The organism is Halomonas salipaludis (genome assembly GCF_002286975.1).
Lineage (GTDB): Bacteria > Pseudomonadota > Gammaproteobacteria > Pseudomonadales > Halomonadaceae > Franzmannia > Franzmannia salipaludis.
This window is the reverse complement of sequence record NZ_NSKB01000010.1, coordinates 114067-157544: the sequence shown is the minus strand read 5'-3', so window position 1 is coordinate 157544 and position 43478 is coordinate 114067. Positions and strand designations below refer to the sequence as shown.

Genomic DNA, 43478 nt, shown 5'->3' with positions numbered 1-43478 from the left:
CATCACCGCCAACCAACCGTTCAGCGCCTGGGACAGCATCTTCCCCGACAGCATGATGGCGGTGGCCGCCATCGACCGGTTGGTGCACCACGCCACGCTGATGGAGCTGAGCGGGGAAAGCTACCGTAAGCGTGCTTATCAACGTCAATTACAAGGAGGAAAAGCCGGGTCGTCAGACTGACGACAATTACCCCACCCAACCGGCCATTTTAATTGTCGCCAAGCGGCCAAAGTAGTTGACGTCGCATAGCTTGAACTTTTTTAGCGCGTAGATCTGCAAGTGAGCTTCGCCCAGTGCCTCCTTGGTTTCCCGCAGTTCGGACTCATACTGTTCGCGGATGTCCTTGGGGCGGGCCCGGAACCCGTTTTCCATATTACGCTGGGCCTCTTCAATCCAGCTTTCGACCTCAGAGACGGTGAGGTCATGCTGGCGAGCCACTTCAGCGACGGTGGTTTTGCCCTTGAAAATATCCATGACCACGGCGGCTTTGCGCTTGGCGGTCCAGCGTTTGACGGTGGGTTCGTTACTCATCTCGTCCTCCTGATTGCTGCACTATAACCTGTGCAGCTATGGAGGGGGTCACTTCAGAAGCTCCTTGTTTCCCGTATAGCTGGTGGGTATGCCTGGATGTGTGGTTTCTTCTCCCCTTTCTATTCGTTGGTATACTTCTTCGTTGAGCTCTAGAAGCTGCGATAGAATGTCTTTCTTTGTAGAAAATTCATAAGCTTTCTCGACTGCGCTATCAAGATTTTCATGTGCCTCTTTCAGAGGGTTAACGCCGGGAAGGTCGAGTGTTTTATATATTCCTCTAAGCCCGGAGTCGTTTTCGCTTAGATAACGATCTCTTATTGAGCAGAGATTCTTAGCAGCTTCAGCGACATCTCCGATTTGGCGTGTTGAAGCATCTTGTGGCCAAGGGAATGTCTCAAATATAGATTGAGACGTATATCTGGGGTCAGACTTCATGTTAGAGCACTTGGCATGGAACCAGCTGTAATGCACAGACGACTGCAAAATACCAAAGCTATAAAGATCAGAGAAAGAGAAAACTTGTAAAGCATCGCCAGGTTTTATCTTGGAGTTAACGAAGAAGAAGATTGGCCTCGTCGTGACCCGTGAACAGGCAATGTATCGTGGCAGTTTCTCAATAGAATTCTGCATTTCCTCTCGTCTCCAGGATAACTGCCACCACCTCTTAAGGAATGCTTTGTGATGAGGTCTAATATTGCCATTCCTGTCTTTGGCAGCCTCTTTCCGATCCGGAAGTATTGTATCTTGAATGTAGGAGAAAGCGTGTTTATATTTTTGTGCCTCTAAAATATTGCTTTGCCCAAGGTCAAGAATATACCGATCGGCACTTTTCCCACTCAAGAACTCATCACCCACTAAGTAAGGGAAAAATATTCCTCTTTCAGGTTTTGGAAACTTTTCCACTTCTGATTTTGGTAGCACGAAGCCTTCATGGCCTGGAGTTATACCCTGGAAAGATTGCTTTATTGAGTCTTTGTGCTTAAGCACATGAGCATTTCCGACATCAGTCTTATCAGACAGTGAAGCATTTATATGAGAAACTTCTTTGACAGCTAGCTCGTAGTATTTTTTTGCTGGTCCTTTTCCTTTCTTAGGTGTTTTCTTCCTTTCCTGCTTGATAATCGACCATAGCTTTTTCTTCTTTCCAATAATTGAGGTGTCTTTAGATTTCACCCAGTTCACAATTGATACATTTACATTTGCTTCTCCTGACCAAGGCTGATTGTCTACCGCATCAATAATTGTTCCAGTTTTGCATATGGCGTCAAGACCTCCCTTCCGGCTGGCATTGCTTCTGATGTTTTGAGTTCCTACCAAACCTGCTCGCCCAGACTTCCAGTCTTTTGAAGTACATTCGATGAGAAAGTCGTTAGCTTTTTTAAACCAGTAAACGCAGTAATCTGCCATGCCTGGAATCTCAGGGTATGCAGCCCTTAGAAGCTTGCTGTAGTGATCTCCGTTCTCAGGCTTTATTCGCTTTGCTCCAATAAAGGGAGGGTTGCCAATAATAACGTTTGCCTCTGGCCATTTTGTTCTTTCACCATCTTTGTTTATTAGTGCGTCACAGACTGTAAAGTTGTCGTTTAAGTTGTCCAGTGGTAAGGCTTGTTCGTTTATATGAAGCTCATCTATCGCGAGTTTGTGCGCAAGCATCATCGTGACTTTAGCAAGCTCTACGGCAAATTCGTTTCGGTCTATACCAAAGAAGCTACTTGTACTGACGAAACCCATTGGGCGCTGAGAGGGGTCGATGCTTCTATATTCTGCCATGCGTTCATAAATGCGCGCCTCTAAGCGTTTTATTTCCCTGTATGCAATGTACAAGAAGTTGCCAGAGCCACATGCAGGATCAAGTACTTTGAAACCCTCAATCTCCATAAGCAGGGTTTCTAACCCCTTTAGAGTCTTAGCGCTTTCAATTCTTTCTTGCCATGGCTCTACTATTGTTGGGCTTACGACTTTTATAATGTCCACGGGAGTAGTGTAATGTGACCCTGATGCCCTTCGTTCACTACTGTTCATGCTATGCTCAAATATTGAGCCGAATATTTCTGGCCTTACCTTTGACCAATCAAATCTTGCGGCTTCTTTTAGCAGCCCAACCTCATTGTCTTGTAACTCAATTCTGGCAGGCTTATTGAAAAGCCCGCCGTTGAAATAAGGAACTCCCTTGAATCTTCCACCTGAGGTTGTTCCAGGAGTGTCCATTTCAGTGAACAGTTGCCCGATTAAGTCGTATGATTTTTCAGATGAAGTGCAGTCTTCTAAAAGCCTAGAGAAAAAGTATTTTGTTAACAGCCCTATGTCTTCAGCAAACAGGGCAACGAGAGCCTGTAGTGAAAAGCGCTGAGCTAGTTCTCGATCTACGCCTCTTTCAACTAAAGAGCGAAAGATATCCACAAGCTTGTCTGCAGCATTTTGGGTGACTTTTTCTTGATGGTTACCGAATACAGGTAAATCTTCCTTAAAGAACATGAAGGCAAGCGGCCCATACCTGTCAGGAAGCTCGCGTAGAGATACTTTGTCTACCGGCGTATCCATCTGTGTGTTGAAATCATAGACCCAAAACTCGTCAAAGTTGCATAGTATTACCCAGTTTGGTCGGTCTGGTACAAGTCTCGTCCAGTAGTAAAAGGCTTGGCGATAATGTTTTGAGAGGTCTTCGCCTCTTTTTTTCATTTCAATAAGGGCTTTGGGTTTCCATACTAGGTCGGCAAAACTAGTCCCTTTTTTTTCTTTTTTAACTCGTACCTCACAAGTTGCTCCTGCCTCTCTAAGCCCCTCGTGTCCGAAAGCCTTAAAAAGGTGGTCAAGAAATATTTGAGCTTCTCCCTTTTCATCGCCTGTGATATGCCTTTTGCACCATGTGACGAACTCTTCAAGGCTTTGCTTTCTGTTTTCCATCACTTTCCTGCGTTAGTCGATTTTTCCAGATTATACAATGTTGTCTGTTGCTCTTTCTATGATATTATTGCCTTGGAGCATATTCTTCACCACTTAAGCCACACAGCCATATCATCATGACTGTACTGGTTTGGTTTCACGCTTCTTTGTCTGCTCATGCAAGGCATGGATCCTGTACCGTAGCCATCTTGCCATAGCCTGTTCAGAGGTACATTATAGTACACACATCAGCTACATGTACTATCCTCAGCCTTCGCTAAGCTACTGATTTAAAAGAACTGTACCTTTCGCTCGATTACTGTCGCTTTCCCTTGGGTATCAGTAACTTATTGATTTAAAAGCGAACTCATAATCCCTTGGCCGCCGGTTCGAGTCCAGCTGGGCCCACCAAAATCAATACCTTAGCGTATATTTCCCTCTTGCCGCTGTACCAAAATTCCTATTGTGTCAACAGGCATTTTCGGGCCGTATTTGACCGCTTCCACCAGGTGATCGGGTGCCAGGTGGGCATAGCGCATGGTCATTTGGATCGATTGATGCCCGAGTATCTTTTGCGGGGTCAGCAGGTTGCCACCGTTCATGACGAAGTGGCTGGCAAAGGTGTGCCTGAGTACGTGGCTGCGTTGGCCCTTGGGTAGCTGGATGCCGGTCTTGTTCAGGGCGTTGGTGAAGGCCTGATAGGCATCCTCCGATGTAGCCCAAGATCCCGTCCGCACCCCCCATCCCGGTGCGGTTCAGGCACCAATCTGACGGACTCTATTCAGTTCCTTGCGCCCAGCGCTAAGTCCAGCGAATTGCTTATGTGCTGGCTCAGCGCGGCCCGAGCGCTATCGATGTCTCTATTCGCCAGCGGGCGAAGAAAGGCCAGATGCTCCTCCAGCACCCGACGCGCGTTGTCGGATGTGATCTGCAGTCGCGATTGCACGACCATGCGCGTCTTGATCGAGGTCACGCGGTAGGTGTTGTCGATCAGCTTGTTGCCCATTGCCGCCACGATGCTCTCGTGCATCGACCAGTCCAGGGCTTGCAGCTCGGCGCTGATCTCCCGGTGGCGATCCTGCACGAGCAAGTCTAGCAGCGTCTCGTGGCGTTCGATCCAGGCGGCGATCTGGCCGGGCTGCAGCGATGTCGCAGCGTGTTCGATCGCGCCCACTTCGATCATTTGACGTAGCTGATAGGCGTCGCGCACGAAGGCGACATCGAGACTCGGCACCATCAACCCACGCTTGGGTAGCGTTTGCAGCAGCCCCTCCGCCTCCAGCCGCGGGATGGCGATGCGGATCGAGGCCAGCGTCGCGCCGGTCATGTCCACCAGCTCCCGCTGGGACACCACCTGCCCCGGGTGCAGTGCGCCGCAATTCAACAAGGTCTCTATGCGCTCGTACGCCGTGCGGCTCATCGAGTGAGAGGGCTTCTCCTGCGGTACATCGGTGGTTGTGCTTTCCTGGTCCGTCATGGTGCGGCGTCTTTCCGGTTGATGATAAGGCTTCCACCTTGGTCTAATTGGTTGACATCTGTCTAACATGTTACATCTTATCGCCATGGGATGGATACAGTCGATCGGTTACGTAAAGTGTAGGGGAAGTGCTCATGAAAAAGATGCTTGGTGGTTTCGTCCTCACGGCTATCAGCTTGGCTTTCGCCGGCATGGCCGGTGCGGAAACCTTACGCTTCGCGACCACACTTCCCGAATCGGATAATCCGGAAACCCATGCCATGCGGGCGTTCAAGCAGTACGTCGACTTTCACTCCAGCGGTGAAGTCGAGGTTCAGTTGTTGCACGGCGGCGTCGGCGGAGACCGCGAGATACTGGAAAATGTGCGCAATAATATCTTCCAGATGACGGCTACCACCGACGGCGCGCTCGCCTCCTTCTACCCCAAGGTACAGGCGTTCTCAATCCCCTATCTTTTTCCTTCGACCCGGGTGGCGGTCACCTTCATGAACGAGTCAGCGATCATGAAGGACTTCGTCAGTGATGTGGAGGATACGGCTGGGCTGCGCATCGTGGGGTTCGCCGCTGACGGATTCCGTAACTTCGTCAACAACGTTCGCCCGATCAAGACCCCCGCTGACGTGGGGGGACTCAAGCTGCGCTCGATGGAGAGCCCGGTGATGATCGCGCTGATGAAGAGCCTGGGTGCCGCGCCGACCCCGATTCCTTTCCCCGAGAGCGCCATGGCGATTCGTCAGGGGGTCGTGGATGGTGGGGAAAACCCGCCATCGACGATCATCAATGGTGGCTGGGCCGAGGTGGTCAAGTACATGTCGATGGACGAACATATCTTCTCGGCCGTATTCGTCTATGCAAACCCCGATTTCCTCGACGGCCTGAGCGATCAGGCCCGGGCGGCAGTGATCGATGGCGTACAGCTCTACGAGGCCATCATGCTGGCCGAGAAGGGTGTGGGTTACCTCGACGATACCCAGAGGATCCGTGACATGGGGGTCGATGTGCATGTCAGCTCCCCCGCAGAGAAGGCTCAGTTCCGCGATGTGACTCAGCAGCCGGTGCTGGACTTCCTGTCGGAAAATCTTGGTGCTGACTACGTCGAGTCGTTCGTGGCCAGCGTGCGCGACATCGAGAAGGAGATCTACGCCAAGGGCGAGAGTCGATAAGGCTCGCCGATGGCGTTCCACCCAACGTGCCGTATAGGGACATCATGAAGTCTATCGCCAACTGGCGTGGCTGCCGGGCCTTTACTCGTGCGAGCCGGCGGCTGTCGGCTGCCTGCGAGAACCTGGCCGCGCTGATGCTCGCGCTCATCATCGCGATCAACTTTCTGGCTGTGGCGGCTCGCTATCTGCTCGGGGAACCGTTTGGCTGGAGCGAGGAGGCCATGCGCTATGGCATCGTCTGGGCGGTCTACCTGGCCGCCGGCAGCATCTTCAGTCGCGGCGAGCAGATGGCGATCGACCTGATCGATCTGGTGCCCTGGCGGATACTGCGGGAAGCGGCGGCGCTGGTGTCACTGTTCGCCACGCTCACCCTGTCCGCCGTGGTAGTGGGCTTCGGGCTACCTTACCTGCTGGATACCGGTCAGGTGTCACCGTCGATGCGCCTTCCGATGTGGATTCCCTACGCCGCCGTGATCGTGGGCTATCTGCTGATCGCGATCCAGGTCGTCGCTGCCTGGATCGATCCGCCACAGCGTGCATCCTTGGAGGCCGACGCGTGAGTCCCGCAGCTGTATTCGCCAGCTTCTTCGCCCTGGTTCTCGTCGGGGCGCCGATCGCCATCGCGCTGGGGCTGACCGGCGCCGCCGCGGCGTGGCTCGCGGGCTTCCCGATGGTGCTCATCCCGACCCGTTTCTTCAGCTCCCTGGACAACTTCGCGCTGCTGGCGGCGCCGTTCTATATTTTCGCCGGTGAACTCATGAACCGCGGCGGGATCACCGAAACGCTGATCACCTTCGCTGCCAAGATGACACGCTGGGTAAAGGGCGGTGCGGCCTACGCCAACATCCTGGCATCGATGTTCTTCGCCGGGATCTCCGGCACGGCGATCGCCGATACCGCCGCGCTGGGCAAGATATTCATCACCGGTATGCCCAAGCAGGGTTACACCCGCGAGTTTTCCGCGGCGGTCACCGTGGCCAGCTCGATGATCGGCCCGATCATTCCGCCTTCCGTGATCATGATCGTCTACGCCTCGGTGGCGCAGGTCTCGATCATCAAGCTCTTCGTTGCCGGCATCGTGCCTGGCCTACTGCTGGGCCTTGCCTGCGCCGTGGTGGTGTTTCTCACCGGACTGCGCAAGGGCCTGCCGAAAGGAGAGATCGAGGCTGTGCGCAAGCCGGGCGGGCAGCTCGCGCTGGAGAGCCTGCTGGTGTTCTCGATCCCGCTGTTCATCGTCTGGGGGACGCTCTCGGGGGCTTTCACCGCCACTGAGGCCGGAGGTGTCGCCTGCGTCTACGCGCTGGTGCTGGGGCGTTTCGTGTTGCGCACGCTTTCTGGACCGAGCGTGATCGAGGCGCTGAAGAGTGCGATCCGTACCACCTCCAATCTCTATCTGATCATCGCGGGGGCCTCGGTGCTCTCCTACGTGCTGACGGTGACCGGAGCGATCAGTGGCGTGCGCGAGATGACGGTACTGTTCGCTGGCGACCCGACAATCTTTCTGTTCTTCGTGCTGGCGGTGTTGCTGATCGCCGGTTTTTTTCTGGAGCCGGGTGTGCAGGTGCTGCTGCTGGCGCCGATCCTGCTGCCCATCGCCCGTGCCCTGGGTATCGAGGAGATGCAGTTCGCCATGGTGTTCCTGCTCTCGGGGACGCTCAGCTTGATGACGCCACCGGTGGGCATCTGTCTGTTCGTGGCGGCGCAGATCGGCGAGATACGTATCGGCCGCATGTTCATCGCCATCCTGCCGTTTTTGGCCGCGCAGATCCTGGCGATCTCGCTGCTGATTCTGTGGCCTGACCTGGTCACCTTCCTTCCCAATCTGATCGAGTGAGTCATGACCGCAAACAAGGTACTTGTGCTGACTGAGCAATTCACGGATGCCAGTCCGCTGTTCGATCCGCTGCGCGAGGCGGGCTACCGGGTCGAGGTCAACGAGACTGGACGCCTGCCAGATGCGGCGACGCTGAGCCAGATGTTGGCGCAGGACGTGGTGGCGACGATCGCCGGTGGTGAGCCCTATACCGCCGAGGTGCTGGCCGCGGCTCGCGACCTGAAGATCATTGCCCGCTGGGGAGTGGGCTACGACAAGGTAGATGTGGCGGCAGCGACGCGAGCTGGCATACCCGTGGCCATGGCCTTCGGTGAAAATCACGAGAGCGTGGCCGAGTACGCGCACGCCATGGCCCTGGCGCTGGCCTGCGGCATCGCCCGTCGCGACACCCAGGTCAAGGCCGGGGAGTGGCGCTTCGACGGCTTCCACCCCGGCCTCTGGGGGCGTGTCGCCGGACTGGTTGGCCTGGGCCGGATCGGCGGCGCGATGGCGCGTCGGCTGCTCGGTCAGGGAATGCAGGTGCTGGTGCACGACCCGGCGCTGAGCGATGCCCAGGCCGAGGCCGCCGGGGTAACCAAGGTGTCACTCCAGGTATTGCTGTCGCGGGCCGATCTGGTGTCGGTGCATGCGCCATCGACGCCGGCGACCCGTCATCTTCTGGACCGCCAAGCGTTCGCCGGCATGAAGCGCGGAGCGATCGTGATCAACACCTCGCGCGGGCCGCTGATCGATGAAGCGGCGCTCGTCGAGGCGCTGGCGAGCGGCCATCTGGGGGGCGCCGGGCTCGATGTCTTCGAGGTCGAGCCACTCCCCGAGACCAGCCCACTCCGGCGCTTCGAGAACGTGATTCTCAGCCCTCACGTATCGGGCATGGACAGCATGGCTGAGGCACGCGTCACCCGGCGTTGCGTCGATAACGTCCTGGCCTGGCTGGGCGGCGACGTCAGCGCACTCACCCCCTATGTGATCAATCCCGAGACGCTGGAGGCGGCTGCCCGATGACGCATGCGATCAATGGCATCATCCCGGTCATGCTGACCCCCTTCAGCGAGCTCGGGGAGATCGACTGGAACGGCTACGAAGCGCTGATCGAGTGGTATCTGGCCAACGGCGCGCAGGCGCTGTTCGCGGTCTGTCAGTCCTCGGAGATGCAGTATCTGAGTTTAGAGGAGCGTGTCGCGCTGGCCACCTTCACCGCCGAGCGTGTAAAGGGGCGCGTGCCCGTGGTCGCCTCCGGCCATGTCTCCGACTCACCGGGCGAGCAGCGACGCGAGCTCGAGGCACTGGTAGACACCGGCATCGACGGCATCGTGCTGGTGACTAACCGTCTGGCCGCGCAGGACGACGCGGCCAAGGTCTTTCGCCACAACCTGGATGCGCTGCTCATGGCCCTGCCGGCCGAGATGCCGCTGGGCCTCTACGAATGCCCAGCACCGTTTCGTCGCCTTCTCAGCGATGACGAGCTGCGCTACTGCGCCGACACTGGTAGGTTCGCGCTGCTCAAGGACGTTTCCTGCGATCTGGAAACGGTCATCCGGCGCATCGCGCTGGTCAAGGACACCCCGTTGGGCATCAATAACGCCAACGCAGCGATTGCCTGGCCCGCCCTGCGCGCCGGCGCTTCCGGCTTCTGCGGGGTGTTCAACAACATCCACCCCGATCTCTATCGCTGGCTGGCCGACCACGGCGCTCGGTATCCGACGTTCGCCGAAGAGTTGGCCACCTTCCTGGTGCTGGCGGCGCAAACCGAGCCGATGGGCTATCCCAAGCTGGCCAAACGCTTTCATCAACGCCTGGGGACGCTGGATAGCGATCATTCGCGAGTCATCGATTTTGATATTCGCGAACGCTTCTGGGGCGTCGAGCCGGTCATCGACCGCCTGCTGGAGGGCACCGAGCACTACCGCGCCCGGATTCGCGAACTGATGGCGACAGCATGAACCGGTGGGCCCGTGGGCTTGCCAGCCATCGTCAGCTACACGACAGGCTTACGACCTTGCGGACCGACGGTGTATGCCCGGTAAACAGTACGTAGATGTCGCGCAGCAGGATCGAGATGCCGACGATTACGCTCGCTTCAACAGCCGCCTGCTGCCCCCTAATCTGGCTTAGTCGCACAGGCGTCGTGTTGCTTTATCGAATATCGATAAAAAATAACTCTTGCCGATAAAAATAACCTCGTCTAGTGTCTAGGTGTGCCTCAGGCACGACCTGTCGATAACAATCCAATATCTAGACAAGGTGTCCCATGACGTTTACCGACTCTCTGAATTGTACGAAGACCCGGCTCTGTCGCCCTGCCGAATGGGCCAAGCAATGCTTGATGCCAGGGATACTGGGCTTCGCTCTACTGACCAGTGGGCTCGGCACTGCTCAAGCCCAAGAAACGCTGCGTGCCGGCGGCACTCCCAGTGGTATCCCCTTTACTTTTCTGGATGTGCAGACCAATGAAATCACGGGTGCAATGGTCGAGGTGATCAATGCACTCGGTGAAGACATGGGCTATGACGTGACCGTGCAGGAGTCACAGTTCAACGCCCTGATCCCGTCTTTGACGTCCGGCAGGATCGATATCATTTCGGCCGCCATGCTCAAGACCCCGGAGCGTGCCGAGGTGGTAGCGTTCAGCGACGATGTCTATCCCTATGGCGAGGGCGTCATCATCCAGCGTGATTACTCGGGAGACATCGCTACGCTTGAGGATCTCGAAGGCCAGGTAATTGGAGCCCAAGTGGGCACGACGTATGTCCGTCAGCTCGAGGAGAGTGGGTTGTTTCCCGAGATTCGCAACTACGACACCCTCGCCGACATGATGCGTGATGTATCGGTGGGGAGGATCGTTGCCGGTGTGGGCGATGCGCCCATCATGAGCTATCAGCTGAATCAGGGGCGCTTTCCTGATCTGAAACTCGCCGAAGAGTATGAGCAGCAGATGGTCGGCTACATTGGCCTGGCTGTCGCCCAGGATAATATCGAGCTGCTGGAACAGGTCAATGTCTCGCTCGCCAAGCTGCAAGAAGACGGCACCCTAGAGGCCATCTTCGACGCATGGGGTCTGTAGCGGCGAGTGCCCAGCGCCGGACTTGACCGGCGCCTTCCCCCTTTTTCCTGATGAATCGCTCATGCCGCGGCGGCACGCTGTTGCCGCCTACGCGGGGCGCATGACACCAGAAGGCAGACTATGGAGTTCTCCGACGTCGCAGCGTTCTTCCCGATCCTGCTAAAAGGCGCAGTCGTCACTGTGCAAATCACGCTTGGGGCATTGATCCTCAGCACCGTGCTGGGGTTGATACTGGCCCTGATGAAGCTGTCACCCATCCGGGCGCTAGCGATGACGGCGAGCACCATCGTCAATGTGCTACGGGGCCTGCCCATCATCGTGCAGCTCTTCTATATCTATTTTGTGATCCCCGAGCTTGGCATACAGCTCAGCGCCTTCCAGGCGAGCATCATCGGGCTAGGCATTGCCTATAGTGCCTACCAGGCGGAGAACTTCCGCGCTGGTATCGAAGCCATCGATGCAGGCCAGATAGAGGCTGCCAAGTCGATTGGCATGAAGAGTCGACTGATCATGCGCCGGGTCATCCTGCCTCAGGCCATCCGCATCACCCTGCCACCCTATGGCAACACCTCGGTGATGATCCTCAAGGACTCGTCGCTGGCCTCCACCATTACGGTTGCCGAAATGACCCGTGCCGGCCAGTTGATAGCCGCCTCCACCTTCCAGAACACCACTGTCTATACCATGCTGGCGCTGATGTACCTGGCCCTCAGCCTGCCGCTGATCTTCGGCGTCAATCGCCTGGAACGTTATTTCGGCAAGTCCGCGAAGGGGGCAAGCAAGTGATCACCATTGATAATATCCACAAGGCCTTTGGCCAGACCCAGGTGCTCAAGGGGGTCAGTCTGCGAGTCGAAGCAGGCGAAGTGGTCTGTCTCATCGGCCCATCGGGCTCCGGCAAGTCCACCGTGCTGCGCTGCATCAATGGCTTGGAAAGCTACGATGAGGGGGAAATAGCCATCAACGATAACCGCGTCGATACGCAGCAGAAGGACATCAACCAGCTGCGTACGCGGGTCGGCATGGTCTTCCAGCGTTTCAACCTGTTTCCCCACCGTTCGGTCGTCGAGAACGTCATGGAGGGGCCTATCTACGTCAAGCACGAGCCTCGCCAGCAGGCACGCCAACACGCCATCGAGCTGCTCGAGAAGGTGGGGCTTGGCGACAAGGTGGATGCCTATCCGCAGTCACTCTCCGGTGGGCAGCAACAGCGCGTGGCCATTGCCCGCGCCTTGGCGATGCGACCCGATGCCATCCTCTTCGATGAACCCACCTCGGCCCTGGACCCTGAGCTGGTGGGGGATGTACTCAAGGTCATGCGCGACCTGGCGACGGAGGGCATGACCATGGTCGTGGTCACCCATGAGATGAGTTTCGCCCGCGAGGTCGCTGACCGGGTGTGCTTTCTGTACGGCGGCCAGATTGTCGAGGAGGGCAGTGCCGCGACGGTGCTCAGCAAGCCCCAGCATGAACGCACGCAGGACTTCCTGCGGCGTGTACTGAATCACTGATACAGCGAAAGAACGCAAGGATACGCCTCATGACCGATACCCCGATGTCGCCTTCGCTGTGGGCCGATACCGCGCCGCCGGCTGCACCTCGACCCGCCCTGGTAGGGCATCATCGAACCGATGTACTGGTAGTAGGCGGCGGCTTCACGGGGCTATCCGCGGCCTTGGCTCTTGCCGAGCGAGGGATCGACACGCTCCTCGTCGACGCTAGCTCGATAGGATGGGGGGCCTCGGGCCGCAATGGTGGCCAGGTGATACCGGGGCTGAAGTATGATCCAGACGAGTTGATCGCCCGTTATGGCCGAGAGCGCGGTGAGCGGATGATCGATGTCAGTGCGCGCAATGCCGACGTCGTCTTCGACTTGATCCGTCGTCACGACATACGCTGCGAGGCCATGCGTCATGGCTGGATCCAGCCTGCGGCCACCCATACCGCCTTGAACGTCATCCAGTCGCGAGCCCGGCAGTGGTCGGAGCGAGGCGTCGAGGTCGAGTGGCTCGATCGCGACGAGTGCGCCAGGCGCCTGGGCTCCGAGGCGTATCTCGGTGGCTGGTGCGATCCGCGGGCGGGTGGCCTGAATCCTTTGGCCTATGCCCGTGGCTTGGCTGGTGCGGCCGAAGCGGCAGACGCAAGGCTCTTCGAACGCTCGGCGGTTGAAGCCCTGCAGCGTGAAGCGGGCAAGTGGCAGGTGACGCTAACCAATGGCGGGAACGTCGAGGCCGACCAGGTGTTGCTTTGCACCAACGGCTATACCGGAGGGCTGTATAAGGGGCTGGAAAAGAGCCTGATTGCCGCTAACAGCTACCAGATAGCGACCCGACCGCTGTCCGAGGCGGAAGGCGCGACGATCTTGCCGGGAGGCGTGGTGGTCTCGGACGCGCGCAAGCTGCTGCTGTACTTCCGCCGTGACCGCTCGGGGCGTTTCCTGATGGGGGGGCGTGGCCCTTTTCACGAGCCGCAGGGCGCTCAGGATTTTCGCCACTTGGAGCGCGCCATTCATAAGCTCTACCCTGCCTTGCAAGACGTTGGGATCGAGTATCGCTGGGCAGGTCGCGTGGCGCTCACACGCGACGCCCTGCCTCATGTCCACCAACCTGCTCCCGGGCTCACGGTGGCACTCGGGTACAATGGTCGTGGCGTAGGCATGGGAACGCATCTGGGCAAGCTCATCGGTGAAACGCTGGGAAGTGACTCGCTGAAAGACAGCCTGCCTTTTCCGATCACGCCCATTCGGCCGATTCCGCTGCACGGGCTGCAGCGTTTCTATGTCGGCAGCATGGTGAATTACTATCGGCTCAAGGACTGGCTTGAACGATAGACAAAGGATGATCGCAGAATGACAAGAAAGGAACCGGATGCAGGGCGCTCGGCACTATTCAACCAATCCATCGAGAAGGCGTTCAGCCTGCTCGGCCTATTCGATGCACACCACGGCCAGTTGAGCCTGTCGCAACTGGTGGAGCTCAGCGGCATGAGCATGGGCTCGGTGCAGCGCATCACTCACACCCTGCAGCAATTGGGATATTTGGAGCGTGTGCCAGGTACCCGAAAGTACCGTATCGGCATCAAGATCATGACCGTGGCGGCGAAGTATCTCGAAACCGACCTGCTGGTGGATTGCGCCAACCCCTACCTGTCTGACCTCAGCAATCGCTGCCTGGAGACGGTTTCTCTCACCGAGCCCAGTGGCAACGACATGGTGTACGTGGCGCGGTTCACCAGCCGCCACTACATCCCCATCCATATGCCCATCGGCAGCAGCGTGCCGATGTACTGCACAGCGTCAGGGCGCGCTTTCTTATCGGTATTGCCCGAGACAGTCGTACGCGGCTATTTAGAAAGCACCGAGCTGCTCGAGCACACCCCCGATACGGTCACCGACATCGATGCGCTGGTGGCGATCATTCAGGAGTGTAGGACCCAGGGGGTGGCGTGGAACAATGCTGAATTCTTCATCGGCGATCTAAATGTCGCCGCACCGGTGTTGAATGCGGTGGGCGAGCCCGTGGCGGCAGTGCATATCACGGCGCCGACCAGCCGCTGGACGCTGCCGGAGGCGTTGAAGCAACTTGGCCCTCCCCTCGTAGAATGCGCGAGGGCGATTACCAAAGCGGCCAGGACCCGAGCGAGATAGCAGGATATCTCGATACCAACCCGATTTTGGCACGATGCTGCGTGCCCTATGGCTGGCAAGTTGTGCCAATGGAGACTCTTTTGGGCAAGGCCAGTGCGACTGGCATGGTCAGCCCAGAGGCCTTCGAGGCCCCGAATGAGCGCTTAAATTGATGCCCAACAGCACTCACCTTTTGTTGGGGTAGCGGTACGCACCGGGATCCAGCCCCAGTTTTTGGAGCCGGTAGGCCAGCTTGGCTCGAGTGATGCCAAGTTCGCGTGCGGCCTGGGAGACATTGCCTTCGGTAGCGCTGAGTACGCGTTCGAGCATCTCCACCTCCCGCTCGGCCTCAGGTTCGTCGACACTGCTGGATGGTCTGGCGTCAGCGGAATCGGCAGGGCCGGTCGTCTCGAGATCTCCCGCGTCGTTGATTCTTAGCTTGGGGCCAGGGTTTGAGGAGAACCCGGCGTCCTCGAACAGGTGGAAGACATCGATCGGCCCGCCATCCATGGCATTGATGACACCCCGTTCCACCAGGTTCTGAAGCTCGCGGATGTTGCCGGGGTAGTGGTATTCCAGCAAGGCGTCGGAGGCCTTCCGGGTAAGCCCGGTAATGGATTTTCGATAGCGCCCGGCGTAGTGGCGTGAAAAATGCTCGACCAACAGCGGGATATCATCGCGTCGCTCCCGGAGCGGCGGAAGTCGGATCGGGAAGACGTTCAGGCGGTAGTAGAGATCCTCTCTGAAGCGGCCGGCCTGCACCTCCTGGAAAAGATCCTTGTTCGAGGCGGCGACGATCCGCACATCGACTTGGATCGACTGCCCCCCGCCGACGCGCTCGATTTCGCCATTCTGCAGCGTGCGCAGCAGCTTGCCTTGGGCTTCCAGGCTCAGTGACGGGATTTCATCGAGAAAGAGGGTGCCGCCATTGGCGCGTTCGAAGCGCCCGGGCCGGGTGCGCTCCGCCCCTGTGAAGGCGCCTTTCTCCACGCCGAACAGCTCGGCCTCTATCAGCGTATCGGGGATTGCCGCGCAGTTGAGGGCGACGAAGGGGCCATCGGCCAACAGGCTGTTGCGATGTAGCGCGTTGGCGAAGAGGTCCTTGCCCACGCCCGACTCGCCATTGAGCAGCACAGTGGCAGGTGTAGGGGCGACACGTTCTATCTTCTGCAAGGCGACGCTGACAGCGGCAGAGATGCCCACGATTCTCTGGATGCCGTCACCGCTGGGATTGTCTACGCGGGGAGACGAAGCCTCGGTCTTTCTGCGAGCGGTGCGAGTCGGTGTCTCGGTGTTTGGCAATGTATGCCGATCGAGCTGCAGCCAACTGAGATCATCGATGTCGTCCATGCGCTCATTTGTCGTTTCACCCACGATACGGCAGTGCGACGCGCCGCAGCCGGCGCACTCCACTTCACGGTATATCACGCGCTTGCCATAGAAGGCGCTGGCATAGCCGCTGGCGTAGCCGAGCTGCATCCAGCAGATCGGTTCCTGGGATAGTCCGTATGCTTTGACGTGCTCAGCGGCTTCGATGGAGTCATGCCAGAGAAACTCGGCGTCGAAAGTGCCATTCGGAATATCGTGATCGCGCCGTATCGTCTCGACTTTGACCATCCCCATGACGGCGTGCAAGCGCTCACCTGCGCTTAGTACCCCGGCATCATCGCTATCCGGCCAGTGCTTGCGCACGAACGTAGCATCCGAAGCACCGGCCGAGAAACCGACGCGCATCAGCAAGTCGCGTGCACCGATGGGGCCTAGGGCCTCGATCAGCTCTCGACGCAAGGCGCCAAAAGAGTTGGCGCCAAACAGCAGCATGCGTCGTGTATCGAACCAGATTCGTCCGTCGTTGGGTGTGAAGCGAAGACTCTCCGTCAAGTCGTGTAGCGTCGGAGGATCTCCGGCATGCAGCGCATCTTCGACGGAATTGGCTCGCTTCGCTTGCGCTGCGATCTCCGAAAGGCGCAGTTCTCTGGGCATTTATTCACCCTACCAAAGTCGTAGAAACGAATTCGATCTTGTCTCGGTTTTCAAAAAAATTATGTAAAAATAATAAATTTTATAAATCTTAAAGGATCGCTCTCTTCTTTGCCGTTATCCATTGGTCTTCAAGGTGGGGGAGATTCTGCTGGCTCAATGGGGAGTTATGCCTGTTTATTATACAAAGGTCTATTCCTCTGTGTTGGTGGCACGACGCTTGCTCTTAGTTGATTGGCAAGACATACGTCTCAACATTTAGAGGAGAAAGACCGTGTTAAATGCACCTGCAAGCACTGCTTATAAGGTCGTCGAAGTACCCGAGCCGATGAAGGCGATGCAGGATCGTTTTGGACGAGAAGGGAGCTACGTCGGGACTTCAGAAACAGAGAGCCCATGGGTTCCTTTTGGCGAAAACGCGGCGATACGCCATCTCGCTTTCGATGTCAGGAACAATGTCTACTGCAATATCTTATGGATAAAAGGCCCGGGCGTCATTGGCACGCATAAGCACCGTGGCATGGTCTGGGCTGTCGGAATGGAGGGGACATTTCGCTATCTGGAGTATGACTGGACCTGCGGGCCCGGTGAATTTATCACCGAAATGCCCGGCCAGGCCCACACGCTGGTGACCGATGAGCCGAATGGCATGAAAGCGCTGTTCTGGATGCAGGGAGCCAACGAATTCTACGACGAAAACGGAGAGTGGGCAGAGACTCTCGATGTCTTCTGGTTCATTAACCACTACGTAACCTATTGCGAAGAAAACGGCATTCCCATTAACGATCAGCTGTTTCTGTGAGGGATGCCATGAGCATTTTTGAACAATTCAGTGTCGAGGGGCGCTCGGCATTGGTAACGGGTGGTGCCTCGGGCCTGGGGCTCGCGTATGTAGAAGTGTTGGCGGAAAACGGTGCCAGGGTCACGCTCACGGATATCGATACCGAGACCGCGGAGCATGAAGCAGTTCGGTTGCGAGAGCGAGGTTTCGAGGTATATGCCCAGGCACTCGATGTGACCGACAGAGTTCAAACGGATCTGGCATTCGAGGAACATGTTCGCCGCTTCGACGGCCTGGATATCGTCTTCGCCAATGCGGGGATCGATCCGGGCGCGGGCTTCTGGAATCCAGCCGGGTGGCGCAACGAAGAGGGGCAGGTCGATACCCTGGATCCCGCACGCTGGGACCGGACGATCGCCATCAATCTGACCGGTACTTTCAACACCGTGCGTATGGCGGCGAAATATATGAAACCTCGTCGTCGCGGATCCATCGTCGTCACCTCGTCGAATGCCGCCATCATCACTGAGCCCGTGGTGGGGCTCCCCTATATGCCGGCCAAGGCCGGTGTCTCGCATATGGTCCGCCAACTGGCCTTGGAGCTCGCGGAGTTTGGGATACGTGTCAATACCATTGCGCCGGGGGGCTTTATCACCAATATCGGCGGCGGTTGGCTCAAAGACGAAACCGTACGCCGCAGCTGGGATGCCAAGGTGCCCCTCGGGCAGTTGGCGGAACCGGAGCAGATCAAGGCGCTCGCCCTCTACCTGGCCTCGGATGCGTCCTCGTACATGACGGGAGCACAGCTGGTCATCGATGGGGGGACGTCTCTGGGGAGGGTAGGCTGATGCGTGCTGCCGTTTTTCATGAGTTACATAGGCCTTTGGAAATCCGTGAGCTTCCGGATCCCACGCCGGACGATGACGAGGTCGTCATCCAGGTGAAGCGGTGTGGGATCTGCGGGTCGGACTTGCACATGACCGAAGATGCCGTCTTCGGACTCTGCCCCGGCGATGTGATGGGTCACGAGTATGCCGGTGAGATCGTTGCCTGCGGCGCCGCGGTCGACAATCTGCGCACGGGGCAGCTGGTTTCCGTCATGCCATTCCGAAGTTGCGGGCACTGCCTCTCCTGCCGGTCGGGGGACCCGGCCTGGTGTCGGCAAATGGTGCTCGAGGGCGGGGGCTATGGCGAGTATGCGGCAACCGCGGCACGGCAGTGCATTGCGCTACCCGATGGCGTGAACACGGATGACGGCGCCATCGTCGAGCCGCTTGCCGTCGCGCTTCATGGGATTCGGCTTTCCGGCATGCAACCCGGCGATCGCGTCCTGGTTCTGGGGGCCGGTCCGATCGGTCTGGCGGTTGCTTTCTGGGCGCGTCGTTTCGGGGCAAGGCAGGTCGTCATCCAGGACATCGCCCGGTACCAGGAGCAGCGGGCCCATGACATGGGGGCGACCGGTTTCGTCTGCACGCCAGACGATCCCGTGAAGGGCGCGGAGCGTGAGCTCGGAGGAAAAGCGGACATCGTTTTCGAGTGTGCCGGTGTTCCAGGCCTCATTGCCCAAGCCATCGATCAGGTGCGCCCCCATGGCACCATTTTGCTCCTTGGTCTGTGTACCAAGCCTGACAGTTTCATTCCCTTTGCCGCCTTGTCGAAGGAGATACGCCTTCAGACGGCTGCTTTCTTTTCCCAACACGAGTACGAAAGTGCCTTGGATATGCTCAATGCCGGCGCTATCGAACCTCGCCACTTGATTACCGAGACGGTGCCGCTGCAGAACGTGCCATCGGTATTCGAGGCTCTGAAAAACCGCACTCGACAATGCAAGGTGCTAATTAGCCATGAACAACAACAATGCTAACGTCATGCCCAACGCCCGCGCCAGCTCACGCTATCAGATTATTCTGGTGGCACTGCTGAGTTTGAACTTCGGTATCGTCTTTTTCGATAGGAATGCGCTGAGCTTCTTGATGCCATTCGTTCAGCCCGAACTCGGACTGACGAATACTCAAATAGGCCTGACAGCCTCTGCGCTATCGATTGCCTGGGCCATATCGGGAATCGTATTTGGTGCCATGTCCGATCGCAGTGGGCGAAGAAAGATCTTCCTCATTCTGGCCACCATCATTTTTTCCCTTTGCTCCTTTCTGACGGGGCTCGCCACCTCCTTCCTAATGCTGCTTGGCGCGCGACTACTCATGGGGGTCGCAGAGGGCCCCATCCTGCCGATATCGCAGACGGTGACGGCCATGGAAGTCACGCCGGAGCGCCGGGGCGTGGCCATGGGCGTGATGCAGAACTTCGGGTCGAATCTGCTGGGCTCTTTCGCGGCCCCGGTGGTGCTGGTCGCCGTCGCCTCGACCTTTGGCTGGCGAGAGGCTTTCTTCCTCGCGGGGATTCCCGGGCTGCTTGCCGCCGGACTTCTCTGGTGGCTGATGCGTGAGCCTGGAATCGCTCCGGTTCCGTCCGCCGTAGATGATCAACCCGCCTTCCAGCGTCCGAGCATCAAGGAGATGCTCGCGCATCGAAACATCGTCATCTGTTCACTCATGGCGATCCTGCTGATCGGCTATCTGGTGGTTTGCTGGTCCTTCATGCCGATCTACCTCACCAGTGTGCGGGGCTACTCCCCCCAAGCGATGGGCTGGCTGATGGGAACGCTGGGCATCTCGGCTGCCGTCGGAAGCTTCGTGGTCAGCGGTATCTCCGACAAGGTGGGTCGCAAGCCGGTCATGATCATCACGCCATTCATGGGGCTGATTCTGACCTTGAGCGCTATGTATTTCCAAGGACACGCGTTCATCCTGGCCATCCTGTTTTTCTTCGGCTGGTCCTTGAATGGGATATTTCCGCTGTTCATGGCCATCGTTCCCTCCGAAACAGTCGACCCACGTTACATCGCCACCACGCTCGGCTTCGTCTGTGGTATCGGCGAAATACTGGGTGGCGGTGTTATGCCTACCCTGGCCGGTGCTGCAGCCGACGTTGCCGGCCAGTCCGCGCCGCTATGGCTGATGAGTGGTATCTGTGTCCTTGCGGGCATTCTGGCGCTGGGTCTCAAGGAGACGGCACCAGCGATCTTGGCCAAGCGGTCGCAAGAGACGCTAGCCTCGACGCAACCCAATTGAGTCCTGTATGTAGTGTCAAATGCCCAAAGATGGTGGTCAGTTGAAAAGGAGGAGGGGCGAGATGAACTGGCGATATAGGTTAGAAAGGTGCGGAAGTCCGTCCATGACTTCCGTAGCGATGAACATCAGCTGAGCGTAAGGAGGCCTTGTTTATCAGCGGTGCCCGGCGGCATCCCGCCCGGCACCGCTTTTACCGTCGATCAGAACTCGAGCCCCAGTGCGAAGCCGCCGATCAGGTAGCAGAACAGGGTGATCAGGACGATACCCACGACGTTGAGCACCACGCCGCCACGTGCCATCTGGCCGATGGAGACGGCCCCGGTGCCGAACACGATGGCGTTCGGCGGCGTACCCACCGGTAGCATGAAGGCGCAGGTCGCGGCAAAGGCGGCCGGGATCAGCAGCGTCATCGGATCCGCGCCGATGCCGACGGCAACGCCGCCGAGCACGGGGATGAAGGTCGCGGCGGTGGCGGTGTTGCTGGTCACCTCGGTGAGGAACATGATGATCGTGGCGACGGCAGCCACCAGCAGGATGATCGGCAGCATGCCGAGGCCAGTGACCTGCTCACCGAACCAGCCGTCGAGGCCGGACGCGGCGACGGCACCGGCGAGGCTCAGGCCACCACCGAACAGCAGCAGCACCCCCCACGGCAGCCCTTTCTCGGCATCCTGCCAGGTCAGTACCATCTCGCCACGGCCCTTGCCGGGCAGGATGAACATGGCGATGCCGGCGGCGATGGCGATAGCCGTGTCGTTGAGTTCACCCAGCGGTCCCAGCCGCTCGCCAATCCCGGGGAGATTGCCGAGCAGCCCCGGCACTACCCACAGGAATGCCGCCGAGCAGAACACCAGCATCACCATCTTCTCGCCCTGGCTGAACCTGCCAAGCTTGTGGATCTCGCCGGCGATCATCTCCTTGCCACCGGGGATCTCATCGACCTTGAAGGGGTAGAGCACCCGGGTCATCAGTATCCAGCCAGCAAAGATGAAGGTGAAAGCGAGGGGAACGCCGAGCATCATCCACTCGAGGAAGCCGATGTTGCGCCCGAGCTCGTCGGCGGCGTAACCGGCGACGATGGCGTTGGGTGGGCTGCCGAGCAAGGTGCCGAGGCCGCCCATGCTGGCCGACCAGGCGATCGCCAGCAGCAGGCACAGGCCGAAGCGCTTGATGTTGTCGTCGGCCATGATGTCCACATGGCCCGGCTGGTGCTCGTGCTGTGACTGGCCGTCGGTGTCCGTGGTGTCAGTTCGCTCGGCAATCAGGGCCAGTACGGAGAGGCCGATGGGCAGCATCATCAGTGTCGTCGCAGTATTCGAGACCCACATCGACAGAAAGCCCGTGGCGAGCATCATACCTAGGACGATGCGCTTGGGCTCGACGCCCACTCGTGCCAGCGTCAGCAGCGCAATACGGCGGTGCAGGTTCCACTTCTCCATCGCGATGGCGATCAAGAAGCCGCCGAGGAAGAGGAACACGATAGGGCTGGCATAGGGGGAGGTGGCCTGGCTCACGGTGCGCTCGGTGAGCATTGGGATCAGCACGATCGGCAGCAGCGAGGTCACCGAGAGTGGAATCGCCTCGGTCATCCACCATACCGCCATCAGGGTGCCGATTGCGGCGACCCAGCGAGCGTCCGATGAGAGCCCCTCGGCGAAGCCCATGGCGATCCACACGATCAGTGCCATGACCAGCCCGAAGGCGCGCAGGCCCCAGATCATTTTGGCGGATCGCTCGCCGCCTCCCCCCTGGTCCCCAGAAATATCCTCATAGTTCACTTGCTGGCGTGGTTGATCGGCCATTGCCGCGTCCTCCTCCATGATGAGTCATCAACACGAGCCCCTTTTAGATCCCTACTGCAATGGTGAAGTTGGGATGGCAAGAATTCCAGTGGCAGATCAAGCAAGTGAGTGCTTCGCCTGGTGGTTCTTGCTACGCCTCAGCCCCTGGCCGCCGCCGCGGTTTCGACCTTCGCCTGGTCGCGGGCGAGCTCCTCGCGCAGGCTGCGCCGGCGGTAGTAGAAGGTCACGACGGTGGAGGTGATGACGATAAACAGCGAGTACATCACCGGGATCAACAGCATCTGCTGTTGAGTCTCCCCGCTGAACGAGAGGGTCACGATCAGCACCGCCAGCGGCCCATTCTGGATCCCGGTCTCCAGCGACACGGTGCGCGCCTTGAGCGGGTTGAGGCGGGCGGCACGGCTGAACCAGTAGCCGATCAGGAAGCCGCACAGGCCGAGGCCGATGGCCGCCAGGTAGATCTCGGGGCCGGTGGTCATCAATAGCTGCCAGTTGCGTGGCACCCAGGTCGCGATCAAAAAGACGATCACCACCACGCCGAGGATGCCGCCCATCAACTCGGTGCAGGCGCCGAGGTTGGCGTTGCGCCGGCGCAGCCACATGCCGAACAGGGTCGGCACCAGCAACACGCCGAGCACCGCGATGATATTGCCCGAGGGGATCCGGAAGGCGGCGTCGATGCCGGTGGTGTAGAGGGCCAGCACCAGCGGCACCATGATCACCGCCAGCAGGGTCGAGCAGACCGTCATCAGGATGGAGAGGCCGAGCAGGCTCTTCGAGAAGTAAGCGAAGATATTGGAGGTGGTACCGCCGGGCACGCAGCCCATCAAGATCAGGCTGACCGCCTGGATGGGCGGCAACTGCAGAGCGCGGCCGATCAGGAAGGCGATCAGCGGCATGAACAGGTACTGGGAGGCGAAGCCGATGCCGATTGCCTGGGGGTGGCGCATGGCGATGCGGAAGTCCTTGAAGGTCAGCGACGACCCCATGCCCAGCATGATCACGGCCATCATGATGGCCAGCAGCGTTTCCTCGAGTGGGCTCAGCATACGCGGCTCCCGGCGGTGGCGGTGTCAGGATGCTTCTTCAGGTAGTCGGCGCGCAGGTCCTTGCGCAGCACCTTGCCGATGGGGCTCTTGGGTAGGTCATCGATGAATGCTACCTGCTTGGGGACCTTGTAGCGGGCCAGATGCTGCCGGCAGTGGGCTGTCACCGTCTCGCGGTCGAGTTCACCGCGGGTGACGATATAGGCGCGCACGGCTTCACCGGTCTCGGCGTCGGGCACACCGATTACCCCCACCTCGTGGACGGCGTCGAGCAGGGCGATGCACGCCTCCACTTCGTTGGGGTAGACGTTGAAGCCGCTGACCAGGATCAGGTCCTTCTTGCGGTCGACGATGCGCAGGTAGCCGTCTTCGTCCATGGCGGCGACATCGCCGGTATGCAGCCAGCCGTCGCGCAGGGTCTCGGTGCTTGCCTCCGGCTGCTGCCAGTAGCCCTGCATCACCTGGGGCCCACGGACGGTGAGCTCCCCCGCCTCACCGCGAGCGACCGGCCGGTCGCTGGCGTCGATCAGGCGGACCTCGGTATCCGGCACTGGGATGCCGATGCTGCCCGGCTTGCGCGTCCCGACCAGCGGATTGAAACACACCACCGGCGAGCTCTCGGTAAGGCCGTAACCCTCCACCAGTGGAGTGCCGGTGACTCGCTCCCAGCGCTCGGCCACGGCGGCATGTAGCGCCGCGCCGCCAGCCACTGCCGCGCGCAGCCGGCGCGGCGGGTAGAGGGTGAACCACTCCTCGTTGAGCAGGGCATTGAACAGTGTGTTCACCCCGCTGATCCAGCTGATCGGGTAATTCTCGATCGCCCGCTGCAGGTTCTGTATCGGCCGCGGGTTGGGCACCAGAACGTTGTGGGCGCCGTGTTTGAAGAAGGCGAGCAGGTTCACCGAGAAGGCGAAGATATGATAGAGCGGCAGGGCGGTGAGCACGCACTCCTCACCGTCGCTGATATGCGAGCCGGCCATGGCGTCGATCTGCGCCACATTGGCGAGCAGGTTGCCGTGGCTGAGCATGGCGCCCTTGGCAATGCCGGTGGTGCCGCCGGTGTACTGCAGCGCGGCGAGGCTCTCCAGGCCCAGGTCGCGCCAGTAGTTGGCGACCTCGATCCCGCGCGCCTGGCGCAGCTGCCTGCCCTGGGCCAGCGCCTGGCCAAGCGGAGTCGCCGCCACGCGGCAGGGCGGGATTACCTGGTTCCAGTACCTGAGTACCGCCTTCACCACCTGGCGCACCACTGGTGGGAAGAACTGCGCCAGGCTTGCCACCACCACATGGCGGATGGCGGTATGGGGCAGCACCTCGGGCAGTTTGTCGACGAACAGATCGACGATGACCAGCGCCTCGGCGCCGCTGTCGGCGAACTGCTGGGTCATCTCCGAGGCGGTGTAGAGCGGGTTGGTGTTCACCAGCACGCAGCCGGCCTTGAGGATCCCGAAGACCACCACTGGGTAGCTCAGGCAGTTGGGCAGCTGCACCGCCACGCGGCTGCCGGGCGCCAGCCCCAGCCCTTCGCGAAGATAGACGGCGAAGGCGTCGGAGACGGCATCGACCTGGGCATGGCTCAGGGAGCCGTTCATGCCATTGGGCATGCAGCTGGTGAACGCCTTCCGAGCGGCGAAGCGCTCGGCGCTGGCGCTGATCAACGCGGCCAGGTTGGGGTGTTCCGGGGGCGGCAATTCGGCCGGAATCTGGCCGTAGTGGTGGACCCACGGGCGGTCTTGGGTGGCGATCGGCGGTGACTCCATGCGGCTCCTTACTAAGCTCAGTCATCCTTATCGTTATAGCTTCTCTTATTAGCGGTAAATCGCCGTTATTGCATCTCCTTTCGTATCGCCTTGGGGGAGGGGCCATGATGGCTTTGTCGACGGCATGTGGATAACGTTAAGACACCAACGACATGCCGAGAGCCGAAATGCCGATCTATACCAATATCGAAGATCTGCGACGCCACTACGCGCGGCGCACCCCCAAGATGTTCTACGACTATGCCGAGTCCGGCAGCTGGACCGAGCAAACCTTTCGCGAAAACACCAGCGACTTCCAGCATATCCACCTCAAGCAGCGGGTGGCGGTGGATATGGCCGGGCGCACCACGCGTAGTCAGATGATCGGTGAAGACGTGGCCATGCCGGTGGCGCTGGCGCCGGTTGGGCTCACTGGCATGCAGTCGGCCGATGGAGAGATCAAGGCGGCCCGGGCGGCCGAGGCGTTCGGCGTGCCCTATACGCTCTCGACCATGTCGATCTGCTCGATCGAGGACGTGGCCGAGCATACGACCAAGCCGTTCTGGTTCCAGGTCTATACGCTCAAGGATGACGACTTCATGCGTCGCCTGTTCGAGCGCGCCAAGGCTGCCAACTGCTCGGCGATCGTTGTCACGGTCGATCTGCAGGTGCTTGGCCAGCGTCACAAGGACATCAAGAACGGGCTGTCGGCCCCGCCCAAGCTGACCGCGCGCTCGATTGCCGACATGGCCACCAAGATTCCCTGGGGGCTGGAGATGCTGCGCACCAAGCGCCGCTCCTTCGGCAATATCGTCGGCCATGCCAAAGGGGTGAGCGACCCCTCGTCGCTCTCCACCTGGACGGCGGAAGCATTCGACGTCTCGCTGGACTGGAAACGTATTGCCCAGTTCAAGGAGTGGTGGGGTGGCAAGCTGATCGTCAAGGGCATCATGGCGCCGGAGGATGCTCGGCGTGCCGCCGAGATTGGCGCCGATGCCATCATCGTCTCCAATCACGGCGGCCGCCAGCTCGACGGCGCCGTCAGCTCCATTCGCATGCTGCCGGCGATCATGGACGCGGTCGGCGATGACGTGGAAGTGCACCTCGATTCGGGGATTCGCTCAGGCCAGGACGTACTCAAGGCGCTGGCCCTGGGCGCCAAGGGCACCTATATCGGCAGAGCCTACACCTATGGCCTGGGGGCGGCAGGCGAGGCCGGCGTGACCCGGGCGCTCGAGATCATCCACAAGGAGCTGGATGTCACCATGGCGCTGTGCGGTGAAACGGACGTCAAGAACCTAGGCGAGCACAACCTGTATGTCCCCCGCGGCTTTGACGATCCCACCGTCAAGCTCTGACAAGGGGATGGGCTGTCGCCATACTCCCGGCTCCACGCCGTCGGCGAGGTCGGGTCGGCGTTGGACTCGGCGGGGCAATTAGCTGCCGCGGAAGCTGCCATCGGCAGCAGGGCCAGTCGCCCGGCAGCTGCAGCGAAGCGCCGCTTCACGCTGTGTTCAGCCACCCTCATCGATGACGAATTCGACGCGGCGATTCTGCTGGCGACCCTCGGGGTTGTCGGACCCGTCCGAATGGGTGTTGTCCGCCACCGGACGTTCGAAGCCGTGGCCTTCAGGCGTGAACTCGATACCGGAAAGCCCCTCGTTCTCGGTCAGCCAATCGATGGCCGACTGGGCGCGACGCTCCGATAATTGGAGATTGTAGCTGGCCGAGCCGATGCTGTCGGTATGCCCTTCGACAAGCACCGCTTCAATATCGGACTCGCTTAGCAAGGCTGCCAGTTCCTCGAGTACCTGTGCGCCCTCAGGTTGGATCGCGTCGCTGTCGAAATCGAAAAGTACGTCACCGGATATCGATAGCCGGATCTGGTCGTCGACAACGGTGGTCTCGATGGTGTCGCTGCTGTCGGAGAGGGTCATCGCCTGCTCGGCCAGTGACGATACCGAGACAACGGTGCCCAAGGCGATACCCTCAATCGGAATCACCGTCCGTTCGATCGGGAGCACCACCCGTTCGACTGGCAAGATCACAGCGGATGGGAGATCGGGGGCGCGCATGTCGTCATCGGCGGCAAACGCCATGCTCGCCATCAGTGCGATACCTCCCCAGGCAGCGGTGAACGCTAATCGACTACTCATCGCTGATCGGCACGTTATCGAAGAGCATGCCGCCGGGGAGGGCCAGTGAAAAGCTCTCTATGTCCTCTTCGGGGGCGGGAAACTTGCCCCACCAGGTCCCGCTAACCCTATCGCCGTCGCGGGTGATCTGCAGCGTTCGGACGGTCAAAGGCGTGCCCTCGGTGTCGGCCAGCAGCAGATGTCGATTCTCGCCTGCGATGATATAGAGATCCTGACGGTAAACATTTCTACTGACGGAGCCATAGATCGTTTCCCGCTCGCTCTGGGTGGTGTTGCGTGCGCCCTCCGGCGCGACAAAGCCAACCCTGACGGTAAGAACGCCGTCAGCACGACTGGCCTCCGTCACCTGGGCGATGGCCAGACCGCTGCTGAGTTCGGCTTCTGCCAGCGGTTCCTCGGCCTGGGCAGCTGTCGTGACAAAGAGGGCAAGCAGAGCGATTCCAGTACAGATGGAATGTTTAATCTTCATTGGACGTCCCTTTTCTGACCACGAGAAGTGGTGCCATTCCTTCGTGTTAGCCGCCGGGGATGCTGCTCATGGGGGCGGCACAATAACTTTAGCATTCCTGCACATGGCTGCCAGCCCTTTCCATTAGGGAGCGTTGGGTAGAAAGCCTTACCCAAGCAGCATCACCACCCCATAGGCCGCCACACCCGCGGCGACCGGCCAGCCCAGCGAGCGCAGTTTCCACCACACCGCCAGGGTGGCGGCCACACCAATCGCGGTGGCGAGCCAGGACGTCGCATCGGCAGTGGTAGGGACCAGCGAGACACCCAGCACCGCAGCGATCATCAAGGGGCCAAGGATGCCGAGCCACTGAGGCATGGCGTCGAGCCCATCGTCATCGCCGTCGAGTCGCGCGAGGCGGCGGCGCATCCACAGCAGTGGTAGCAGCCGCATCAGCAGGGTGCCCAGCGCCGTGGCGAGCATGGCGAGCCATAGGGCATTACTCATTGCGATCTCCTCGGGCAGTGGTGCCGGATCTCACCAGGTAGAAACAGGCGGCGCCACAGATGGCGGCGAGGGGGATCGCCGCATTGGTCAGCCCGAACACGTTGAGCAGCAAGGCGATGGCGATACTGCTGAACAGCGCCAGCGACCAGCGTCGCGAGGTGAAGCGTGGTGCCAACAGCACCAGGAACAGTGCCGGCATGGCAAACGGCATCACCTCACCCAGCAGTGGCCAGCGGCGGGTCAGCTCTTCGCCGGCCACGGCGCCCAGCGCGGTGCCGCCGATCCAGCTGAACCAGGCCAGTAGGGCCGCGCCGGTGAACCAGCCGAGGCGCCGGTCGGCCGGCATCTGCGGCAGGCGGCTATGGGCCAGGGCGAAGATCTGGTCGGTAAGGCCGTGCATCAGCCAGGGCCACCAGCGGCTGGTGGTCAGCCAGGGCGCGATATTGGGCGCGTAGACCACATGACGCAGGTTGATTAGCAGTGTCATGCCGACCACTAGCCACAATGGCGACCCGGCGGCGACCATGCCGACGAACAGGAATTGCGCGGCCCCGGCATACAGCAGCGTCGAGATCAGCACGGCTTCCCAGGCACTGAAACCGGCCTGGGTGGCAATCAGCCCAAAGGAGATGGCGACCGGTACATAGCCGCCGAGCAGCGGGATGGCCTCGCGCAGGCCGGTCAGCCACGGGCGTGGCAGCGTCTGGGAGGCCTGGCTCATAGGGTGTCTCCTTGGCCGGTATAGACAATGGTCATCAGCAGCGTGGCCCAGGTGTCGTGGGTACGATAGGCGTGGGGCTGGTCGGCGGCGAAGGTCAGACTGTCGCCGGCCACCAGCATCTTGGTGGCACCTTCCGGGCCGGCCTCCAGGGCGCCGCTGATCAGGGTCAGGGACTCCTGGGCGCCTGGTGTGTGTGGCTCGGCGTGGCGCAGGGTATGCGGCGCGCAGCGCATCCAGTAGGCGTCGACCTGGGGATGGTCCTTGCCCTGGTCGATCAGGCGCACTTCCACGCCATCCTCGCCCAGCGGCACGGCGATGGGGGCCACCAGGGTGCCGAAGGGCACGCCCAACTGCACCGCCAAGCGCCAGATGGTGTCCAGGGTGGGGTTGCCGTTGCCCTGCTCGAGGCGCGACAGGTTCGACTTGGCGATGCCGGCGGCGGCGGCCAGCTGCGATAGCGACCAGCCCCGCGCCAGCCGAAGGGCCTGCAGATGCTGGCCCAGGGTGCCGAGGGAGAGCTTGTCCATGACGGAGCCTTGTGGTGTTCCTTTAAATGAACGTTCTATAAAAGGAACAGCGGCTTGTCAATCACTCTATTGCGGCGCGGCGGGCAGAGCCGCTACGAGACATTCCAGCCCGCGGCTCATGCCGAGGGTTTGAGGCTCAGCTGGCCGACGACTTTCTCCACCAGCGAGTCGTGGCGGCCGCTGGCCATCAGCCAGGCGCTGACCAGCGGTACCTTCCGGCAACGCACCAGGAGGAAGGGAGGGCGGGGCGTCGGAGGCGCGCCACTTGCGGCCGACGCCCCGGTGCTTCAGGTCGGCAGGCCCAGCACCGCGGTGGCGATGGCGAAGTAGATCAGCACGCCCACGCCGTCGGCGTTGAAGAGGTCAGTACGCTCGTCGGCATCCATGAAGTGCATCAGCTCGGCGAGGCTGGCGTCCTCCATCTCGGCGGCAAGCTGCATCTCGGCGACAAGGTGGTGGATGGCGTCAGTGTCCTGACGCTGAAGGGCGCTGCGCAGAGAGGCAGCGAGAACGGCATAGCTCATGGTGTGGCTCCTTGGCGCGCGTCACTTGGGCGCGCAGGAACCACGGCCTAGCGGATAGGCAGGGGCAGGCTCCGGCGCACTACGCAAGACGATGCGGCGCGTTCGATCAAGGGGGCAGTCGTGTAAAGGCGACTCGGAGGTTCCATAGATTCCTCTATAGGGGTTTCACTGCCATTCGGCAGCGCGCGGAGCGAGGCTGCGTCAGCCCTCTCCCCTGGCTTTGCGGTAGTGGTTCTCCTGCTGCTCCTGGCGCTCCTTGGCCTCCAAGCACAGCCGGGCAGTGGGGCGCAGCAGTAGACGCGGAATGCCGATCGGCTCGCCGGTCTCTTCGCAGTAGCCGTAATCGCCCGAGTCGATGCGGCGCAGGGCCTCTTCGATATTGGCCAGCAGGCGCGTCTCTCGGTCGGCCTGGCGTAGCTGCAGTCGCAGCTCCTCCTCGAAGGCCGCCTGATCCAGTTCGTCACTGTCGCGCTCATGCGAGGCCATGGCATCACGCACCTCACGCAGGTGTTCTTCTACTTGGGTTTTCTCCTCGAGCAGGCGCTGGCGAAAGAAGTCCAGCTGCTCAGTGCTCATGTAGTCGTCGTCGGGCATGGCGATCATGCGTGCCTCTTCGGCGGTGTACGGCATAGGGCCTCTCAATTCAGAACCAGATTACCTGCCTCGGTATGCAAGTTGGCATAAGCGAGGCGCTGCGTCACTACTGCTCGGGCAGTCGTGCCATGCGTAAATGATCATGCGCCGACCGTGATGTTAAGCATCATTAGGAATTATCAATAATGTTATAATGTAACGCTTTTTTGCCAGTCTTGTCACTCTCTCAATTGCTCTCGCACGCCGAACCGACGGCGCTGACGGGGACCTATAACGACCTGGTCAGGATGTGGTCGGCATGCTAGGTGAGCCACCGGCAAAGGTTTCGGTATCGACTTCCGACTGCTGCGCTTCAGTGTAGCGGCCACCAGCTATCCGGTCGTGGGTCATCATGGCATCCAGCCGAGCCACGCAGGCGGCATCCAGCTGCAGTGTCTCGGCCGCCAGGTTCTCGCGCATATGGGGCACCGAGCGCGAGCCGGGGATCGGGAGAATGTCGTTGCCCTTGGCGGTGAGCCAGGCCAGGGCGAGCTGGGCGGTAGAGACGCCGAGCGCTTTGGCCTCGCCCCTAAGGGCGTCCAGTTGCTGCAGGTTATGCGGCAGGTGTTCGGTGCTGAAGCGTGGCATCTGCCGGCGCATGTCGTTCTCGGCGAGGTCGGCGCAGTCGCTGACGGCGCCAGCCAGGAAGCCCCTGCCCAGCGGGCTGAAGGCGACCAACGGGATCGCTGCTTCACGGCAGGCATCCATCAGTGCGATCTCGGGGTTACGCGTCCACAGCGAGTATTCGGATTGCACCGCTGCGATGGGGTGTTCGGCACTGGCACGCCGCAGGGTAGCCGCTGACACCTCGGACAGGCCGATGCTGCGTATCTTGCCTTCTTCCACCAGGCGACCCAGGCTACCGACGCTCTCCTCAATGGGCACTTGAGGATCCAGCCGATGCAGGTAGTAGATATCCAGATGATCGGTGCGCAGGCGCCCGAGGCTCGCCTCGCACTGGCGTCGCAGCGTGTCGGGACGCCCATCGATGACCTTCTTGCCGAGTCCCGGGTCGATGGCCATGCCGCCCTTGCTGGCCAGCAGCAGCCGATCGCGCTTGCCTGCGAGCGCCTTGCCCAGCAACTGCTCGTTGGCGGTCGCCCCATAGAGGGTGGCGGTATCGAAATGTCGGTAACCCATGTCGAAGGCGGCTTCCAGGGCGTGCAACGCCTCGCCTTCGGGCAGTGGGTTGCCGTAGCCGTGGGAGAGATTCATGCAACCCAGGCCGATGCGCGGCGATTTGACTTCCTCGAGGCGGGCCAGGAACGGCGACATGCGGCATCCTTATACGGCAATGGGGAGCGACCAGGCGGTCGTGGTGGTTCATATCATGCCGAGCAGCGGCGGCAGGGTGCAAGCGGGTGATGAAGCGGCCATCTTGGCCGCTCACCAGGCATGGGTCGTCATAGGCTCAGGGGTTGAGCGTGCGATCCAGCAGCAGCAGGGTGGCTTGCCAGGAGGCGGCATCGGCGATGGGGTCGTAGCCCAGCGGCAGGCCGAACGCTTCTCCGGCGGCATCGGCGCCCGGGTTGGTGAAGCTATGGGTGGCGTCGTGGTAGTTGATCACTTCCACCTCGGCGCCGGTGGCGGCGAGGGCGCTGGCTATGGCGCCGAGATCGTCCTGGGATACCATGGGATCGGCGGCGCCGTTGTGGATCTGCACCGCGCCGTCGAAGCTGGCGGGGGATTCCACGGCCTGGGTAGGCCCGCCGTGATAGCTGACCACGGCATCCAGCGGCATGCCGGCCAGGGCCATGTTCATCACTACGCTGCCGCCGAAGCAGTAGCCGATCGCCGCCATGCCAGTGTCAGCCACGGCGGGATGCTCGCGCAGCTGCGCCATGGCCGCCTCGAGGCGGCTGCGTGCGGCGGGCCAGTTTTGCATCACCTGGGAGGAGAACTCTCCGGCCTGGTCGGGATGATCGGCGACCTGCCCTGCGCCGTACATGTCCACGGCGAGGGCCACGAAGCCCAGTGCGGCGAGCTGGTCGGCGCGCTGCCTGGCGTAGTCGTTGAGCCCCCACCACTCATGCACGATCAGCACCGCGGGCCGCGGCGTATCATCGCTGGCACTGCGCGCCAGGTAGCCGTGATAGGTCTCGCCATCGGCGCTGTATTCGAAGCGCTCGCCCTCCACCTGCGGGCCCCAGGAGATGGAGTGCTGGTCGGCGTCGCTCTGGGCCAGGGCCGGCGTGGCGAAGAGCCCGGCGACGAGGCAGAGGGTGATGAGTCGCTTGTGCATATTGAAATCTCCTGAGCGGATAAGAGCGTCCTGCGTGTCACTTCCAACATAGCCGTCGCGGCGCGATCCTGCCGTTGGCATCATGCCGATTCGAAGCCGTGTAGCACCTTGACCACGTTGCGGCCGATCTCCTCCACGGCATAGCCACCCTCGAGTAGGAAGACGGTAGGCAGACCGAGCTGGGCCAGGCGGCGGCCGTAGTCGCCGAAGTCGTCGCTGGCGAGCTTGAAGGCACTGATCGGGTCGTGCTCGTAGGTGTCGACGCCCAGGGAAACGATCAGCAGTTCGGGGCGATAGTCGCCAATCCGCTGCATGGCCTGCTCCAGCGCCTGGCACCAGCGAGGGTAGTCGGTGCCGGTAGGCAGTGGGTAGTTGACGTTGTAGCCCGCGCCGCTGCCGCTGCCGGTCTCGTCGGCATGGCCGAGGAAATAGGGGAAGGCCTCGAGGGGGTCGCCATGCAGCGACAGGAACAGTACATCGTCGCGGTCATAGAAGATCTGCTGGGTGCCGTTGCCGTGATGGTAGTCGACGTCGAGGATGGCGACTCGCGACAGGCCGCGGTCGAGGGCATGCTGGGCGGCGATGGCAGCATTGTTGAAGAAGCAGTAGCCGCCGAACTGGTCGCTCGCGGCGTGATGGCCGGGCGGTCGGCACAGGCCGAAGGCCGGGGTGGCGTTGTCCAGCACATGGTCCGTGGCGGCGAGGGCGATGTCCTTGCTGGCCTGGGCGGCGGCGAAGGTGCCGGCGCAGATCGCCGTCTCGGCGGCTAGGGCGTAGTAGCCGAGTTTGCCGTCGATGTGCTCGGGAATGCGGTCGCCGCGCATGCACCGGCTAGGCCACACCGACGGCGTCGGTTCGCCGGGCAGGCCGGCAGATTGCCATGCGTCCCAGCAGCCGGCCAGGAAGTCGATGTAGCCGCGGTCGTGAACGGCGAGCACGGGATCGAGCCCGTAGGCGTGGGGGGCACGGATCTCGCCCAACGACGAGGCGCGCAGATGGCGCAGGATGATCTCGACCCGCGCCGGGCACTCGAAGGGAGACACCATTTCGCCGCCGTGAAGTTCGCTGACGGGCTGGCGCAGTTGGGTATCGGGCGAGTGGAAGGTCAGCATGGTCGCTCCTGGACACGGGATGAGGCATTCATCATGCACAGTCGAGTAGCTTGCTGCCAAGCGCCGAAAACGTTGCCCGTTGGCAGCCAAGGCGTCCACCGAGCCCCGGAACCCCCTGCTTCTTGCCCTCTTCCTCAGGGGGCGTTCTGTTGCTTCAGCGGATAACGCAGTAGTGGGTGAGCCATAACCTGGGATAGCGTATCGAGGGGAGAAGGCTGCGATGCTGCCAACGGTACGTGCGCTGTACAGGGAGGTGGGATGTGATGATGAAGTTCTTTGCGGGTGCGGCAAGTGTGAGCTTTCTCTTGGGCATGATCGCGATGCTGATTTTCGTGCTGACAGGCTTGTAGAGGTGTCATTGCCCGCGACACGCTAGATACTGCGAACCCTCGGCTGCTGGCCGGGGGGGCGTCTTTCTACGCGATTCGTCAACGCAGAGGGGGCGCGGCTACAGCGACACGAACGGCAGCAGCGAGAGGGTCAGGACCGCCGCGGCGGCCAGGGTCAGGGCGATCACCTGCAGCGGCCGCTCACGCAGGCGTTGCCACAGGCTGAGCGGCTCTCCACGGGCCTCGCGCTCGGCCAGGTCCTGCTGCATGCGCTCGCTGAGGCGGGCCTGGTAGGCATCCAGGGCGGCGCGCGCCTCGGGCAGCTGCGCTTCGTCGCGCAGCCAGATCGCAGCCACCGAGAGCTTCCAGCGCCCTTCGCTGGTCTCGTAGACATCGAAGCCGCCCTCGTCGAGCAGTTGCCGCACCTCGGCGGCCTCCTCTTCGGGCACGCCGCCGAGCCGGAACAGTAGCACGGCCATCGGCTACCTCGCTGCCTGGTAATGAATGTCCAGCGACTGCTCGAGGGAGCCGCCACGGGCGTCGATGCTGTTGGCCAGGGTCGCCACCTGGCCGCAGCTGATGTAGGCCGATTCCGCCAGCCACTGCGGGTCGGGGTAGTAGGCGAACAGGTAGTGGTCTTCCTTGATGTTATCGATCAGCGGCCGGGCGATCTCCTGGCGCACCGCCGGGCAGCCGAAGCTGCGGCCCAGGCGGCCATTCTCGGCAATGAAGTCCTCGCTGACGTAGTCGGCGCCGTGGACCACGATGGCACGTTGGTAGGCCAGGTCGTTGACCCCGGTCTCGAGCCCTTCGAGGCGCATGGAGTAGCCGTTGGCGCCATAGTAGCTATTCAAGGTACGAAATAGCCCCAGGCTTGACTGATAGCTGTCGGGGATGTTGGAGAACCATTCAGCCTGCTCGTCGCCGCTGCCGCGGCCGTGCGAGACCAGTTCCTCGAACAGCAGTTGCTGGTGCTCGAGGTCGAAGACCCATAGCCGCGGCTGGTTGGCACTGCGCGAGAAATCGATCACCGCCAGGCGCTCGGCATCGGGGTCGGCGCACTGTACGGCGCTGGCGGCGAGGCGCAGCACCTGTGGTTCGGCATCGGGTGCCAGGCGCTGTAGGGTATCGGCGAGCAGCACGTTGGCCTGGGCAGACACGGGCACGAAAAGCGCCAGGACAAGCCCGGCGACGGGGAGGCGTGTGGCGATTGGCATTGTTATGACGTCTCCGGCGCAACAGAATGAACCAATAAACGGCGCTATTATGAACAGAAGACGTGGCATCAGCCAAACCAGGGACGGTATCGGAGACGTCGTATGACGACAGCAGGGCAGTGGAACAGGGCGCGAGCGTGGCTCGTGGTGGGGATGAGCTTGTGCGTGGCGCTGCTGGCGCTGCCCGCGGGTGGCGCTCAGACGTTGGCCCCGGCCATCGAGTCGCAGCTGGCCGCCAGCGGCTCGCGGGATGCCGATCTCGCCGCTTTTTATCGCAGCCGGGCGCATCATGCGCTGTGGCAGTCGCCCGAACGGGTCGAGGCGCTAGTCGGGGCGGTGGCCACATTGCAGGACGACGGCCTGTCGCCGGACGATTACCTGCCCGATGATCTCGTCGAGCGCCGGGCCGCACTCGGCGATGACGAGGCGGCGCGGGTCGCTTTCGAACTGCAGGCGACCCGCGGCCTGCTGACGGCGATGCGCCATCTGGCACGCGGCAAGACCGACCCGCGGCGCCTGGAGCAGGACTGGAGCATTGCGCTGACCGGCTACACGCCGGACTGGGCGGCGCTGTCGCAGCAGCTGGACGCCGGCGATGTCGAGGCGGCACTCGACCAGGCGCGCCCCGAGGCCAGCTTCTACCAGGCGCTGCGCGACGGGCTCTCGCACTACCGTGGCGTGGCCGCCAGCGGTGGCTGGCCCGAGCTGCCCGAACGCGGCGAGTCGCTGCGCGAGGGCGACCGGCATCCCGATGTGGCGCTGCTGCGCCAGCGCCTGGCGGTGGAGCGCGACCCGGCAAGCCTGCCGGCCGACGCCGACTACTATCCGCAGGTCGAGCTGGCTGCTGGGGCGAACGCCAGCGACGATGCCGAGCGCTTCGATGCCGAGCTGGCCCGCGAGGTGCGCTTCTTCCAGCACCGCCACCTGCTCGAGCCGGATGCGGTGGTCGGGCGCCACACCCGGCAGGCGCTCAACGTGCCGGTGGAGGCGCGCGTCGACCAGCTGCGCGTCAACCTCGAGCGCGCCCGCTGGCTGCTGCACGACCTGCCGGCCTCCTACGTACTGGTCGACATCGCCGGCTACGAACTGCATCACGTGCGCGAGCATGGCGACGACTGGCGCACGCGCATCGTGGTCGGCCAGCCGTATCGCGAAACGCCGTCGATTCGCTCCGCGATCACCCATCTGACCTTCAATCCGACCTGGACGATACCGCCGACGATCTTCCGCGAGGACAAGCTGCCGCGCATCCGCGACGACCTCGGCTATCTCGAGGAAGCCAATCTGCGCGTGCTGGCGCCGAGCGGCGAGGAGCTCGACCCCGCTGAGGTCGACTGGGACAACCCCGGCGGCGTGATGCTGCGTCAGGCGGCGGGGGGCGACAACCCGCTCGGCAACCTGGTGATTCGCTTTCCCAACGATCATGCCATCTATCTGCACGACACCCCGGCCCGGTGGCTGTTCAACCGCGCCCAGCGCGCCGCCAGCTCGGGCTGCATTCGGGTCGAGCACGTCGAGGAGCTGGCGCGCCAGCTGCTGGCCGACAGCCAGCGCTGGAGCGCGCGCGACATCGCCACGCGCATCGAGGATGGGCGCACCGGCAACGTCTCGCTGGCCAATCGGGTGCCGGTGATCCTCAGCTACTGGACCGCGAGCCCCGACGAGTTTGGGGGCATCGCCTTCCGACCCGACATCTACGGCCGCGACGTGGCGGTGCGGCGTGCGCTGGACGCCCCGACAGGCTAGTGAAAAATATGTTTGACTCGCGGCGGAGAAACGCGCATTCTGATTTGGTAGTTGGTTAGCAAGTTGTATATCGTCAGTAGAAATCGAACGTTGTCAGATCAATTTCGGTCGCCTGGTGTATCTCCTTGTCTTACCCACTCGATACGGGTAATTCCCGCAACATCATCAAGCATTAGGAAATTGAAAAATGGCAACTGGTACCGTTAAGTGGTTCAACGACACCAAAGGTTTCGGCTTCATCTCTCCGGACGATAACGGCGACGACCTGTTCGCGCACTTCTCCGAAATTCAAGCTGACGGCTTCAAAACCCTGCAAGACGGCCAGAAGGTTTCCTTCGACGTCACCCAGGGCAAGAAAGGCCTTCAGGCTTCCAACATCAAAGTCATCTAATCGCTGACATTTGATGTGTCCCTTCCGAGGGACAATACAAGGCCCGCCATGTGCGGGCCTTGTGCGTTTCTGGGCCCAGATATTTCTACCTCCCGGCGGCTCCATCTCGCCGCTCGCGGCGCTTTAGGGTAGGGTGAGGGTTTTGCCAATCAGGGAACTCGACCCCACCATGAGTGACGCGACCTCCCACGACCCCGGCGAGCTGGTCATCGAGCCGCCGAGCGGCAAGCCTGCCAATGCCTGCGTGATCCTGCTGCACGGCCTGGGCGCCGACGGCAATGACTTCAAGCCGCTGGTGCCGGCGCTCAACCTGCCGGCCTCGCTGGCGGTGCGCTTCGTGCTGCCGCATGCGCCGCGTATGCCGGTGACCATCAACGGCGGCATGCAGATGCCGGCCTGGTACGACATCCTCGAGATGAACCTCGGGCGTCGCGTCGACGAGGCACAGCTGCGCGCCTCGGCGGCACGCGTGCATCGGCTGATCGACGCCGAGATCGCGGCCGGCATCGACAGCCGCCGGATCATCATCGCCGGTTTCTCCCAGGGCGGCGCGGTGGCCTACGAGGCGGCCTTGACCTATCCCCAGCCGCTGGGCGGCCTGCTGGCGCTGTCGACCTACTTCGCCACCGCCGACAGCATCACACCCAGTGAGGCCAACCGCGAGCTAGTCATCGAGGCCCATCACGGCAGCATGGATCCGGTGGTGCCGGAAAGCCTGGGCAAGGCCGGCGCCGAGCGCGCCCGCGCCATGGGCTATCCGGTCAACTTTCGGCGCTACCCCATGCCGCATTCGCTGTGCCCGCAGCAGGTCGCCGATATCGGCCCCTGGCTGGCGGACCGCCTGACACAGGAGTGAACATGGATTCCCTCGACCCAATGGCGGCGCCTGGGCCCGACCGGCGCCTGTCGAGCCCGGCGGCGGCGCGCAATCGCGAGCCGATTCTCAAGGTGCTGCGCGACTGGCTGCCGCCGCGTGGGCGGGTGCTCGAGGTGGCCAGCGGCAGCGGCGAGCATGCGCTGCACTTCGCCACCGCGCTGCCGCACCTGAGCTGGCAGCCCAGCGACCCTAGCGCTACCGCCCGCGCCTCGATCGAGGCGTGGCGCGCCGGGCATGGGCCTGCCAACCTGCTGGCGCCGCTGGCGCTGGACGTAATCCAGCGGCCCTGGCCGGTGCCGGACTTCAATGCGCTGGTGGCCATCAACCTGCTGCATATCTCGCCCTGGACGGTGAGCGAGGCGCTGTTCGCCGAGGCCGGCGCGCGGCTGCCGGAGGGCGGCATGGTCTACCTGTACGGCCCCTTCATGCGCGACGGCGAGCACACTGCCGAGAGCAACGCCGCCTTCGATGCCGACCTGCGCCAGCGCAACCCCGAATGGGGCATTCGCGAGCTGGAGACCATACTGGCGCTGGCTGAGCGTCACGCCTTGGGGGTGGTGGCGGTGGAAGAAATGCCGGCGAATAATCTCAGCGTAGTGTTGCGCGTCGACCCGGCCGGCGGGGCTTGAACTCGGCACTGCTGCCCCAAGTCTATTCCAGAGGCTATCAAGGAGGAGTGAGCATGCACGATCTGTCAAAAGACATCCGCCTGCCCGACGGTTGCCCCAACTGCGGTAGTCACCGTGCACGTGTCTCGCAAGTCGGAAACCCCGACGACAAGGTATTCTGTGCATCCTGCAATACCGTGATCGGCCTGCGCGCCGACGTCATGGAACGCGTCACCAAGGCCTCTCCCAGTGAGGCCGAGCAACTGATCGAGAAAGCCGCCAACAAAAAACCCTCCTGACCGGCGGGCCGATGCCGTTTCCGCATGCCGACGGTCTGTCACTGCTGCTGATGGCGCTGACCACCCTGGTGGTCGGGGCCAGTGCGCTGCACGGCGTGCGCTATCTGCCGGCAAGCGATGCGCCGCGCCGCCGCAGCCTGCTGCTGTGGCCGCTGTTGGCGCTGCTATGGCTGGCGCTGTACACGCTGTTCGCCAGTGGCCACCTGGTCGTCCAGTACCTCGCCCTGGAAGTCACAGCGCTATGCGCTGTGGCGCTGATGCTGCTGCCCGGAAGCCAAGCCTCCCAGGAGGCCGGGCGTCGCTATCTGCTGTGCACCCTCAGCGGCTCGCTGCTGCTACTGCCGTCAGTGGCCTGGCTGGCCGGCCAGCAGCCCGACCTGAGCCTGGTGGCGCTGGCCGAGGTCGAGGTCGCACCCTGGTGGCTGGCGGTGATCAGCGCCGGGCTGCTGATCAAGATGGCGGGGTTTCCGCTGCACGGCTGGCTGCCGCCGGCCCATGCCGCGGCCTGGGTCCCGGTGAGTACGGTACACGCCGCGCTGGTGATCAAGGCCGCCTTCTTCATGGCCGTGAGCATATGGACCACGCTGGCGCCGGCGGCGCTGAGCGGCGCACAGCTGCTCGGCTGGCTGGGTAGCGTGGCCATCGTGTGGGGCAGCCTGCTGGCCTGGCGCCAGACCGAGCTCAAGGGGGTGGTGGCCTACTCCACGGTGGCCCAGGTCGGCTACCTGCTGCTGCTGTTTCCGCTGCTGTTCGGCACCGCCGAGGCGGTCGCCACCCTGGCCTGGCAGAGCACCTGGCTGCTGGTGATCAGCCACGCGCTGGCCAAGGCGGCGATGTTCATGGCGGTGGGCAGCCTGGTGCTGGCCATGGGGCGCGGTGACCTGGCCGGGCTGTCGGGCGTCGGCCAGCGCCTGCCGCTGTCGCTGCTGGTGTTCGGCCTGGCTGCGGTCTCGCTGCTGGGGCTGCCACCGAGCGGCGGCTTTACCGCCAAGTGGATGCTGCTGCACGCGGCGATCCTCGCCCAGCAGTGGCAGTGGGTGGTGGTGGTCGCGGTGGGGACGCTACTCGGCGCCGCCTATGTGTTCCGGGTCTTCCGCTACTGCTTTGTCGTCCCCGAGCAGGAGCAGGAGATCCGCGTGCCGCCGGTGTCGCTGGATATCATCGCGCTGCTGCTGGCGCTGGCCGCCATGGGCGCCGGCCTGGCCGCCGCGCCGCTGGTGTCGTTGATCGGAGGCCCGCCATGAACGACAACCCAGGATTGCTGCTGGTGACCCTGGCCGCGTCGCTGCTGGTGGCGCCGCTGATCTTCCTGCTGCCGGAGCGCGCCTGGCTGGCGCGTACCACGCTGAACCTGGGGGCGGCGTTGCTCAAACTGGGCCTGGTAACGCTGATGGTGGCCGGGCTGGCTCGCGGCGACAGCTACGCCTTCGGCTTCACGGTAGTGGAGGGGGTAAGCTTCCAGCTGCGTGCCGACCCGCTGGGCATCATGTTCGCCGGGCTGTCGTCGCTGCTGTGGCTGTTCACCACCCTGTATGCCATCGGCTACCTGGAAGGCTCGCCTAACCGCAAGCGCTTCTTCGGTTTCTTCAGCCTGTGCGTGGCCAGCACCCTGGGCATCGCCCTGGCCGGCAACCTGTTCACCTTCATGCTGTTCTACGAGCTGCTGACGCTCTCCACCTATCCGCTGGTGGTCCACCGCGGCACGCCCAAGGCGCTGGCCGCCGGGGCCACCTACCTGCGTTACACCGTCAGCGGTGGCGTGCTGCTGCTGATCGCGGTAGTGGCGCTGCACGTGCTGGCCGGCGAGGTCAACTTCGGCCAGCGCGAGGTGCTGGCCGATCTGGGGCCAGAGCACCATGCATGGCTGATCGGCATCTTCGTGCTGCTGATGCTGGGGCTAGGGGTCAAGGCGGCGCTGGTGCCGCTGCACGGCTGGCTGCCCCAGGCGATGGTGGCGCCGGCGCCGGTCAGCGCGCTGCTCCACGCGGTGGCGGTGGTCAAGGCCGGGGCCTTCGGCATCGTGCGCGTGGTCTACGACGTCTATGGCATCGCCCTGAGCTATGAGCTGGGGCTGCTGACCGGGCTTGCCATCGCGGCCTCGTTCACCATCCTGTACGGCTCGCTGCGGGCCCTGGCCCAGGTCGATATCAAGCGCCGCCTGGCGTTCTCCACGGTCAGCCAGGTCTCCTACATCATGCTCGGCATCAGCCTGTTCGGCCCGATGGGGACCATCGCCGGGCTGGCGCATCTGCTGCATCAGGGGCTGATGAAGGTCACGCTGTTCTTCTGCGCCGGCAACTACGCCGAGGAGCTGGGTATCCACCGTATCGATGAGCTGGACGGGGTAGGGCGGCGCATGCCCGGCACCAGCCTGGCCTTCACGCTGGGGGCGCTGGGCATGATCGGCATCCCGCCGCTGGTCGGCTTTCTCAGCAAGTGGTACCTGGGCATGGGGGCGATTCAGGCCGGCATGTCGTGGGTGATCGCGGTGCTGGTGGCCAGCAGCCTGCTCAATGCCGCCTACTTCCTGCCGATCCTCTACCGGCTGTGGTTCAAGCCCGGCCCGCTGGAGGGCGTCGGCACCTGGCCCGAGGAGCGTCGCCTGGGCCGGCTCGAGACCAGCGCCTGGCTGCTGTGGCCAGCGCTGGCCACGGCGGCTTTCAGCCTGCTGGCGGGTGTCTTTGCCGGCTTGCCGTTCAGCCCGCTGAGCTGGGCAAGCCTGATCGCCACTCAGGAGTACCTGCCATGAGCCTGGCGCATATGCTACTGCTGACGGTGGCCTGGCCGCTGGCCATGGCGGCGCTGGTGGCGGGCACCCTGGCCTGGCGTCACGGCCGCGCGCTAATCGAACAGCGCAGCTCGGGGCGCTATGTGGTGCCTCCGGGCATCGCTGGCGACTGGCCGTATCGCTGGCGTGTAGCGCTGTGGGCCAGTGCGCCGCTGCCGGCCCTGGGCGTCGCGCTGGCGCTGCCCGAGGCGTCGCTCACGCTTGACTGGTGGCTGCTCGGCGGCGAGTGGCGGCTGGACGGCACGCGCCGCGCGCTGCTCGGCTTCACCGCGCTGCTGTGGGCGCTGGCCGGTGGCTACGCCCATGGCTACCTGGGCGGCAAGGCGCGTCGTGCGCGGCATGGCGACCCGGATGCCGAGCGCGACCTGCAGGCGTTCGTGCTGCTCTGGCCGCTGACCCTGGCCGGCAACCTGATGCTGATCGTCGCCGAGGATATTGCCAGCTTCTACACCGGCTTCGCGATCATGACCTTCGCCGCCTACGGCCTGGTGGTCAATGCCGGCAGCCGCGAGGCGTATCGCGGCGGTCGCGCCTATCTGATCATGGCGATCCTCGGCGAGGGCATGATCCTGGCCGGGCTGCTGTGGGCGGCGGCCAGCGCCGAGACGCTGACCCTGACCGGCCTGCGCGAAGGCTTGGCGGTGGCGCCCCAGGCCAATGCCATGGCCGCGCTGCTGTGGCTGGGCTTCGGCGTCAAGGCCGGGGTGATCGGCCTGCACGTGTGGCTGCCGCTGGCGCATCCGGTGGCGCCAACGCCTGCTAGTGCGGTGCTCAGCGGGGCGATGATCAAGGCCGGCCTGCTGGGCTGGTGGCAGACGTTGCCGCTGGGGCTGACGGCGCTTACCGGGCTGGGGCGCGTGATGATGATCGCGGGACTGATCGCGGCCTTCGGCGCGGCGCTGTATGGCGTGACCCAGCGCCACCCCAAGGCGGTGCTGGCCTACTCCAGCGTCAGTCAGATGGGCATGATGACCACGCTGGTGGGGCTGGCCCTTATCGCCCCGTCGCTGTGGCCGATGCTGGCCCCGGCGCTGGTGCTGTTCGCCGTCCATCACGGGCTCAACAAGGGCGCGCTGTTCCTGGGCGTAGGCATCACCGAGCATCCGCCGCGGCTGCCGGGCTGGCTGCTGTGGCTACTGCTGGCGCTGCCGGCGCTGTCGCTGGCCGGCGGCCTGGCCAGCGGCTTGATGGCCAAGTGGGTGCTCAAGGCGGGGCTCTACGACGCCGGCTGGAGCTGGCTGGTCACGCTGCTGACCTGGGCGGCACTCGGCACCAGCCTGCTGATGGCTCGCACCCTGTGGT

At 62.1% G+C, this 43478-nt stretch carries 44 protein-coding genes (1 of these 44 running past the window's edge); 24 read left to right on the top strand and 20 right to left on the bottom strand.

Translation table 11 applies throughout. The features are described from left to right. The coding region (locus CK498_RS22500) for an ATP-binding protein (protein ID WP_176475834.1) at positions 1 to 181 on the top strand (181 nt) is incomplete at its 5' end. Positions 182 to 187: 6 nt separating this feature from the next. On the opposite strand, the gene CK498_RS22495 is transcribed toward CK498_RS22500, so the two are convergent. From CK498_RS22495 to CK498_RS22480, 4 genes are all read right to left on the bottom strand, one after another. Continuing rightward, positions 188 to 532 carry a DUF1153 domain-containing protein gene (locus CK498_RS22495; protein ID WP_229359191.1) on the bottom strand — a complete coding sequence of 115 codons (345 nt, stop codon included), beginning with the start codon at positions 530 to 532 and terminating at the stop codon, positions 188 to 190. Positions 533 to 580: 48 nt separating this feature from the next. Then, positions 581 to 3436, bottom strand: coding sequence for a DNA methyltransferase (locus tag CK498_RS22490; protein WP_095623094.1), 2856 nt, complete (start codon positions 3434 to 3436; stop codon positions 581 to 583). Between the two features lie 401 nt (positions 3437 to 3837). Next, the gene (locus CK498_RS22485; RefSeq protein ID WP_217987841.1) at positions 3838 to 4152 is read right to left on the bottom strand and encodes a tyrosine-type recombinase/integrase; all 315 of its coding nucleotides are present in this window, start codon (positions 4150 to 4152) and stop codon (positions 3838 to 3840) included. Between the two features lie 44 nt (positions 4153 to 4196). Continuing rightward, positions 4197 to 4892: a GntR family transcriptional regulator gene (locus CK498_RS22480; RefSeq protein WP_217987840.1), complete on the bottom strand. Its 696-nt coding sequence runs from the start codon at positions 4890 to 4892 to the stop codon at positions 4197 to 4199. Positions 4893 to 5026: 134 nt separating this feature from the next. On the opposite strand from CK498_RS22480, the gene CK498_RS22475 reads away from it, so the two are divergent. From CK498_RS22475 to CK498_RS22430, 10 genes are all read left to right on the top strand, one after another. Further along, complete coding sequence (locus tag CK498_RS22475; protein WP_095623092.1) at positions 5027 to 6055, top strand: TRAP transporter substrate-binding protein; 1029 nt, start codon at positions 5027 to 5029, stop codon at positions 6053 to 6055. A 44-nt stretch (positions 6056 to 6099) separates the two neighbouring features. After that, on the top strand, positions 6100 to 6615 hold the full coding sequence (locus tag CK498_RS22470) for a TRAP transporter small permease (RefSeq protein WP_095623091.1): 516 nt from the start codon (positions 6100 to 6102) through the stop codon (positions 6613 to 6615). Then, positions 6612 to 7889: a TRAP transporter large permease gene (locus CK498_RS22465; RefSeq protein WP_176475882.1), complete on the top strand. Its 1278-nt coding sequence runs from the start codon at positions 6612 to 6614 to the stop codon at positions 7887 to 7889. Before CK498_RS22470 ends, CK498_RS22465 begins: the two co-directional genes overlap by 4 nt. 3 nt (positions 7890 to 7892) lie before the next feature. Next, positions 7893 to 8891: a phosphoglycerate dehydrogenase gene (locus CK498_RS22460; protein ID WP_095623089.1), complete on the top strand. Its 999-nt coding sequence runs from the start codon at positions 7893 to 7895 to the stop codon at positions 8889 to 8891. Next, a complete protein-coding gene (locus CK498_RS22455; RefSeq protein ID WP_095623088.1) occupies positions 8888 to 9829 on the top strand; it encodes a dihydrodipicolinate synthase family protein in 942 nt (313 codons plus the stop codon). The genes CK498_RS22460 and CK498_RS22455 overlap by 4 nt, the downstream gene beginning before the upstream one ends. A gap of 308 nt (positions 9830 to 10137) precedes the next feature. Beyond that, a complete protein-coding gene (locus tag CK498_RS22450) occupies positions 10138 to 10950 on the top strand; it encodes an ABC transporter substrate-binding protein (protein ID WP_217987839.1) in 813 nt (270 codons plus the stop codon). Between the two features lie 120 nt (positions 10951 to 11070). Continuing rightward, entirely contained in the window at positions 11071 to 11736 is a 666-nt protein-coding gene (locus tag CK498_RS22445) for an amino acid ABC transporter permease (protein ID WP_095623086.1), read from the top strand. Next, positions 11733 to 12461, top strand: coding sequence for an amino acid ABC transporter ATP-binding protein (locus CK498_RS22440; RefSeq protein ID WP_095623085.1), 729 nt, complete (start codon positions 11733 to 11735; stop codon positions 12459 to 12461). The genes CK498_RS22445 and CK498_RS22440 overlap by 4 nt, the downstream gene beginning before the upstream one ends. A gap of 29 nt (positions 12462 to 12490) precedes the next feature. Next, a complete protein-coding gene (locus tag CK498_RS22435; RefSeq protein WP_095623084.1) occupies positions 12491 to 13780 on the top strand; it encodes an NAD(P)/FAD-dependent oxidoreductase in 1290 nt (429 codons plus the stop codon). 18 nt (positions 13781 to 13798) lie between these two features. Beyond that, complete coding sequence (locus tag CK498_RS22430) at positions 13799 to 14596, top strand: IclR family transcriptional regulator (protein ID WP_095623083.1); 798 nt, start codon at positions 13799 to 13801, stop codon at positions 14594 to 14596. A 165-nt stretch (positions 14597 to 14761) separates the two neighbouring features. Here CK498_RS22430 and CK498_RS22425 read toward each other — a convergent pair whose 3' ends face one another. Continuing rightward, positions 14762 to 16558 carry a sigma-54-dependent Fis family transcriptional regulator gene (locus tag CK498_RS22425; protein ID WP_095623082.1) on the bottom strand — a complete coding sequence of 599 codons (1797 nt, stop codon included), beginning with the start codon at positions 16556 to 16558 and terminating at the stop codon, positions 14762 to 14764. 271 nt (positions 16559 to 16829) lie between these two features. Between CK498_RS22425 and CK498_RS22420 the strand changes: the two genes are divergently transcribed. From CK498_RS22420 to CK498_RS22405, 4 genes are read left to right on the top strand one after another with little or no spacing between them, the layout of a single operon-like run. Further along, positions 16830 to 17357 (top strand): 2,4'-dihydroxyacetophenone dioxygenase family protein, encoded by a 528-nt coding sequence (locus CK498_RS22420; protein ID WP_217987838.1) that lies wholly within the window; start codon positions 16830 to 16832, stop codon positions 17355 to 17357. Between the two features lie 8 nt (positions 17358 to 17365). Next, on the top strand, positions 17366 to 18184 hold the full coding sequence (locus CK498_RS22415) for an SDR family NAD(P)-dependent oxidoreductase (RefSeq protein ID WP_095623105.1): 819 nt from the start codon (positions 17366 to 17368) through the stop codon (positions 18182 to 18184). Beyond that, the gene (locus CK498_RS22410) at positions 18184 to 19200 is read left to right on the top strand and encodes an alcohol dehydrogenase catalytic domain-containing protein (protein ID WP_095623081.1); all 1017 of its coding nucleotides are present in this window, start codon (positions 18184 to 18186) and stop codon (positions 19198 to 19200) included. The genes CK498_RS22415 and CK498_RS22410 overlap by 1 nt, the downstream gene beginning before the upstream one ends. Beyond that, positions 19181 to 20467 (top strand): MFS transporter, encoded by a 1287-nt coding sequence (locus tag CK498_RS22405; protein WP_095623080.1) that lies wholly within the window; start codon positions 19181 to 19183, stop codon positions 20465 to 20467. The genes CK498_RS22410 and CK498_RS22405 overlap by 20 nt, the downstream gene beginning before the upstream one ends. Before the next feature lie 200 nt (positions 20468 to 20667). Here CK498_RS22405 and CK498_RS22400 read toward each other — a convergent pair whose 3' ends face one another. The 3 genes from CK498_RS22400 to CK498_RS22390 form a co-directional block, all read right to left on the bottom strand. After that, positions 20668 to 22269, bottom strand: a complete 1602-nt coding sequence (locus CK498_RS22400; RefSeq protein WP_229359189.1) for an SLC13 family permease — start codon at positions 22267 to 22269, stop codon at positions 20668 to 20670. Between the two features lie 137 nt (positions 22270 to 22406). Further along, entirely contained in the window at positions 22407 to 23318 is a 912-nt protein-coding gene (locus CK498_RS22395; protein WP_095623079.1) for a bile acid:sodium symporter, read from the bottom strand. Then, entirely contained in the window at positions 23312 to 25072 is a 1761-nt protein-coding gene (locus CK498_RS22390; protein ID WP_095623078.1) for an AMP-binding protein, read from the bottom strand. The genes CK498_RS22395 and CK498_RS22390 overlap by 7 nt, the downstream gene beginning before the upstream one ends. A gap of 152 nt (positions 25073 to 25224) precedes the next feature. On the opposite strand from CK498_RS22390, the gene CK498_RS22385 reads away from it, so the two are divergent. Next, positions 25225 to 26409, top strand: coding sequence for an alpha-hydroxy acid oxidase (locus CK498_RS22385; RefSeq protein ID WP_324615579.1), 1185 nt, complete (start codon positions 25225 to 25227; stop codon positions 26407 to 26409). Positions 26410 to 26565: 156 nt separating this feature from the next. On the opposite strand, the gene CK498_RS22380 is transcribed toward CK498_RS22385, so the two are convergent. The 12 genes from CK498_RS22380 to CK498_RS22320 form a co-directional block, all read right to left on the bottom strand. Then, a complete protein-coding gene (locus CK498_RS22380; RefSeq protein ID WP_095623076.1) occupies positions 26566 to 27207 on the bottom strand; it encodes an OmpA family protein in 642 nt (213 codons plus the stop codon). Then, positions 27200 to 27676 (bottom strand): hypothetical protein, encoded by a 477-nt coding sequence (locus tag CK498_RS22375; RefSeq protein ID WP_095623075.1) that lies wholly within the window; start codon positions 27674 to 27676, stop codon positions 27200 to 27202. The genes CK498_RS22380 and CK498_RS22375 overlap by 8 nt, the downstream gene beginning before the upstream one ends. A 147-nt stretch (positions 27677 to 27823) precedes the next feature. Beyond that, positions 27824 to 28162 (bottom strand): AzlD domain-containing protein, encoded by a 339-nt coding sequence (locus CK498_RS22370; protein ID WP_095623074.1) that lies wholly within the window; start codon positions 28160 to 28162, stop codon positions 27824 to 27826. Beyond that, the gene (locus CK498_RS22365; RefSeq protein ID WP_095623073.1) at positions 28155 to 28883 is read right to left on the bottom strand and encodes an AzlC family ABC transporter permease; all 729 of its coding nucleotides are present in this window, start codon (positions 28881 to 28883) and stop codon (positions 28155 to 28157) included. Before CK498_RS22365 ends, CK498_RS22370 begins: the two co-directional genes overlap by 8 nt. Continuing rightward, positions 28880 to 29410: a helix-turn-helix domain-containing protein gene (locus tag CK498_RS22360; protein WP_095623072.1), complete on the bottom strand. Its 531-nt coding sequence runs from the start codon at positions 29408 to 29410 to the stop codon at positions 28880 to 28882. The genes CK498_RS22365 and CK498_RS22360 overlap by 4 nt, the downstream gene beginning before the upstream one ends. 287 nt (positions 29411 to 29697) lie before the next feature. Continuing rightward, a complete protein-coding gene (locus CK498_RS22350) occupies positions 29698 to 29934 on the bottom strand; it encodes a hypothetical protein (RefSeq protein WP_095623070.1) in 237 nt (78 codons plus the stop codon). A gap of 201 nt (positions 29935 to 30135) precedes the next feature. Beyond that, positions 30136 to 30564, bottom strand: a complete 429-nt coding sequence (gene dksA / locus CK498_RS22345; protein ID WP_095623069.1) for an RNA polymerase-binding protein DksA — start codon at positions 30562 to 30564, stop codon at positions 30136 to 30138. Positions 30565 to 30810: 246 nt separating this feature from the next. After that, positions 30811 to 31842, bottom strand: coding sequence for an aldo/keto reductase (locus CK498_RS22340; protein WP_095623068.1), 1032 nt, complete (start codon positions 31840 to 31842; stop codon positions 30811 to 30813). Between the two features lie 136 nt (positions 31843 to 31978). Next, complete coding sequence (locus CK498_RS22335) at positions 31979 to 32809, bottom strand: dienelactone hydrolase family protein (protein ID WP_095623067.1); 831 nt, start codon at positions 32807 to 32809, stop codon at positions 31979 to 31981. Positions 32810 to 32889: 80 nt separating this feature from the next. Continuing rightward, positions 32890 to 33921 (bottom strand): histone deacetylase family protein, encoded by a 1032-nt coding sequence (locus tag CK498_RS22330; RefSeq protein WP_095623066.1) that lies wholly within the window; start codon positions 33919 to 33921, stop codon positions 32890 to 32892. Positions 33922 to 34369: 448 nt separating this feature from the next. Further along, positions 34370 to 34729 carry a DUF6164 family protein gene (locus CK498_RS22325; protein WP_095623065.1) on the bottom strand — a complete coding sequence of 120 codons (360 nt, stop codon included), beginning with the start codon at positions 34727 to 34729 and terminating at the stop codon, positions 34370 to 34372. 3 nt (positions 34730 to 34732) lie between these two features. Further along, positions 34733 to 35416: a murein L,D-transpeptidase catalytic domain family protein gene (locus CK498_RS22320; protein ID WP_229359188.1), complete on the bottom strand. Its 684-nt coding sequence runs from the start codon at positions 35414 to 35416 to the stop codon at positions 34733 to 34735. Between the two features lie 153 nt (positions 35417 to 35569). On the opposite strand from CK498_RS22320, the gene CK498_RS22315 reads away from it, so the two are divergent. From CK498_RS22315 to CK498_RS22280, 8 genes are all read left to right on the top strand, one after another. Then, complete coding sequence (locus tag CK498_RS22315; RefSeq protein WP_095623063.1) at positions 35570 to 37213, top strand: L,D-transpeptidase family protein; 1644 nt, start codon at positions 35570 to 35572, stop codon at positions 37211 to 37213. A gap of 187 nt (positions 37214 to 37400) precedes the next feature. Beyond that, positions 37401 to 37604, top strand: a complete 204-nt coding sequence (locus tag CK498_RS22310) for a cold-shock protein (RefSeq protein WP_076746630.1) — start codon at positions 37401 to 37403, stop codon at positions 37602 to 37604. 169 nt (positions 37605 to 37773) lie between these two features. Then, positions 37774 to 38460 (top strand): alpha/beta hydrolase, encoded by a 687-nt coding sequence (locus CK498_RS22305; RefSeq protein WP_095623062.1) that lies wholly within the window; start codon positions 37774 to 37776, stop codon positions 38458 to 38460. A gap of 2 nt (positions 38461 to 38462) precedes the next feature. Beyond that, positions 38463 to 39110 (top strand): DUF938 domain-containing protein, encoded by a 648-nt coding sequence (locus CK498_RS22300; RefSeq protein WP_229359187.1) that lies wholly within the window; start codon positions 38463 to 38465, stop codon positions 39108 to 39110. A 53-nt stretch (positions 39111 to 39163) separates the two neighbouring features. Continuing rightward, positions 39164 to 39388 carry a hypothetical protein gene (locus CK498_RS22295; protein ID WP_095623061.1) on the top strand — a complete coding sequence of 75 codons (225 nt, stop codon included), beginning with the start codon at positions 39164 to 39166 and terminating at the stop codon, positions 39386 to 39388. 11 nt (positions 39389 to 39399) lie between these two features. Further along, a complete protein-coding gene (locus tag CK498_RS22290; protein WP_095623060.1) occupies positions 39400 to 40632 on the top strand; it encodes a complex I subunit 5 family protein in 1233 nt (410 codons plus the stop codon). Next, the gene (locus CK498_RS22285) at positions 40629 to 42137 is read left to right on the top strand and encodes a complex I subunit 5 family protein (protein WP_095623059.1); all 1509 of its coding nucleotides are present in this window, start codon (positions 40629 to 40631) and stop codon (positions 42135 to 42137) included. The genes CK498_RS22290 and CK498_RS22285 overlap by 4 nt, the downstream gene beginning before the upstream one ends. Then, positions 42134 to 43478, top strand: the 5' portion of a protein-coding gene (locus CK498_RS22280) for a complex I subunit 5 family protein (protein WP_095623058.1). 533 nt of this gene lie beyond the right edge of the window; the window shows 1345 of its 1878 coding nt (coding positions 1-1345); the start codon lies at positions 42134 to 42136; its stop codon lies off the right edge, out of view. Before CK498_RS22285 ends, CK498_RS22280 begins: the two co-directional genes overlap by 4 nt.

What these genes read in the sequence shown, in the direction of transcription:
- CK498_RS22480 (WP_217987840.1), bottom strand. Translation starts at nt 4,892, where the DNA reads ATGACGGACCAGGAAAGCACAACCACCGATGTACCGCAGGAGAAGCCC.
- CK498_RS22295 (WP_095623061.1), top strand. Translation starts at nt 39,164, where the DNA reads ATGCACGATCTGTCAAAAGACATCCGCCTGCCCGACGGTTGCCCCAAC.
- CK498_RS22410 (WP_095623081.1), top strand. Translation starts at nt 18,184, where the DNA reads ATGCGTGCTGCCGTTTTTCATGAGTTACATAGGCCTTTGGAAATCCGT.
- CK498_RS22340 (WP_095623068.1), bottom strand. Translation starts at nt 31,842, where the DNA reads ATGTCGCCGTTCCTGGCCCGCCTCGAGGAAGTCAAATCGCCGCGCATC.
- CK498_RS22390 (WP_095623078.1), bottom strand. Translation starts at nt 25,072, where the DNA reads ATGGAGTCACCGCCGATCGCCACCCAAGACCGCCCGTGGGTCCACCAC.
- CK498_RS22335 (WP_095623067.1), bottom strand. Translation starts at nt 32,809, where the DNA reads ATGCACAAGCGACTCATCACCCTCTGCCTCGTCGCCGGGCTCTTCGCC.
- CK498_RS22365 (WP_095623073.1), bottom strand. Translation starts at nt 28,883, where the DNA reads ATGAGCCAGGCCTCCCAGACGCTGCCACGCCCGTGGCTGACCGGCCTG.
- CK498_RS22380 (WP_095623076.1), bottom strand. Translation starts at nt 27,207, where the DNA reads ATGAGTAGTCGATTAGCGTTCACCGCTGCCTGGGGAGGTATCGCACTG.
- CK498_RS22470 (WP_095623091.1), top strand. Translation starts at nt 6,100, where the DNA reads ATGAAGTCTATCGCCAACTGGCGTGGCTGCCGGGCCTTTACTCGTGCG.
- CK498_RS22415 (WP_095623105.1), top strand. Translation starts at nt 17,366, where the DNA reads ATGAGCATTTTTGAACAATTCAGTGTCGAGGGGCGCTCGGCATTGGTA.
- CK498_RS22425 (WP_095623082.1), bottom strand. Translation starts at nt 16,558, where the DNA reads ATGCCCAGAGAACTGCGCCTTTCGGAGATCGCAGCGCAAGCGAAGCGA.
- CK498_RS22310 (WP_076746630.1), top strand. Translation starts at nt 37,401, where the DNA reads ATGGCAACTGGTACCGTTAAGTGGTTCAACGACACCAAAGGTTTCGGC.
- CK498_RS22285 (WP_095623059.1), top strand. Translation starts at nt 40,629, where the DNA reads ATGAACGACAACCCAGGATTGCTGCTGGTGACCCTGGCCGCGTCGCTG.
- CK498_RS22460 (WP_095623089.1), top strand. Translation starts at nt 7,893, where the DNA reads ATGACCGCAAACAAGGTACTTGTGCTGACTGAGCAATTCACGGATGCC.
- CK498_RS22395 (WP_095623079.1), bottom strand. Translation starts at nt 23,318, where the DNA reads ATGCTGAGCCCACTCGAGGAAACGCTGCTGGCCATCATGATGGCCGTG.
- CK498_RS22360 (WP_095623072.1), bottom strand. Translation starts at nt 29,410, where the DNA reads ATGGACAAGCTCTCCCTCGGCACCCTGGGCCAGCATCTGCAGGCCCTT.
- CK498_RS22435 (WP_095623084.1), top strand. Translation starts at nt 12,491, where the DNA reads ATGACCGATACCCCGATGTCGCCTTCGCTGTGGGCCGATACCGCGCCG.
- CK498_RS22350 (WP_095623070.1), bottom strand. Translation starts at nt 29,934, where the DNA reads ATGAGCTATGCCGTTCTCGCTGCCTCTCTGCGCAGCGCCCTTCAGCGT.
- CK498_RS22375 (WP_095623075.1), bottom strand. Translation starts at nt 27,676, where the DNA reads ATGAAGATTAAACATTCCATCTGTACTGGAATCGCTCTGCTTGCCCTC.
- CK498_RS22325 (WP_095623065.1), bottom strand. Translation starts at nt 34,729, where the DNA reads ATGGCCGTGCTACTGTTCCGGCTCGGCGGCGTGCCCGAAGAGGAGGCC.
- CK498_RS22455 (WP_095623088.1), top strand. Translation starts at nt 8,888, where the DNA reads ATGACGCATGCGATCAATGGCATCATCCCGGTCATGCTGACCCCCTTC.
- CK498_RS22370 (WP_095623074.1), bottom strand. Translation starts at nt 28,162, where the DNA reads ATGAGTAATGCCCTATGGCTCGCCATGCTCGCCACGGCGCTGGGCACC.
- CK498_RS22495 (WP_229359191.1), bottom strand. Translation starts at nt 532, where the DNA reads ATGAGTAACGAACCCACCGTCAAACGCTGGACCGCCAAGCGCAAAGCC.
- CK498_RS22450 (WP_217987839.1), top strand. Translation starts at nt 10,138, where the DNA reads ATGACGTTTACCGACTCTCTGAATTGTACGAAGACCCGGCTCTGTCGC.
- CK498_RS22300 (WP_229359187.1), top strand. Translation starts at nt 38,463, where the DNA reads ATGGATTCCCTCGACCCAATGGCGGCGCCTGGGCCCGACCGGCGCCTG.
- CK498_RS22490 (WP_095623094.1), bottom strand. Translation starts at nt 3,436, where the DNA reads ATGGAAAACAGAAAGCAAAGCCTTGAAGAGTTCGTCACATGGTGCAAA.
- CK498_RS22330 (WP_095623066.1), bottom strand. Translation starts at nt 33,921, where the DNA reads ATGCTGACCTTCCACTCGCCCGATACCCAACTGCGCCAGCCCGTCAGC.
- CK498_RS22445 (WP_095623086.1), top strand. Translation starts at nt 11,071, where the DNA reads ATGGAGTTCTCCGACGTCGCAGCGTTCTTCCCGATCCTGCTAAAAGGC.
- CK498_RS22430 (WP_095623083.1), top strand. Translation starts at nt 13,799, where the DNA reads ATGACAAGAAAGGAACCGGATGCAGGGCGCTCGGCACTATTCAACCAA.
- CK498_RS22385 (WP_324615579.1), top strand. Translation starts at nt 25,225, where the DNA reads ATGCCGAGAGCCGAAATGCCGATCTATACCAATATCGAAGATCTGCGA.
- CK498_RS22305 (WP_095623062.1), top strand. Translation starts at nt 37,774, where the DNA reads ATGAGTGACGCGACCTCCCACGACCCCGGCGAGCTGGTCATCGAGCCG.
- CK498_RS22290 (WP_095623060.1), top strand. Translation starts at nt 39,400, where the DNA reads ATGCCGTTTCCGCATGCCGACGGTCTGTCACTGCTGCTGATGGCGCTG.
- CK498_RS22405 (WP_095623080.1), top strand. Translation starts at nt 19,181, where the DNA reads ATGAACAACAACAATGCTAACGTCATGCCCAACGCCCGCGCCAGCTCA.
- CK498_RS22400 (WP_229359189.1), bottom strand. Translation starts at nt 22,269, where the DNA reads ATGGCCGATCAACCACGCCAGCAAGTGAACTATGAGGATATTTCTGGG.
- dksA (WP_095623069.1), bottom strand. Translation starts at nt 30,564, where the DNA reads ATGCCGTACACCGCCGAAGAGGCACGCATGATCGCCATGCCCGACGAC.
- CK498_RS22475 (WP_095623092.1), top strand. Translation starts at nt 5,027, where the DNA reads ATGAAAAAGATGCTTGGTGGTTTCGTCCTCACGGCTATCAGCTTGGCT.
- CK498_RS22315 (WP_095623063.1), top strand. Translation starts at nt 35,570, where the DNA reads ATGACGACAGCAGGGCAGTGGAACAGGGCGCGAGCGTGGCTCGTGGTG.